46 protein-coding genes and 2 pseudogenes (2 of these 48 running past the window's edge) are annotated in these 57,671 nt (G+C 55.1%); 38 read left to right on the plus strand and 10 right to left on the minus strand.

All coding sequences use genetic code 11. From position 1 onward, the window contains the following. From ACN0V1_RS06015 to cysB, 4 genes are all read left to right on the plus strand, one after another. On the plus strand, positions 1-1,714 hold the 3' portion of the coding sequence (locus ACN0V1_RS06015; protein ID WP_417544145.1) for an ExeA family protein. 23 nt of this gene lie to the left of the window's left edge; the window shows 1,714 of its 1,737 coding nt (coding positions 24-1,737); its start codon lies beyond the left edge, outside the window; it ends in the stop codon at positions 1,712-1,714. 3 nt (positions 1,715-1,717) lie between these two features. Then, entirely contained in the window at positions 1,718-2,440 is a 723-nt protein-coding gene (locus ACN0V1_RS06020) for a general secretion pathway protein GspB (RefSeq protein ID WP_417544146.1), read from the plus strand. Continuing rightward, complete coding sequence (gene dinG, locus ACN0V1_RS06025) at positions 2,440-4,656, plus strand: ATP-dependent DNA helicase DinG (protein ID WP_417544147.1); 2,217 nt, start codon at positions 2,440-2,442, stop codon at positions 4,654-4,656. Before ACN0V1_RS06020 ends, dinG begins: the two co-directional genes overlap by 1 nt. A gap of 439 nt (positions 4,657-5,095) precedes the next feature. Beyond that, positions 5,096-6,073, plus strand: coding sequence for an HTH-type transcriptional regulator CysB (cysB, locus tag ACN0V1_RS06030; protein WP_417544148.1), 978 nt, complete (start codon positions 5,096-5,098; stop codon positions 6,071-6,073). Between the two features lie 25 nt (positions 6,074-6,098). Here the strand turns inward: cysB and ACN0V1_RS06035 are convergent, their stop codons facing one another. Beyond that, positions 6,099-6,821 carry a phosphoadenylyl-sulfate reductase gene (locus ACN0V1_RS06035; protein ID WP_417544149.1) on the minus strand — a complete coding sequence of 241 codons (723 nt, stop codon included), beginning with the start codon at positions 6,819-6,821 and terminating at the stop codon, positions 6,099-6,101. 241 nt (positions 6,822-7,062) lie between these two features. Here ACN0V1_RS06035 and thrH point away from each other — a divergent pair, with 241 nt between their 5' ends. Beyond that, complete coding sequence (thrH, locus tag ACN0V1_RS06040) at positions 7,063-7,677, plus strand: bifunctional phosphoserine phosphatase/homoserine phosphotransferase ThrH (RefSeq protein ID WP_417544150.1); 615 nt, start codon at positions 7,063-7,065, stop codon at positions 7,675-7,677. 25 nt (positions 7,678-7,702) lie between these two features. Here thrH and pabB read toward each other — a convergent pair whose 3' ends face one another. Beyond that, complete coding sequence (gene pabB, locus ACN0V1_RS06045; protein ID WP_417544151.1) at positions 7,703-9,088, minus strand: aminodeoxychorismate synthase component I; 1,386 nt, start codon at positions 9,086-9,088, stop codon at positions 7,703-7,705. A 452-nt stretch (positions 9,089-9,540) separates the two neighbouring features. On the opposite strand from pabB, the gene ACN0V1_RS06050 reads away from it, so the two are divergent. From ACN0V1_RS06050 to ACN0V1_RS06095, 10 genes are all read left to right on the plus strand, one after another. Then, complete coding sequence (locus ACN0V1_RS06050; RefSeq protein WP_417544152.1) at positions 9,541-10,590, plus strand: DUF58 domain-containing protein; 1,050 nt, start codon at positions 9,541-9,543, stop codon at positions 10,588-10,590. Further along, positions 10,587-12,719 carry a transglutaminase TgpA family protein gene (locus tag ACN0V1_RS06055; RefSeq protein ID WP_417544153.1) on the plus strand — a complete coding sequence of 711 codons (2,133 nt, stop codon included), beginning with the start codon at positions 10,587-10,589 and terminating at the stop codon, positions 12,717-12,719. Before ACN0V1_RS06050 ends, ACN0V1_RS06055 begins: the two co-directional genes overlap by 4 nt. Continuing rightward, on the plus strand, positions 12,712-13,743 hold the full coding sequence (holB, locus tag ACN0V1_RS06060) for a DNA polymerase III subunit delta' (protein WP_417544154.1): 1,032 nt from the start codon (positions 12,712-12,714) through the stop codon (positions 13,741-13,743). The genes ACN0V1_RS06055 and holB overlap by 8 nt, the downstream gene beginning before the upstream one ends. A 124-nt stretch (positions 13,744-13,867) precedes the next feature. Next, the gene (locus ACN0V1_RS06065) at positions 13,868-14,218 is read left to right on the plus strand and encodes a PilZ domain-containing protein (RefSeq protein ID WP_291948848.1); all 351 of its coding nucleotides are present in this window, start codon (positions 13,868-13,870) and stop codon (positions 14,216-14,218) included. 14 nt (positions 14,219-14,232) lie between these two features. Next, positions 14,233-15,144, plus strand: coding sequence for an alpha/beta fold hydrolase (locus ACN0V1_RS06070; protein ID WP_417544383.1), 912 nt, complete (start codon positions 14,233-14,235; stop codon positions 15,142-15,144). A 52-nt stretch (positions 15,145-15,196) separates the two neighbouring features. Further along, on the plus strand, positions 15,197-16,051 hold the full coding sequence (locus ACN0V1_RS06075; protein WP_417544384.1) for a DUF4892 domain-containing protein: 855 nt from the start codon (positions 15,197-15,199) through the stop codon (positions 16,049-16,051). A gap of 4 nt (positions 16,052-16,055) precedes the next feature. Then, positions 16,056-17,201: a patatin-like phospholipase family protein gene (locus tag ACN0V1_RS06080; protein WP_417544155.1), complete on the plus strand. Its 1,146-nt coding sequence runs from the start codon at positions 16,056-16,058 to the stop codon at positions 17,199-17,201. A 33-nt stretch (positions 17,202-17,234) separates the two neighbouring features. Next, a complete protein-coding gene (gene prmB / locus ACN0V1_RS06085) occupies positions 17,235-18,137 on the plus strand; it encodes a 50S ribosomal protein L3 N(5)-glutamine methyltransferase (RefSeq protein WP_417544156.1) in 903 nt (300 codons plus the stop codon). 37 nt (positions 18,138-18,174) lie between these two features. Further along, positions 18,175-19,269, plus strand: a complete 1,095-nt coding sequence (aroC, locus tag ACN0V1_RS06090; RefSeq protein ID WP_417544157.1) for a chorismate synthase — start codon at positions 18,175-18,177, stop codon at positions 19,267-19,269. A gap of 205 nt (positions 19,270-19,474) precedes the next feature. After that, the gene (locus tag ACN0V1_RS06095; RefSeq protein WP_417544385.1) at positions 19,475-20,638 is read left to right on the plus strand and encodes an MFS transporter; all 1,164 of its coding nucleotides are present in this window, start codon (positions 19,475-19,477) and stop codon (positions 20,636-20,638) included. Here the strand turns inward: ACN0V1_RS06095 and ACN0V1_RS06100 are convergent. Beyond that, positions 20,611-21,513 carry a LysR family transcriptional regulator gene (locus tag ACN0V1_RS06100; protein ID WP_417544158.1) on the minus strand — a complete coding sequence of 301 codons (903 nt, stop codon included), beginning with the start codon at positions 21,511-21,513 and terminating at the stop codon, positions 20,611-20,613. The two genes, ACN0V1_RS06095 and ACN0V1_RS06100, sit on opposite strands and share 28 nt — an antisense overlap. Before the next feature lie 166 nt (positions 21,514-21,679). On the opposite strand from ACN0V1_RS06100, the gene leuC reads away from it, so the two are divergent. The 21 genes and pseudogenes from leuC to cobA all read left to right on the plus strand — a co-directional run bounded on the left by leuC (position 21,680) and on the right by cobA (position 46,533). Then, positions 21,680-23,098 carry a 3-isopropylmalate dehydratase large subunit gene (gene leuC / locus ACN0V1_RS06105; protein WP_417544386.1) on the plus strand — a complete coding sequence of 473 codons (1,419 nt, stop codon included), beginning with the start codon at positions 21,680-21,682 and terminating at the stop codon, positions 23,096-23,098. 21 nt (positions 23,099-23,119) lie between these two features. Continuing rightward, on the plus strand, positions 23,120-23,767 hold the full coding sequence (gene leuD, locus ACN0V1_RS06110; protein WP_417544159.1) for a 3-isopropylmalate dehydratase small subunit: 648 nt from the start codon (positions 23,120-23,122) through the stop codon (positions 23,765-23,767). Between the two features lie 72 nt (positions 23,768-23,839). Further along, positions 23,840-24,913 carry a 3-isopropylmalate dehydrogenase gene (gene leuB, locus ACN0V1_RS06115; RefSeq protein WP_417544160.1) on the plus strand — a complete coding sequence of 358 codons (1,074 nt, stop codon included), beginning with the start codon at positions 23,840-23,842 and terminating at the stop codon, positions 24,911-24,913. A 110-nt stretch (positions 24,914-25,023) separates the two neighbouring features. Continuing rightward, entirely contained in the window at positions 25,024-26,139 is a 1,116-nt protein-coding gene (asd, locus tag ACN0V1_RS06120) for an aspartate-semialdehyde dehydrogenase (protein ID WP_417544161.1), read from the plus strand. Between the two features lie 313 nt (positions 26,140-26,452). Next, entirely contained in the window at positions 26,453-29,524 is a 3,072-nt protein-coding gene (locus ACN0V1_RS06125; protein WP_417544162.1) for a FimV/HubP family polar landmark protein, read from the plus strand. 106 nt (positions 29,525-29,630) lie between these two features. Further along, on the plus strand, positions 29,631-30,539 hold the full coding sequence (truA, locus tag ACN0V1_RS06130; RefSeq protein ID WP_417544163.1) for a tRNA pseudouridine(38-40) synthase TruA: 909 nt from the start codon (positions 29,631-29,633) through the stop codon (positions 30,537-30,539). Next, complete coding sequence (locus ACN0V1_RS06135) at positions 30,536-31,165, plus strand: phosphoribosylanthranilate isomerase (RefSeq protein WP_417544164.1); 630 nt, start codon at positions 30,536-30,538, stop codon at positions 31,163-31,165. The genes truA and ACN0V1_RS06135 overlap by 4 nt, the downstream gene beginning before the upstream one ends. Further along, positions 31,158-32,366 carry a tryptophan synthase subunit beta gene (gene trpB, locus ACN0V1_RS06140; RefSeq protein ID WP_417544387.1) on the plus strand — a complete coding sequence of 403 codons (1,209 nt, stop codon included), beginning with the start codon at positions 31,158-31,160 and terminating at the stop codon, positions 32,364-32,366. The genes ACN0V1_RS06135 and trpB overlap by 8 nt, the downstream gene beginning before the upstream one ends. 31 nt (positions 32,367-32,397) lie before the next feature. Then, positions 32,398-33,210, plus strand: coding sequence for a tryptophan synthase subunit alpha (trpA, locus tag ACN0V1_RS06145; RefSeq protein ID WP_417544165.1), 813 nt, complete (start codon positions 32,398-32,400; stop codon positions 33,208-33,210). Between the two features lie 45 nt (positions 33,211-33,255). Then, complete coding sequence (accD, locus tag ACN0V1_RS06150) at positions 33,256-34,182, plus strand: acetyl-CoA carboxylase, carboxyltransferase subunit beta (protein ID WP_291948818.1); 927 nt, start codon at positions 33,256-33,258, stop codon at positions 34,180-34,182. Further along, a complete protein-coding gene (gene folC / locus ACN0V1_RS06155) occupies positions 34,163-35,467 on the plus strand; it encodes a bifunctional tetrahydrofolate synthase/dihydrofolate synthase (RefSeq protein WP_417544166.1) in 1,305 nt (434 codons plus the stop codon). The genes accD and folC overlap by 20 nt, the downstream gene beginning before the upstream one ends. A 112-nt stretch (positions 35,468-35,579) precedes the next feature. Beyond that, positions 35,580-36,251 (plus strand): SPOR domain-containing protein, encoded by a 672-nt coding sequence (locus ACN0V1_RS06160; protein ID WP_417544167.1) that lies wholly within the window; start codon positions 35,580-35,582, stop codon positions 36,249-36,251. Between the two features lie 91 nt (positions 36,252-36,342). After that, complete coding sequence (locus tag ACN0V1_RS06165) at positions 36,343-36,879, plus strand: CvpA family protein (protein WP_417544168.1); 537 nt, start codon at positions 36,343-36,345, stop codon at positions 36,877-36,879. Between the two features lie 34 nt (positions 36,880-36,913). Then, the gene (gene purF / locus ACN0V1_RS06170) at positions 36,914-38,440 is read left to right on the plus strand and encodes an amidophosphoribosyltransferase (RefSeq protein WP_417544169.1); all 1,527 of its coding nucleotides are present in this window, start codon (positions 36,914-36,916) and stop codon (positions 38,438-38,440) included. Between the two features lie 26 nt (positions 38,441-38,466). Further along, on the plus strand, positions 38,467-39,702 hold the full coding sequence (locus ACN0V1_RS06175; RefSeq protein WP_417544170.1) for an O-succinylhomoserine sulfhydrylase: 1,236 nt from the start codon (positions 38,467-38,469) through the stop codon (positions 39,700-39,702). Between the two features lie 13 nt (positions 39,703-39,715). Further along, a pseudogene (locus ACN0V1_RS06180) lies at positions 39,716-40,349 on the plus strand (DNA translocase FtsK 4TM domain-containing protein); the annotation flags it as partial. 350 nt (positions 40,350-40,699) lie between these two features. Then, a pseudogene (locus ACN0V1_RS06185) lies at positions 40,700-42,280 on the plus strand (DNA translocase FtsK); the annotation flags it as partial. Positions 42,281-42,292: 12 nt separating this feature from the next. Continuing rightward, positions 42,293-42,952 (plus strand): outer membrane lipoprotein chaperone LolA, encoded by a 660-nt coding sequence (lolA, locus tag ACN0V1_RS06190; protein ID WP_417544171.1) that lies wholly within the window; start codon positions 42,293-42,295, stop codon positions 42,950-42,952. A gap of 1 nt (position 42,953) precedes the next feature. After that, positions 42,954-44,291 (plus strand): replication-associated recombination protein A, encoded by a 1,338-nt coding sequence (locus tag ACN0V1_RS06195; RefSeq protein WP_417544172.1) that lies wholly within the window; start codon positions 42,954-42,956, stop codon positions 44,289-44,291. A 101-nt stretch (positions 44,292-44,392) separates the two neighbouring features. Continuing rightward, positions 44,393-45,679 (plus strand): serine--tRNA ligase, encoded by a 1,287-nt coding sequence (gene serS, locus ACN0V1_RS06200; RefSeq protein ID WP_417544173.1) that lies wholly within the window; start codon positions 44,393-44,395, stop codon positions 45,677-45,679. After that, complete coding sequence (gene cobA, locus ACN0V1_RS06205) at positions 45,676-46,533, plus strand: uroporphyrinogen-III C-methyltransferase (protein WP_417544174.1); 858 nt, start codon at positions 45,676-45,678, stop codon at positions 46,531-46,533. The genes serS and cobA overlap by 4 nt, the downstream gene beginning before the upstream one ends. Positions 46,534-46,539: 6 nt before the next feature. On the opposite strand, the gene ACN0V1_RS06210 is transcribed toward cobA, so the two are convergent. Next, positions 46,540-47,616, minus strand: a complete 1,077-nt coding sequence (locus ACN0V1_RS06210) for a 3-deoxy-7-phosphoheptulonate synthase (RefSeq protein ID WP_417544175.1) — start codon at positions 47,614-47,616, stop codon at positions 46,540-46,542. Positions 47,617-47,742: 126 nt separating this feature from the next. Here ACN0V1_RS06210 and ACN0V1_RS06215 point away from each other — a divergent pair, with 126 nt between their 5' ends. Together ACN0V1_RS06215 and ACN0V1_RS06220 are read left to right on the plus strand one after the other, a co-directional pair. Then, positions 47,743-49,566 (plus strand): DUF1631 family protein, encoded by a 1,824-nt coding sequence (locus tag ACN0V1_RS06215; RefSeq protein ID WP_417544176.1) that lies wholly within the window; start codon positions 47,743-47,745, stop codon positions 49,564-49,566. Between the two features lie 27 nt (positions 49,567-49,593). Further along, the gene (locus tag ACN0V1_RS06220) at positions 49,594-50,007 is read left to right on the plus strand and encodes a PilZ domain-containing protein (protein ID WP_417544177.1); all 414 of its coding nucleotides are present in this window, start codon (positions 49,594-49,596) and stop codon (positions 50,005-50,007) included. Positions 50,008-50,099: 92 nt separating this feature from the next. Here the strand turns inward: ACN0V1_RS06220 and ACN0V1_RS06225 are convergent, their stop codons facing one another. From ACN0V1_RS06225 to ACN0V1_RS06250, 6 genes are all read right to left on the minus strand, one after another. Further along, positions 50,100-50,900 carry an enoyl-ACP reductase gene (locus tag ACN0V1_RS06225; protein WP_339780395.1) on the minus strand — a complete coding sequence of 267 codons (801 nt, stop codon included), beginning with the start codon at positions 50,898-50,900 and terminating at the stop codon, positions 50,100-50,102. 66 nt (positions 50,901-50,966) lie between these two features. Continuing rightward, positions 50,967-52,583, minus strand: a complete 1,617-nt coding sequence (locus tag ACN0V1_RS06230) for an ABC transporter ATP-binding protein (protein WP_417544178.1) — start codon at positions 52,581-52,583, stop codon at positions 50,967-50,969. Between the two features lie 12 nt (positions 52,584-52,595). Beyond that, the gene (locus ACN0V1_RS06235; protein WP_417544179.1) at positions 52,596-53,621 is read right to left on the minus strand and encodes an ABC transporter permease; all 1,026 of its coding nucleotides are present in this window, start codon (positions 53,619-53,621) and stop codon (positions 52,596-52,598) included. Position 53,622: 1 nt separating this feature from the next. Further along, entirely contained in the window at positions 53,623-54,708 is a 1,086-nt protein-coding gene (locus tag ACN0V1_RS06240; protein WP_417544180.1) for a microcin C ABC transporter permease YejB, read from the minus strand. 15 nt (positions 54,709-54,723) lie between these two features. Then, a complete protein-coding gene (locus tag ACN0V1_RS06245; protein WP_417544181.1) occupies positions 54,724-56,565 on the minus strand; it encodes an extracellular solute-binding protein in 1,842 nt (613 codons plus the stop codon). Between the two features lie 122 nt (positions 56,566-56,687). After that, a protein-coding gene (locus tag ACN0V1_RS06250) for a LysM peptidoglycan-binding domain-containing protein (protein ID WP_417544182.1) crosses the window boundary here: on the minus strand, positions 56,688-57,671 show its 3' portion. The gene runs 726 nt beyond the window's last position; the window shows 984 of its 1,710 coding nt (coding positions 727-1,710); the start codon falls outside the window, past its right edge; it ends in the stop codon at positions 56,688-56,690.

Below are 57,671 nucleotides of genomic sequence, written 5' to 3' on the forward strand. Positions count from 1 at the left end.
CAGAGAGCCGCCGTTCTCTATCGCGCCTGATCCCCGCTACCTGTATTTGAGCGAACGTCACAAAGAGGCGCTTGCGCATCTCATGTATGGCGTGCAGGGGCAGGGTGGGTTCATTGTGATTACCGGAGAAGTGGGTACCGGTAAAACGACCGTGAGCCGGTGTTTTATCGAAAGCGCTCCGGCCCACGTAGACATAGCCCTGATTCTGAACCCCCGGCTTTCTGCCCGGGAATTGCTCTCTGCTATCTGCGACGAGCTCGAGATCGTCCACCCGGCCGGGGCGACCATCAAACAGCTGGTGGATCTGATCAACCGGGATTTGCTAAAGGCCCACGCAGCGGGGCGGCACAAGGTTTTGATGATTGATGAGGCGCAGAATCTCTCAGCCGACGTACTCGAGCAACTTCGCCTGTTAACCAATCTGGAGACCGCCGAGAAGAAGCTGCTGCAGATTATCTTGTTGGGCCAGCCAGAGTTGCAGCAGATTCTTGCACTTCCCAAACTCCGGCAACTGAGTCAGCGGGTAACCGCCCGTTACCACCTGGATGCTATCAATAGCAACGAATTGCCTGCCTATCTCAGTTACCGGCTGGGTGTGGCTGGCATGCGGGGCGATGTATTTTCGCCTGCAGCTATCCGGAAACTGTACCGTCTGAGCAATGGCATACCCCGATTGATCAACCTGATCAGCGACCGTGCACTGTTGGGCGCCTATTCCGAAGGCGAGCATGAAGTGACACCTGCCCACATCCGCCAGGCCGCAAAGGAAGTCGGAGGCAACAATCTCGGGCCGAAACCGGCCGGAGCGCGGCGCAAGCCGGATCTTCCGGGTTATATGTTGCTTGCCGCATCGCTGTTACTGGCCATCATCAGCACCTACTGGCTCTACCAGCAATGGTCACGGCCAGCAGAGGTAGCAGAGGCGGAAACGGGTGAGGCGACTGTGGAGCAGGCGGGGACTGTTTTGCGTGAAAACGAGCCCGAAGGTCTGGTCGAGAACGAGCCTGACGAGCAGGATTCCGAAGGTTTGCAGCTACCAACACTTATGGGGATGAGTTCTACGAACCCCACACCGGAAATTGCGCCTTTCAGTTTTCCGGAGCAAGCATTGAGCCTGCAAGAAGCTTTCCAGGGGCTATTTGGTGTTTGGGGTGTTGAATACAGTCCCCGGGAATTTCCGATTGCCTGTGATTTCGCGCGCGCATCTGGCCTTGGCTGCCTTGAGCGGCAAGGTAGCCGTCGAAGCCTGACGTTTCTTGACAGACCCGTCATGCTGATGCTCCAAAACGATGTCGGCAATTCTGGATACGTCGTTTTGCGTCAACTCGATGGAGATGTTGCAGAAATTGTCCTGCCCACGGGGCCGATTGAAGTATCGTTCAGGAGCCTTGAGACCCTCTGGTTCGGGGAGTATCGGGTGTTGTGGCAGCTCCCGGAGTATATTGCCGACCGTACGGCCTCTGACAATGCTGCGGGTGAAGAATTGTGGCTTGGCGTACACATGATGGAACTGGCAGATGCCCATGGCGAATCGCCCGCCGACAAGGCGAGAATCAAGCGTCTGTCTGCACAAGAACAGGTGCGTTGGTATCAATCGTTGCGGGGCCTTACAGTAGACGGTATTGCAGGCGCCATGACGGTTATCCAGATTAACAACGACCTTAAAGCGGATGTTCCGAGGCTGGTAAGCCCAAGGCCCGGAGGGATGGGATAGGTTATGTCCTACATTCTCGATGCCCTCAGAAAGTCTGAAACGGAACGCCGCCAGGGCAAGGTTCCGGACCTCGGGCAGCAGGTACAGCTGATTCACCGGCCCAAAAAACGACGAGCGTCTCCGGTGGTATGGGTGGCGTTGGCTTTGTTGGTGAACGCAGGGGTTCTGGCGGTTGTATTCTGGCCGGACCGCCCAAGCGACCTGATAGCCCAGCCGGGCACACTACCGGTTGAGCCCGCGATGGAAGCGCCTGCGAAACAAGAGGGGAAGCCGGCAGCCGCGCAAACTCCTGGCAATGATCCGGATGTGGCTGCGGTTTCTCAGCCAGAGGCAAAGCAGGAGCTAGTGGCAGAGCCGATAGCCGAACCTGCCCGTGAGCGCCCAACGATTATCACTCCATCTTTACCCCGGGAGCGTCAGGTACCTGCATTACGCCAGGATGAGACTGGAACACGAGTTGGAGGCGGAGCAGTAAAAAGGGTGCCGCACCTGGTTGAGTTACCCCTTTCATTTCAGAAGAGTATTCCGGACCTGATGTTTAATAGCCATATCTACTCCACCGACCCTAATGCCAGCCGGGTGATGATTAACGGCCACTACCTTCGCCAGGGTGACTCGTTCTCCGGAATAACCGTGGAAGAAGTGACTGAAGACGGCGTTGTGCTTGGCAAGCAGGGCAGAACCTTCCGTGTCGGCATTGTCCGGGACTGGATGAGCCCGCGCTGATGGCCTTGACCGACGACATCAAACAGCAGATTCAGCAGGGATACCGGGACGTATTGGCGGGTAAGGGGGTTCGCGCCCGCTACGGTCAACGCCTTATGATTGCTGAAATAGCGAAGTACATGGGCGAGATCACGGAGAATGACGGCCAGCGCACCTCGCCACCGGCTGCCTGTGTGGTTGAAGCCGGCACCGGTACCGGCAAAACTCTGGCCTACCTGATTGCCGCTATTCCTGTAGCCCGGGCCCTGGGAAAAACCCTGGTGATCTCGACCGCCACAGTGGCACTGCAGGATCAGATTGTCCTGAAAGACCTGCCGGATCTGAAAAAACACAGCAAGATGAACTTCACCTGGACGCTCGCAAAAGGCCGCGGTCGGTATCTGTGTATGTCTCGTCTGGAATCCCGGCTGCACGATGAAGGCAACGGCGACAGTGACACCATGCCGCTGTTCCTTCTGGACAGTCCCGGCACCGAAGAGCCGGGCACCCGGGCATTCTTTGAGGAAATGCTGGCAAGCTACGGATCCCGGAAGTGGGACGGCGATCGGGATCATTGGCCGGAGCAGATACCCGACGATGTCTGGCGCCAAGTCACCACCGATCACCGCCAGTGCACGAATCGCCACTGCAGCTATTTTGATAGCTGTGCTTTTTTTGATGCCCGCAAAGACCTGGATGAAGTGGACATCGTCGTGGCCAATCACGATCTCGTTCTCGCCGACCTCGCTTTGGGCGGTGGTGCGATTCTCCCGGAACCGGAGAACGCGCTGTTCATTTTTGATGAGGCCCATCACCTGCCAGACAAAGCGCTGAATCACTTTGCGGCGTCCGTGCCGCTGAATTCGACCCGGCAATGGCTCAAGCAGTTATCCCAGGCACTGGCCAAAATGCAGCCCTATCTTGCACCCGCCACACAGGCGGCCAAGAGCATTGATCGCATAAGCACGGCCTCGCGTGATGTCGACCTGATATTGGCCCGCGTTTATGAGGAAGCTGAGCAGAACACCGGATGGGAGTTCAACGAAGAGCGCCGTTCAGCGCAGTGGCGTTATCCGGAAGGTGAGCTGCCGGAAACCTTGGCAGAGCTGGCCTCTGAAAGCCGGATTGCCACAGCTAATCTGGTGCGCCATCTGGGCGCGTTGGCGGATGAACTTCAGGGTGCGTTTGATGAGCGCAAACAGCATGAGATTGATCGCGACACCGCCGAAGCCTGGTACCCGGTTATTGGTGCCTTTCACAGCCGCTCTGAAGATCAGTTGCGGCTCTGGACAGCCTGGACAGAGCAGGTCGGTGGCCAAAAAGCGCCGCAAGAGAACGAGCAGGGCGCCTCTGATCAACTGGGTGCTCAGGAGCACCCACCGAAGGGCCGGATTAACAGGAGCCCACCCCCGGCGCGCTGGAGCGTGCGGCAGCGTTGGGATCATGCCGAAGACATCACTTTGTTCAGTTCACCGGTGCTGGCAGATAACCTGCTGTACTCAAGGCTCTGGTCTCGGGCTTATGGTGCCGTGCTGACCAGTGCAACATTGACCGCGCTTGGCCGTTTTGACCGGCTCCAGGCCAGAGCCGGACTGCCGGAAGCCAGCCGGTTGCTGGTGGTTCCCAGTTCCTTCCGTTACGGAGAGATGGCCACCGTTGAAGTGCCGGCGATGGCCTGCATGCCCACCGATGACGGCTTTGCGGATGAGCTGATCAAGCGCCTGCCGGGGGTATGGGCGGGTGAAACGGCGACTCTCGTGCTGTTCACCTCCCGCCGGCAAATGCACCAGGTGCGAGATGCGCTGGCGCCGGACCATCCAGACCTGATCATTACTCAGGACGACATGTCCCGGGGCGAGGTTTTACGCCAGCACAGGAGCAAGATAGATGAGGGAGCGCCCAGCGTACTGTTTGGTGTAGCCAGCTTTGCAGAAGGCATCGATTTGCCCGGTAAGTACCTCCACCACGTGGTGATTACCAGGTTACCTTTCTCGGTTCCGGACGATCCCATCGAAGCCGGTCTTGCGGAATGGATAAGCCAGCGCGGGGGTAATCCGTTTATGGAGATTACGGTGCCGGATGCCTCCATCAAGCTGGTGCAGGCGGTTGGCCGGTTGCTGCGCACCGAGGAAGACACGGGTCGGGTTACGATCCTTGATCGTCGAATTGTCGCCAGACGCTATGGTCAGTTACTGCTGGATTCATTGCCGCCATTCCGGCGGATTATTGAACGTTAGAAAAAAAGAGCCAGCCCGAAGGCTGGCTTGGTTCGAAGGGGTCCTCTAAGAACCCAATTGTAGAAACAACGCTTTACAAGAAGTCTGAAGGCCTGAAGTTCCAGAATTCATAGCGAGGGGCTGCCTCACCGTGGAAACAATAATAAGCGAGCCAGCAAGAATGCGACTGTGTCGTCCGCCTGTTTATCCAGTACTTCGCTGAGCGCATAGTCACTGATATGCCGTTCATCGATGTCTCAGGCAAATCAAGGGCCGGAGAAACAAACATGGGCGTCAAAAGCGGCACGGCTCAGGTTTTGGTCTAAACTGAGTCAGAGACCTCTTCTATACTAAAAAAGAATGAATAATAAGCGTGTTATGCGTATTCTTGGCGCTGTTTGCAAGTCCACCTATCTATACAGCCCGCCACAGGCCAGAAACTCAGGGAGCGACCGAGTCAATGAAATTACAACAGTTGCGCTATATCTGGGAAGTTGCGCACCATGATCTCAACGTGTCGGCAACCGCCCAGAGTCTTTTTACTTCTCAACCGGGTATTTCCAAGCAGATCCGCCTTCTTGAAGATGAGCTGGGCCTGGAGATATTTGCCCGGAGTGGCAAACACCTGACTCGCATCACCCCGGGCGGGGAAATCATTGTGCGTGAAGCAGGTGAGATTTTGCGCCGTGCGGAAGGCATTAAAAAGATTGCGCAGGAATTCAGCAACCAGCGCAAGGGCGATCTGAGTATTGCCACAACCCACACCCAGGCGCGTTACGCACTGCCACCCATTATCAGTGGTTTTATCGAGTCTTACCCGGATGTGTCGCTGCACATGCACCAGGGCACGCCCATGCAAATTTCCGAAATGGCGGCCAGCGGAGCCGTTGATTTCGCCATAGCCACAGAGGCCATGGAGCTTTTTAACGATCTGATTATGATGCCGTGTTACCGCTGGAATCGCACGGTGATTGTGCCCAAGGATCATCCACTTGCCCAATTGTCTGAGCTAACGCTGGAAAAACTGGCGGAATACCCGCTGGTAACCTATGTGTTTGGTTTTACGGGCCGGTCGAAGCTTGATGAGGCGTTCCAGTCCCGAGGTCTGACGCCGAAAGTTGTATTCACTGCCGCCGACGCCGACGTTATCAAAACCTACGTGCGCCTGGGTCTTGGTGTCGGAATCATCGCCAGTATGGCATTTGATCCTAAAACCGACCCGGACCTGGTCGCGTTGGATGCTAGAAAGCTGTTCCGTTCCAGCGTCACGCGTATCGGTTTCCGCAAAGGTACCTTCCTGCGTGGATACATGTACGACTTCATGCAACGCTTCGCGCCTCATTTGACGAAAGAGGCGGTCGACGAAGCCGTCGCTCGCCAGAGCAGTCGCAGTGAGATAGAAGCCTTGTTCAAAGATGTAGAGCTGCCAACCTATTGAATAGCTGCAACCCTCGCCAGTTTGCTTACTGGCGGGCGATCAGGTTATCTGCATGCAGGCCGCATTCTTTTTGTGTGGCTTCTTCCCACCACCAACGGCCTTCCCGCTCATGCTGTCCGGGTAGAACCGGGCGTGTGCAGGGCTGGCAGCCAATGCTGACAAAGCCTTTTTCGTGGAGTTTGTTGTAAGGCGCTTCCGACATCCGGATGTAGTCCCACACTTCTTTTGATGTCCAGTTGGCCAAGGGGTTGAACTTGACCAGTGTCTTACCGGGGCCAGAGAAGGTTGTGTCTTCCTGCACGACCGGAACCTCGTTGCGGGTGCCCGGGCTCTGATCCTTGCGCTGACCTGTAATCCAGGCATCAACATCTGCGAGTTTGCGTTTGAGCGGATTTACTTTGCGAACGCCACAGCACTCGCTGTGGCCGTCTTCGTAAAAGCTGAATAATCCCTTGCGGTTCACCAGGTCCTGAACTTCGTTGGTGTCTGGAAACAAAACCTCGATGTTGATGCCGTAATGTTTGCGGACACGCTCGATAAATTCGTAGGTTTCCGGGTGCAGGCGGCCGGTATCCAGCGTGAACACCTTCAGATTATCCGTCAGCTTGTGGGCCATTTCGATAAGCACCACATCTTCAGCACCACTGAAGGAAATAGCGATGTTGTCATAGCGTTTGAAAGCAGCCTTCAGAATCGCTCTCGGGCTTTCGTTGCCAAGTTCGTCCTGTAGCTCGCGGATATTGCTCATAAAATGTCAGCACCTGATGCGGATTTTAGTAAAGGTTAGCATTAAATGGCTAATTCCATGAAGGAATGACAATCTATATGGTTATAGCCCTCTGTGAAGGTGCGGGCAGAAAACCTCAAGGATTTGTTGCAATGTACGATGCAATCTTTGCCGGTTTTTCTTATGATACCGCGTCAATAAAGGGGGAGCAGGCCTTGCTCTCCGTTGGCATTCTCATTTGGACCTGAATCAGGAGATCACTGTGGAACTGGCATGTCTTGACCTTGAAGGCGTATTGATCCCGGAAATCTGGATCGCATTTGCGGAAAAAACCGGTATTGATGAACTCAAGGCGACAACCCGCGATATTCCTGATTACGATGTGCTGATGAAGCAGCGGTTAAGGCTGCTGGATCAGCACGGATATGGCCTGCCGCAGATCCAGGAAGTGATCAGTGAGCTTGACCCGCTACCGGGCGCCCGGGAGTTTCTGGATTGGCTGCGCGAGCGGTTCCAGGTGGTGATTCTTTCAGACACCTTCTATGAGTTCGCCATGCCACTGATGAAGAAGCTGGGTTACCCCGCGCTGCTTTGTCACAAGCTGGAAGTTGCTGAGAACGGCCAGATTACCAATTATCTGCTGCGCCAAAGAGACCCCAAGCGCCAGTCAGTGCGTGCGTTTCAGCTGCTTAATTATCGCGTGATTGCGGCGGGGGATTCTTACAACGACACCACCATGCTGGGGCAGGCGGAAGCAGGCATTCTGTTCCATGCGCCTCAGAATGTGATTGACGAGTTTCCACAGTACCCGGCTGTGCACGAGTTTGAGGATCTGAAGCAGGAATTTATGAAGGCGAGCGCTGTACACAACGTCTGAAAGTAAGCCTGTATAACCGGGGCGGCTAGCGGCCTCGGTTCAGGTTTTCCAGGAAATCCATCAGCGGTTTCACTTTAGTGAGTGTTTCCTGATATTCGCTCTCCGGATCCGAGTCGGCAATAATGCCTCCGCCGCCACAACACCGGATCGTTCCTTGTTCTACCGCCAGCCCTGCAGATCGCCCTCCATCACACAGCATGGTGCGGATAGCGATGTTGCTGTCCAGAGTGCCATCGAGCCCGCGATAAAATACAGAGCCGCAGTAGGGACCACGCCAGTGTGGTTCCAGTTCCCGAATGATTTCCATAGCGCGTATTTTCGGTGCACCGGTAATGGAGCCGCCGGGGAAGGCATCGAACAGCACCTGCATCGGTGAAGCGCCCTCCGCAAGCTCAGCACGAATATGACTGACCAGGTGGTGCACATTCCGATACGACTCGAGTGCAAACAGACTGTCTACAGTAACGGACCCCGGCGTAGCATGAACGCTCAGGTCGTTGCGCAACAAGTCCACAATCATCAGATTTTCCGCACGGTCTTTCTCTGATGCTTCCAGTTCTGCCGCATAGGCTGCATCTTCGAGAGGGGTTTCTCCCCTGGGACGGGTGCCTTTGATCGGGCTGGTCTTTACGGTGCGCCCGCGGATTTCAAGAAAACGCTCGGGGGAAATGGATAACACTGATCCTGGACCGGTTTTAAGAAACGCGCTGTAAGGTGTTGGGTTAGCTTCAGCCAGCGCCTGAAACGCCAGCCAGGGATCCCCTGAATAGTTGCCCTGGAACTCCTGGGAAAGGTTGGCCTGATAGCAATCACCTGCGTTGATGTAGCGCTGAACCGTTTGAACACCGGCCATAAACTCTTCGGCAGGCTGGCGGGCCTTGAAGGGCGAAACCATCTTCCATTTTTCTGTGTTGTTGACTGGCGTGGAGGAGAGCCAGGATTGAAGAAGACCCCGGATCTGTTCCGGACACTCAGGGTGAACCCATAGGTGATAAGTACCGGATGCCCGATTGTGGCTTGCGGCCCAAAGGTAAAAGCCCGCAGAAAGCAGGGGAGTAGCAGGCGCCGGGCAGAGAGGGGAAAGACGCTTTTCTTTGACGTATCCGAATTCATAACTCAGGAAGCCAAGCCACCCGCCTGTGAGAACCTGCTGCGCATCCTGCATGGGCATTTCATGGCGTTGAACCAGGCTCTCCATTTCCGCGGCCAGCTTGTTGGTGTCCAGAGCATCCTCATCCCCGGGCGCCACACACTTTGTTGCAATTGCGCTCGCCGTAAACCCGCTGAAAAAACCTCGACCGTCACCTGTTCCGACACTGCCGAGATAGGCAAAGTCTGGCTGATGGGCAGCGTGGGCGAGAAGTTGGTCGTACTCCTGCCGGCTGAGCAGAGAGGAAACAGGAAGTGGCAAATTAACTCCGGTTAATTGGAAGAATGATACTCAGGCCACAAAACGGGCATTGTCGGCTCCGGATGGCCGCTGGTCTAATGAAAACACTCAAAACAACCACTGCCATCCCGGAATCGGAAAACGGCATTCTAGCGGAGTTGGCCAGTCTTGGCGTGGAAATTTAACCTGACTGAAACAGGAATAATAGTGATTCTCACCCAACAGGCGACAGATGAGTATTCGGAAATATTGACGGACTCAGACCCAAATATGCCCGCGGCGATTCGAGTAGTATGGCTGGTCACGAGGGCCGCACCGCAAATTGGGTGAGCACCCGGGCTTCAAGGTGTGATCAGAATCCTCGATTTGCCGTATCTTTCAGCATTGTTCTCGAGATTGCTCTCAAGTTGCATGGGCAAAGATGCAAAACCTAACGGTGAACTTTTGATGAATATTCCGGCCTCAGGGGCATCATGAGCAGACTTACTCGTAGCCGCTGGCAGACCTGGGTCAAGAACTGGATAAACCGTCGTATCCCTCGTTCTGATGTCCAGTTACTCACCCAGAGAAATCTTTTCATTTTGCCAACAGCCGCTGGCGTGGTGTTTGGCATGCTGTTGCTGATCATGCTGATTACCGGAATCAACTACCAGAACAGTCTGATTTACCTTGTAACGTTTCTGCTGGGTGCAGTGTTTGTGGGTGCCATGCATCAGACCCACCGGAATTTGTCTGATCTTGAACTGACGCTGGTTCAGGCCGGTGAGGGGTTTGCCGGCGATGACATTCTCTTCCGCCTGCGAGCAGCGGCCGGGAAAGATGACGCTGTAGCCCTTACCCTCTCAGACGACGATTTTTCAGTGCGTGTGGGCCATGTGCCGGCTGGACAGTCGATCGACATTGCCTTGCCGGTGCCGTCTGCATTTCGGGGTTATTTGCGACCGGATCAGATCAGGATCGAAACGCGCTTCCCCTTTGGTTTGCTCAAAGCCTGGTCGTGGATGAGGCCGGTTTCTGCCGGCTTGGTGTTTCCCCGGCCAATCGCCGCCCCGGACGTTATCAGTGCAGTAGATAACGGTGACCAAACGGCCAGCTCTCGTTCCCCGAAAGGCAATGACCATGCAGAGCTCCGGCCCTGGCGTGAGGGTGATATGAGCCAACGAGTGATGTGGAAGCGTTATGTCCGCAGTGGTCAGATGGTTGTAGCGGATTGGGAAGCGGATAAAGGAAGCCCGCACTGGCTGGATTTCGACGCTTTTCCTGGTACGGATCACGAGCTGCGCCTCAGCTATCTCTCATGGCTTGTGCTTGAACGTGGCGAAAATAACGCAAGGTTCGGTCTGAACCTGCCCGGCCAGGTAATAGAACCGGAGAGCGGCCCGGCTCACACAACCCGCTGCCTGAGAGCGCTGGCGACCTGGGGCGTGAAAAAACCAAGAGAAACCGTCGCACAGCCCCATGGAACACGCCGTTATTCGCCCTCGGATAAACCCTCAGACGCGGCTCCGGGAGCCCAGGTATGAGGTTGTTGCGTCGCGCGAAGAATGAGCCTGACAAGCAAGGTGACAGCCTGCCATCTCTGGCCTTGCTCTGGTTGATTGCGAGTTTCGCCTTGCTCTTGACGCCCCAGCTTGATCGTCTTCCGGTATGGCTGATTCTTGTCTGCGTCGCTTTGGCGGGCTGGCGCTGGCTTGCTCAGCAAGGTCGTGTCCGTTTACCGGGCCGTTGGCTCCGCACCGGGATCATGCTGGCCCTGGTTGCAGTCTATCTGGTTCAAGTGCAAGGAAGTTTTACCGTGGATACTGCCGCCTCCTTCTTTGTGTTGGCGGTCGGCCTGAAGTGGCTTGAAACCCGCACTGCGCGGGATTTCTATGTGCTGTTTTATATTCTGGTGTATCTGGCAACGGTGAACTTTCTGTTTCATCAGGAGATTCACTGGGCGCTGATCAACATAGGGGCAATTGCTTTATTGCTGATCGGGCTGCAGGTACTGAACGCGCCAGAACTTCCGGGAGGAATGAAGGCGGGCTGGCGCAGATTAGGCATTATGTTGCTGAAAGTCCTGCCGCTGGTTGTGCTTCTGTTTGTATTCTTCCCGCGCATGGCCCCGCTGTGGAGTGTGCCCCTGGTATCAGGCCAGGCGCGCACCGGAATCAGTGACACTATGCGGCCCGGGGATATATCCAGCCTGGCACAGAGCAGCGAACGGGCCTTTCGTGTGACCTTCGGCGGTGCCGTGCCGGAATATCGGGACCGGTATTGGCGAGGGCTGCTTCTGGACACCCTTGATGATGGAACCTGGCGCCAGAGCGGCTACGATCGCTATCAAGCGCTCGGCCGGGTCAATGTCGATGGCGGCGTGGGTGAACTGAAGCCCAGAGAATACGATGTGTTGATGGAGCCGACGGATCAGCGTTGGGCTTTTGCACTTGAAGGCTCGGTGGCTGTTTCGAATAACGTGATAAAAAAACCCGGTGACCTTTTCCGTTTCCGCCGCCCGGCCGACAGCGCAGTGCGTTATCGGCTGGCGCTTGAAAACGCGGCTGAACCCGCAGTTGAATCTCTTCTGCCGGACGACGCCCGTCGCTATCTCCAGCTTCCGCCAGAGGGAAACCCAAGAGCCAGAGCCCTCGCAGATGAGCTGCGGCACTCCTCGGATGAGATTTCCGCAGGTGACAGTTCTGTAGGTGATATAGAGGTTATTCGCACGCTGCTGACACGCTTCCGGGAGCAGCCTTATTTTTACACCCTGCGACCGCCAAAAATGCCGGACGATGGCATCGACAGCCTACTTTTTGATGAAAAACGCGGGTTTTGTGCTCACTATGCGGGTGCAACCACCTTTGTGCTGCGCTCGGCCGGCATTCCTGCGCGAGTTGTGGTCGGGTACCAGGGGGGCGAGAGCGGCGCTGGTAACGAATATCTCATCGTGCGGCAGTACGATGCTCACGCCTGGGTTGAGGCCTGGGTTGAAGGACAGGGCTGGATTCGTATTGATCCCACCGCTGCGATTGCGCCTGACCGGATCGAGACAGGCTTGCGGGATGCGGTGGCTGATGAGGGCTCATTCCTTGAGAATAACTGGACGTCCGCCCAGCGCTACGCGGATGTGGCGATCATTCAGTGGGCCAGTCTGCATCTTGATCGGATTAACTATCAATGGCAGCGTTGGGTTGTCGGTTACCAGGGCCAAAGCCAGATGGACTTGATGTCCCGCTTGCCCGGTGGGTTCGGCATGCGGGAACTGGGTTATCTTACCGCCGGTATTGTAGGCGCGGGGCTGCTGATTGCCGGCCTGATATCGGCGCTGCAAATGCGCAAAGGTGAGCGACGAAATGGCTATCAGCGGGTGCTTGGTGCCTGGTACAAGTTGTGTGGGCGAGCAGGGGTCCCAGTAAGACACGGCGAAACGCCAACGGCACTGGCGTCAAGGCTGGCTGTTGCGGAGCCGGCGGTGGCGGATTCAGCCAGGCTTTTTGCCCGAATGGTGAACAGCCATTACTATAGACCTCCATCTGCCCGGGATGACGCCGGTGATCTGACGCGTTTGCGCAGATTATTGGCTACCATGAAGCGGCAGCTGCGCAGAACGGAAAAACAACGGCCCGGAATTCTCCGCTCCGAACCTCACTCAGGAAAGCACAGTGACTGATATTGCCCTTGAAATGCCTTGGCTTCAGAACGCCTGGCAGGTCGTCCAAAAGCGCTTTGATGAGGGCCGGCTTCCCCATGCGCTGCTGCTGACAGGGGAGTGTGGAGTTGGCAAGAGGGCTTGGGCGGACGCCGTTGCAGGCCTTCTGCTGTGTGCAAGCCCCGGTAGCAGGAACACCGGTGAACCCTTTGCTTGTGGCCAGTGTCGTCAGTGCCAGTTGTATGCCGCTTCCAGCCATCCGGATGTTCGGGTGTATTCGCCCGAAAAGTCCCGGATGATAAAAATTGATCAGATAAGGTCGCTTTCAGCCTTTGCAGTCTCGTCGCCGCAGGTTGCAGCCCGCAAAATTGCCATTATTGACCGGGCAGACCAACTCAATATCAATTCCGCCAATGCGCTGCTCAAAACCCTTGAAGAGCCGGTATCAGATTTTGTGCTTCTGTTGTTGCAGGAAAGTGGCCGACCAGTATTGCCGACTATACGTTCGCGGTGCCAGGCGTTGTCGATACCGGTTCCTTCCGCAGATCAGGCTGGACAATGGCTTGCCAGCAAAGTAGCGGAGCTCGAGGGCGAAAAACAGCCCTCAGCAGAGTTGATGGCTAAATCTCTGATGCTGGCGGGGAATGCGCCTCGCCTGGCCTTGGAATATGCCATGGGTGAGTTCCCCGCGCTACGGGATGAGGCGTTCGAGAAGTTTCGTCAATTCATGAAAGGTCAGGTTGCGGTAGCGGAAGCCGCCAAAGCTTTCAAGGCCCTGGGGTTGGAAGACATGCTTTGGCTGTTTGAAGGTTGGGCTGCCGATCTGGCCCGGCTGTGTGCCGGGGGCCAGGCAAACGACCCTGAAGCAGCAGAAATGCTCGGGTTTCTGGCCGGTGTTAACCCTGCGTGGCGCGCCCATGAATTGCTGGAGGGCGTTCGGGAGGCCCGGGCTGCCGGTGTGTACAACGCCAACCCGGAATTGGAAGCCAGTCGGCTGTTAATCGCGTGGCGCGAGCTGATGCCGACGAAGCGCCACGCATCCTGATTGCGCTTTTGGCGGGAACAACTGCTATCATTTCGGATTATCAGGGATTTTCCCACAGGTTCCGTTTAACGATAAAACGAATCAATTTTCACTTAAACTGTTCATATTTTAAAAGGTGTCAGATATGGGGCCCGGATTTGGTGCACGCAGCGGCATTCTTACCCTGACGATTAAAGACAAAGCGGTTCTATATGCCGCTTATATGCCTTACATCCGTGAGGGTGGTTTGTTCATTCCAACCCAGAAGCAGTACCGGCTAGGTGATGAGGTATTTCTGTTGCTGAACCTCATGGATGAGCCGGAAAAGATACCCGTTGCAGGCAAGGTTATCTGGATCACGCCCAAGGGTGCCCAGGGCAACCGTGCGGCAGGCATTGGTGTGCAATTCAACAGCGATGATCCAGGTGCCAGAACCAAGATTGAATCCTATCTCGCCGGTTCTCTGAGCTCTGATCGCCCGACGCATACGATGTGAGGCGCGTTTAAGTGATGGATGACATAGCGATATCTCCCGACCTTCGCGCAAACAGGTCGGGTTTACGCGAGACGGAATGGCCACTGCAGCACATTACGTTGGCGGGCCTGAGCTGGCCTGCTGAGAGCGCCTCATCTGTATCCCGGCCGCCGATTATCATGCTTCATGGCTGGCTGGATAACAGTCTCACGTTCACCAGAATAGCGCCGGAACTGGCGCAGCTTGCCACTTTGCACGCGGTGGATATGGCCGGCCACGGGCATTCCGGACACCGCCCGCCAGGTCAGGGCTATTTGCTGATGGACTACGTGGCAGATGTTGCCGAACTGATCGAGGAGCATTTTGGAGAGAAGGTGGATATTGTTGGCCATTCGTTGGGCGGCATTGTCGGAGCCCTGTATGCAGCAGCCTTTCCGGAGAGAGTGAGGAGGCTGGTGATGATTGACAGTCTCGGCGCGCTGAGCCGCCCGGTGAGTGAGACCGTTCCGCAGCTTCGCAAGTCCATCAGGAAGCGAATTGCAGGTTCCGGTAAGCCTGCCGTTTACCCGGATATCGTCACTGCGGCAAAAGTTCGCGAAGGCGGGCTTAGCCCGCTCAGTCACGAAGCCGCACTGACATTGATCCCGCGCAACCTGAAGCAGGAAAGTGGTGGTTACAGCTGGTGTACAGACTCCCGATTACGCCATCCATCGCAGTTGATGATGACGGAGGAGCAGGTTGTTGCATCGTTGACGGCGGTGCAGGCCCCTACGCTGTTTGTGCGGGCGAAGGAGGGCTTGCTGGTAAACCGGAAAGGGCTGGAGAGCCGGGCAGACGCGATGTCGAACCTGAAAATAGTGGATGTCCCTGGCGGGCACCATTGTCACCTGGACGGAGACACCGGCCCTGTTGCCGATGCTGTCAGAAACTTTCTTGCGAATGAGTGATATCTTGCCAAAGTCTGTTGTGTTGAATGTAATTTTTGTTGCGGTGCTGTCGATGAGTTCGGGCCTTGCGAGCGCGGCATTGCCAGAGTCGATGCCGCAGGCGTTCGCTCAGTCAACCCTGGAGATAACAGCGCCGATTGAATCGTCGGGGCATCTGGTTCTTTTCAGCCCCGTTCGTGAGATCAACAACGAAATTCGCTCTGAATCCATGGCGCGCCTTCCGGTGAGTGGAGAGGGGCGGTTGTATCAGATCGCCCGGGATGCAAACCGGCGGGAAGCCCGTGAGCACTATCAAGGATTGCTGCAGGATCGTGGTGCGAGAATTTTGTTTGAGTGTTCGGGCATCCGCTGCGGGCGAAGCAACGTTTGGGCGAACCAGATTTTCAGTCAGCAGATCCTTTACGGACGCGACGCAACCCAGGATTATCTGGTGGCAGGCACTGTTGCAGAAGACGGTAGTCGTTGGCTGACCTCTATCTACACCGTAACCCGGGGTAATCTGAGAGAATATGTCTGGATTGAGCATCTGAAGGTAGCTCCGGGTGTTGCTATCCCGGGTCTTGGTGCAGTGAATAACAGGGTTTTCGGACCAGTGATTGTGCCTTGGCAAGGGGGAGTCACCTATCGGTTCGACTGGCAGGCCACGGATCGCCGTAAGATTAATGATCTTGCCCGGAGTGAGAATGCCCGGGTTGTGCTTGTGGGCTACTCCGGGTTGAACGCAGATGAGTCATTCAGTGATTCAATGGATCGTGCCCGCAAAGCTGCGGAGTCACTTTCTGAAGTGCTGGCCAAAACCGGTGTTTCCAGACAGCAGCAAGAACTGCTGATCGTTGGACCGTCGGTGGTTGTTAACGACCCTGGCCGACAAGGCGATCGGGTTGAAGTGATGGTTATAACGAGGTAACTAAGTGCCCGAAAATAACGTGTCGAAGGTTCTGGAGGGCTCAGACGTATCAGCCACAGAGGCTCCTGCCAGTACCGAAGCCAAAAGTGGCGAAAGAAAACGCCAGACCGTTGCACTTACCCTCGGCAGTGGCGGAGCCCGTGGCTATGCGCACATCGGCGCCATCGAGGTGTTGGCTGAACGTGGCTATAACATTGTGGCTATTTCCGGGTGCTCCATGGGGGCGCTTGTGGGTGGAATGTACGCCGCCGGCAAGATGCAAGACTACAAAGACTGGGTAACCGGGCTTGGCCAGTTTGATGTACTCAAACTGCTGGATCTTACCTTCAATTCCGTGGGCGCAATCCGGGGCGAAAAAATCTTTTCTGTGGTGCGTGAGATGTTGGGAGATACCCGCATCGAAAATCTTCCTCTGCACTACACGGCGGTGGCCACAGACTTGCTGGCACACAAGGAAATCTGGTTTCAGGAAGGTCCGCTGGACAGGGCTATACGCGCATCTGTGGCCATTCCGAGTGTTGTAACACCACTTGTTCTTGATGGTCGTGTGCTGGTAGACGGAGCATTACTGAACCCGCTCCCTATCATTCCGACCATTTCGTCCCACGCTGATATTATCGTTGCGGTGAACCTCAGTGGTGAGGATGACCGGCGGCAGAGAATTCCGGATGCAGCGTTTAAAAGTCATCAGGACTCCGTCAGTGGTGATACCGATGAGTGGATGGATACGTTCCGCGATAAAGCTTCCCGCTGGTTCGATTGGGACGCAATAAAGTCCATGGGCGTAGGACGGTCGGATTCAGACGAGAGCCCGGAGCAAAAAATTTCGAAGGCAGTGCAAAAGAAAGAGCGCAGTAAACCAGGTGAGAATAAGCACCAGGAAGAGCATGAAACGATCCATTGGGATAAATTGGGTCTTGGTAAATTCGATGTGATGAACCTCACCATCGAAACCATGCAGAGTGCCCTGGTGCAGTACAAGATTGCCGGCTATCCGCCTGACCTGCTCGTTAACATTCCCAAGAACGCATCGCGCAGTTATGACTACCATAAGGCGCCCGAGCTGATCCAGCTCGGGCGTGAGCGTATGGCCGCAGCTCTGGACCGCTTCGAAGAAAACCGCAGCAGCTCCGGGCCGCTGGCAATCTGATTTTATTCCAACTTGCGATAGGAAACAGTGTTTGTGACCAGCCCGATTGAGGATCTTCATACCGTTCGCGATTATCTTCGCTACGCATCTTCCCGGTTTTCTGCTTCGACGGTTTTTTTCGGCCATGGCACGGATAACGTTTGGGATGAGGCGGTTCAGCTTGTCATGCGCACCCTGCATCTTCCTCTGGACAACAATACGCTGTTTCTGGACGCACGCCTTACCCGCGAAGAGCGCCACCTCATTCTTGAGCGCATCCAGCGTCGTATCGATGATCGTGTGCCTCTGGCCTATCTTCTTGGTGAAGCCTGGTTTATGGGCATGCCGTTCCATGTGGATGAGCGTGTATTGGTGCCGCGTTCTCCCATCGGTGAGCTCATTGAAAATGGCTTCCAGCCCTGGCTGGGAGATAAACCGGTTGAGCGGATGCTTGATTTGTGCTCGGGAAGCGGCTGTATTGGCATAGGCGCGGCCACGGTGTTTGAGGATGCGATTGTGGACCTCTCCGATATTTCACCGGATGCGTTGGCAGTTGCGGAATCAAATATAGATTTACACGAACTCCGCGATCGGGTTCGCACGGTGCAATCGGATGTGTTCGCGAACATCAGCGGGCAATACGATATCATTGTGAGCAACCCGCCTTATGTCGACGCGGAAGATCTGGCGGGTATGCCGCAAGAATTTCACCACGAACCGGCGCTTGGCCTGGCTGCCGGGAATGACGGGCTGGATATTGCGCACAGAATTATTGCCGGTGCGGCAGAGCATTTGACGCCGGGTGGCTTGCTGGTGGTTGAAGTGGGTAATAGCTGGGTGGCTCTTGATGAGGCATACCCGGGCCTCCCATTTATCTGGCTGGACTTCAGCAATGGCGGCGATGGTGTTTTTGCGATAGCTGAACAGGATCTCCGCCAATGGCAGGAAAATAATTAATCCACTTTCTCACAATACCTTAACAAGATATTGAATTATGTCAGGAAACTCTTTCGGAAAACTGTTTACCGTTACCACCTTTGGTGAAAGCCATGGGGCAGCATTGGGCTGTATTATTGACGGCTGCCCGCCGGGCCTCGAGCTCTCGGAAGCGGATATGCAGGCTGATCTGGATCGACGTAAGCCGGGGACTTCGCGCCACACTACCCAGCGTCGTGAAGCGGATGAGGTGCGTATTTTATCGGGTGTGTTTGAGGGCAAAACGACTGGCACGCCGATTGGGCTGATTATTGAGAACACAGACCAACGCTCCAAGGATTATTCAAAAATCTCGGAGCAGTTCCGCCCGGCCCACGCTGATTACACTTATATGCACAAATATGGCGTGCGCGACTACCGTGGTGGCGGCCGTTCGTCAGCCCGTGAAACGGCTATGCGGGTGGCGGCTGGCGCCGTGGCCCGGAAGTTTCTGGAGCAGCGCCTGGGTATCCGTATCCGTGGGTACCTGTCTGAGCTCGGACCGATTCGCGCGGAGAAGCTGGACTGGGATCAGGTGCATCAGAATCCGTTTTTCTGTCCGGATGCGGATAAGGTGCCGGAGATGGAGGCGTACATGGATGCCCTTCGTAAGGAGGGGGATTCTATCGGAGCGCGGATTAATGTGGTGGCTGAGGGCGTTCCACCGGGGCTGGGCGAGCCGGTTTTTGATCGGCTGGATGCGGATCTTGCTCATGCGTTGATGAGTATCAATGCGGTGAAGGGCGTTGAGATTGGAGCTGGCTTTGGTTGTATTGCCCAGAAAGGCACGGCGCACCGGGATGAGATGACGCCGGAAGGCTTTCTGTCGAATCATGCTGGTGGCGTTCTGGGGGGTATTTCTTCGGGGCAGCCGATTCTTGCCAGTATTGCGCTGAAGCCGACTTCCAGCCTGCGCTTGCCGGGCCGTAGCATTGATGTGAATGGCAATCCGGTGGAAGTTATTACCACTGGGCGGCACGATCCCTGTGTGGGTATCCGGGCTACGCCGATTGCTGAGGCAATGATGGCTATTGTGTTGATGGATCATTATTTGCGCCATCGTGGTCAGAATGGGGATGTTACTGTTTCTACGCCTGTTATTGGGCAGCTCTGATCTGCATGACCTCGGTTTCGGAGTAGTAGCTTGGGCTGGCCCGGTCATTCAAAAAGCGCCCGTGAGTACGTCCGTGTAGGGCTCGGTCGCGCCATACTTGGCGCTCCACGTTTTTGAATGGCCGGGCCAGCCCAAGCTATCAGACTCTGAACGCCTATCCGCCGCGTCTGCCTCTCAACTATCTGGATATGTAGGGAGAACGGGTATTTACTGGCGCCTTTCCAACCTCTACTTCTGGTTTTTCGCCCTTCTGGGCGGGCTTTTGCCTTATTGGTCTTTGTACCTTCAGGGGCGGGGGTTTTCCTATCTGCAAATAGCCACTTTGATGGCGACCATTCAGCTCACAAAAATTGTGGCACCAAGTCTTTGGGGACATCTGGGCGATAAAACCGGCCAGAGGGTCCGGCTTGTTCGGTTTGGGGCGATTACCGGTTCGTTGTTATTTGCCGGGGTATTTCTTGAGCCAGGTTTTTACGGGCTGCTTCTGGTGATGCTGTCGTTTACGTTTTTCTGGAACGCTATTCTTCCGTTGTATGAGGTGATTACACTGCGCTCGCTCGGCGAGCATCGGGAGAAGTATGGCAGGGTTCGGCTTTGGGGCTCGGTTGGGTTTATTGGCGCTGTGGCGGGGGTTGGCCTGATCCTGGAGTGGGTGTCGATTGGGTGGTTGCCCTGGTTGCTTTTGCCGGTTTTTGTGGGGATTTGTGTTTCGGCTTTTCTCTTACCGGCTGAGCGAGGTAAGCGGAAGCTGCCGGCGCCAAAGGGCAGTTTGCGGGCGATTTTGACGCACCCTGCGGTGGTTGCGTTTTTTCTGATGAATTTTTTGCTGCAGGTTTCTCACGGCGCTTACTACACGTTTTTCAGTATTCATCTGGAGCAGCACGGTTACGGCAATCTTGCGATCGGGTTGCTTTGGTCACTTGGGGTGATTTCGGAGATCGGATTGTTTCTGGTGATGCATCGGTTAACGCGGCGCTTCACGGTACGCCAGATTGCGATTGGTGCTCTGGTCTTGACGATGATCCGGTGGGTGCTGATCGCGGAGTTAACGGATTTTCTCCCGGTGTTGCTGTTTGCCCAGATGTTGCACGCCGCTTCTTACGCGGCGCTTCATGCGGTTTCGGTGCAGTATGTTCAGGGCTTTTTTGGTCAGCACCATCATGGCCAGGGGCAGGCGTTGTACAGCGGGCTGACGTTTGGTGCCGGTGGTGCGGTGGGAGCCTGGATGTCGGGTTTTCTGGTGGAGGGGTTCAGTACGCCTGCGGCTTTCTGGGGTGGGGCAATTGCAATGGCAATCGCCATCGTTATCACAGTCCGGGGACTGCAGGCTCCACCTGAGGCTTACTTTGGACGCTCTTCCTCTTCCTGAACAATGGATAAGAGCGCTTTTGCGGCGTTGCCGGGTTGTCGGTCGGTTAGTCCTATAGCGCCCAGCATACGGGTAACCCTGTGCTCGGGCTCTGTCCCGCTTGCCGGCACGCCTTCCAATACCTTCAAACTCCGATCCACCATTCGCAATGGAAGTACGCTCCAGCCCAGGCCAACGCTGGTCATCATTTTCAGGGTTTCGAGGTAGTTTGTCGGCATTTGCGAGTGCAGAGACAGGTTTGCCTCCAGAAAAAGGCGACTCACCACCCGGTAGGTCGAGGTTGAGGTGTCTGGCAGCAGAGCCGGGTGTTCGGCCAGATCAGGCAGCCCGGGTTTCTTCAGGCTGGCCAGGGGATGATCGGCGCTGACAACGAAGGCCATGGGGTCTGGCCAGTGGGCAAGCACGTTGAAGCTCGGGGCCATGCTGTCGCTCAGCGTGACGAATGCGAGTTCGGCGTTGCGTTTGCGCATTTGCGCGTAGGCGGCATCCGATTCCATGAACTGCAGGTTGATGGAAACCTGGGGATATTCCCGCTTGAACCGACGCAGCCAGTTGGGTAAGTGGTGAAGCCCTATGTGGTGGCTGGCAATAATTTGCAGCTCACCTTCGATCAGTCCGGAATCTGGCGAAAGCGCAATGCGGGCATTGTGGATTTCATCGAGTATCTTGCGAGCGTGGGGTAACAGGCGAGCACCTGAGTCGGTCAGTCGTATTTGCCGGTGGCTGCGGTCAATCAATGTTGTGTCCAGTTGGCTTTCCAATGCGGCGAGGCGTTTGCTGATGGCGGGCTGAGTCAGGTGAAGCTGCTCCGCAGCCTCCGAAAAGGAACCTTGGTCGACAATGGCAAGGAAGGCTTTCAGGGCATTTGAGTCCACGATTCGTTTTCCTGTTGTGCTTTTTCAGGAAAAGACTAATGCATAACTATTTGGAATGCGATGAATAAAAAACATGAATTGCGGTTATTTGTTCGCGAGCGGTATGATGGTTTACAGAATGTTAAAAGCATCACATAACTGCACCTCCAGAGAGCGAGAGAGAATCATGGCGGGTAAGACCTTATACGACAAGTTGTGGGACGATCACTTGGTCAAGCAGCGGGACGATGGCTCTGCGCTGATTTACATTGATCGGCAATTATTGCACGAAGTTACGTCGCCCCAGGCTTTCGAAGGGCTGCGCCTTGCAAAGCGCAAGCCTTGGCGCATCGATGCCAACCTGGCCACGCCTGACCACAACGTTCCGACAACTGATCGCGAAAAAGGCATTGACGGCATAGTCGATCCGGTTTCCCGCATTCAGGTGGAAACGCTGGGCAAGAACTGCGATGAGTTCGGGATTCTTGAGTTCAAGATCATGGATCAGCGTCAGGGTATTGTGCATGTGATCGGGCCAGAGCAGGGCGCTACGCTACCGGGTATGACCATTGTTTGCGGTGATTCCCACACGTCTACCCACGGTGCTTTTGGCTGCCTTGCTCACGGTATAGGTACGTCCGAAGTTGAACATGTGCTGGCCACTCAGTGTCTGGTACAGCAGAAAATGAAGAATATGCTGGTCAAGGTGAACGGCGAGCTTGGCAAAGGTGTTACCGGTAAAGATGTCGTGTTGGCGATCATCGGTAAAATCGGTACCGCTGGCGGTACCGGCCATGCTATCGAGTTTGGAGGTCAGGCGATTCAGAATCTGAGCATGGAGGGCCGGATGACCATCTGCAATATGGCCATTGAAGCCGGTGCCCGGGTTGGCATGGTTGCCGTTGACGGTACCACTATCGAATATGTAAAAGGCCGGCCATTCGCTCCCAAAGATGAATCCTGGGATGCCGCCGTTAACTACTGGCGCACGCTGCACAGCGACGTGGATGCCGTATTTGACAAGGTTGTTGAACTCGACGGCGCAGACATTTTGCCGCAGGTCAGTTGGGGCACGTCTCCGGAAATGGTTGCGGACGTAACCGGCAACGTGCCTGATCCCGCGAAGGAAGAAGATCCGATCAAGCGTGAAGGCATCGAGCGGGCTTTGAAATATATGGGTCTGCAGCCAAACCAGGCGATTACCGATATCAAGCTCGACAGGGTGTTCATCGGGTCCTGCACCAACAGTCGTATTGAAGACCTGCGGGAAGCTGCCGCCGTGGTCAAAGGGCGCAAAGTTTCCGGTAGCCTCAAACAGGCGATGGTTGTTCCGGGTTCCGGCCTGGTGAAAGCGCAGGCGGAAGCCGAAGGTCTGGATCAGATTTTCATCGAAGCAGGCCTGGAATGGCGTGACCCTGGGTGCTCCATGTGTCTGGCGATGAACGCGGATAAACTCGGGGAGGGTGAGCACTGTGCTTCTACCTCGAACCGTAACTTTGAAGGCCGGCAGGGCTTTGGTGGTCGCACTCATCTGGTGAGCCCTTCCATGGCCGCTGCTGCTGCCATATCCGGCCACTTTGTTGATGTTCGCGAACTGCTGAACTGAGCCACAGGAGAGAACTGAACCATGCGCGCATTTACGCAACACAAGGGCCTTGTGGCCCCGATGGACCGGTCCAATGTGGATACGGACATGATTATTCCCAAGCAGTTTCTGAAGTCCATCAAACGCACTGGCTTCGGCCCGAACCTGTTCGATGCCCTGCGGTATCTGGATGAAGGCAAGCCTGATCAGGACAGCTCACAGCGCCCCCTGAATCCGGATTTTGTGCTCAATCAGCCTCGTTATAAAAATGCGAGTGTGCTCTTGGCCCGTAGTAATTTCGGCTGCGGTTCCAGCCGTGAGCATGCGCCCTGGGCTCTTGATGATTACGGTTTCCGGGTTATTATTGCGCCGAGCTTTGCTGATATTTTCTATAACAACTGCTTTAAGAATGGCTTGTTACCGATTGTTATTGAAGAAAAAATTGTAGATCAATTATTTCGTGAAGCTGAAGAGTCGGAAGGGTATCAGCTGACCGTGGACCTCGAGGCAAAAACCGTGATCACTCCGACCGGTGAATCCTTTGGTTTTGATGTGGATGACTTCCGTCGCCACTGTTTGCTCAACGGTCTCGATGATATCGGCGTAACGCTGGAAGATGCAGAGCTGATCAAAACTTATGAAGATCAGCGTCGTCAGACCGCACCCTGGCTGTTTAATGCGGGCCAGTAACGCGTAATCTGGCTATAACTCATAACTTGCCGGGTCTGCCCGACCCGGCTCACAAGGATTTGGAAGCTCATCATGTCCAGAACGGTACTTCTTCTGCCGGGAGACGGCATTGGCCCGGAAATTGTTGCAGAGGCTGAGAAAGTCCTGCGCACTGTTAACGAAACATTTTGTCTGAAACTCAGTTTCGAATCGGGTCTCGTCGGAGGCGCTGCGTTGGATGAAACCGACAACCCATTGCCCGACGATACTCTTGAGAAAGCCCGCAAGGCCGATGCAATCTTGCTGGGGGCGGTAGGTGGTCCAAAATGGGATAGCTTGCCCATGGCGCAGCGGCCGGAAAAAGGCTTGCTTGGTTTGCGTTCTACCCTGGAGCTCTTTGCCAACCTGCGTCCGGCTATTCTCTACCCGCAGCTGGCGTCTGCATCGTCGCTCAAGCCTGAGGTGGTTTCAGGTCTGGATATCATGATTGTTCGGGAACTGACCGGTGGCATCTACTTTGGCCAGCCTCGGGGCGTGCGTGTACTCGAGAGTGGCGAGCGCCAGGGTTACAACACTTACGCGTATACAGAAGCTGAAATCCGTCGTATTGGCCGGGTTGCGTTCCAGGCCGCGCAGCAGCGCAGCAAGAAGTTGTGTTCGGTCGACAAGGCCAATGTGCTGGAAGTGACTGTGCTTTGGCGCGAAATCATGAACGACCTGAAACGCGAATATCCGGATGTGGAGCTCTCCCACATGTACGTGGATAACGCCGCGATGCAACTGGTTCGCGCGCCCAAACAGTTCGACGTGATTGTGACTGGTAACATGTTTGGTGATATTCTTTCAGACGAAGCAGCCATGCTTACTGGCTCTATTGGTATGTTGCCATCGGCGTCGCTGAACTCTGAAAAACAGGGCATGTATGAGCCTTGCCATGGTTCAGCGCCGGATATTGCCGGCAAAGGCGTTGCCAATCCGCTGGCCACGATTCTCAGTGTAGCCATGATGTTGCGCTACAGTCTTGATGAAGAAAAGGCCGCTGCAGCCATCGAAACGGCTGTCAGTAAGGTACTGGATCAGGGTCTGCGTACTGCAGATATAATGTCTGAAGGCAGTACTCGGGTGTCTACCGGCGAAATGGGCGAAGCGGTGCTGGCTGCGCTGTAAATTACGATAATCCCCGACAGCAATACGATGCGGTTGCTGCGGGATCATTCACCCTGTCCCTGCCGGCGATAAAGGTTGGGGTGGGCACAAGAGAGGTTCAAAGGTCGCACATGAAGCGAGTTGGACTTGTAGGTTGGCGCGGTATGGTGGGTTCTGTCCTCATGCAGCGCATGCGCGAAGAAAATGATTTCGCTGATATCGATCCGGTATTTTTTTCTACCTCCCAGACTGGTCAGCCAGCTCCGGACGTAGGGAAGGAAGGCGTGCCGCCGTTGCAGGACGCGTTCGATATCGAATCCCTCAAAACCCTGGATGTGGTGCTGACCTGTCAGGGCGGTGACTACACCAATGCGGTCTATCAGAAACTGCGTGATGCAGGCTGGAAAGGTTACTGGATTGATGCTGCATCCACACTGCGGATGGTGGATCACTCTGTCATTGTTCTGGATCCGGTGAATCGCAATGTGATTGATGCCGCGCTGAGCAGCGGTGTTAAGGATTATATTGGCGGCAACTGCACCGTCAGCCTGATGATGCTCGCCCTCGGAGGGCTACTGGAGCAGGACCTGATTGAATGGGTTTCTCCCATGACCTATCAGGCGGCATCGGGATCCGGTGCACAAAACATGCGTGAGTTGCTCAACCAGATGGGTGAGCTTAACCGCAGTGTTGGGGATGAGTTGGCAAGCCCGTCTTCGGCGATTCTGGAAATTGACCGGAAGATTACCGAAACCATGCGTTCCGACGGCTTTCCTACAGAGCACTTTCAGGTGCCTCTGGCCGGGAGCCTTATTCCGTTTATCGACAAGCAGCTTGATAACGGAATGAGTAAGGAAGAGTGGAAAGCGGGCGTTGAGACCAACAAGATTCTTGGTCGCTCGGAAAACCCTATCCCCATTGACGGTCTCTGTGTTCGGATTGGAGCCATGCGCTCCCACAGTCAGGCGCTGACCATCAAACTGAAGAAGGATCTTCCGGTCGCAGAAATCGAATCCATCCTGGCCAAGGCCAATGATTGGGTTAAAGTCATTCCGAATGACCGCGAGGTGACCATTGAGGAACTGACCCCTGCCAAGGTGACCGGCACTCTGAGTGTGCCCATCGGGCGTATTCGTAAGCTGGCCATGGGGCCGGAGTATATTTCTGCGTTTACCGTTGGTGACCAACTCCTTTGGGGAGCTGCGGAGCCGCTGCGCCGTATGTTGCGAATCCTGCAGGAACGTTAAGAATTGTTACACAGAGGCAATAAATGCCAACTGTGTCCGGTTTCAGGAAGCCGGTTCGGGGGCGGAGGCTGATTTCAGGCTCCGCCCCTGTTATTTTCAGGAACACTAGGGAGTTCCGCGCAACTGGTAAATAAATGGTGCAAGGATTGCGTCTGATTGATTGATAAAAGAGGTTTTATCAACAATACTTGCCGGACTTAAATTTTAAAACACTTCATCTCAAACCAGAATTATCCAGACGAAACTCGTCCTGCTTCGTCCGATTCTGTTTGAAAAAAGCAGTCACGAATAACGGGACTGGAAAGGAAAACGCATGAAGGTACGCAAGCTTGCTGTTGCTCTGGCTCTGGCTGGGGGACTCGGATCCGGTGTCGCTCAAGCTCTCGGATTAGGTGAAATTGAACTTCAGTCATATCTGAATGAGCCGATGGATGCAGAGATTGTTCTGCCGCAAAGTCAGGGAGTAGATCCCGGCGATGTGTTTGTGAACATCGCTTCCGAAAGGGCTTATCAGAGGCTTGGCCTGCAACGGAATCTGTTTCTCGGAAAACTTCGTTTCGAGGTGGCGACTCGCTCGGATGGCAATCTGGTGGTGAATGTCTCATCCCGGGAACCATTGAAAGAGCCGTACCTTAACTTTCTGCTGGAGTTGACCTGGCCGAACGGTCGGCTGATGCGTGAATATGCTGTTCTGGTAGACCCTCCGGTTTATGCTGAAGAGTCTGGTGTTTCTGAGCAGGTGCGGGCGCCTTCAATCGCATCTTCTGCCCAGTCCCGACCAGCATCGTCTGCGCGCAATGCTGAATCGGCTCGGCGCCAGGCTAGAGTTGAGCAGTCCCGAAGCCCCGGTTATCAGGCGGGCACGTTTGGGCCAACAGGTGCGTCTGACACACTGTGGACTATTGCGGCGACTGTTCGTCCGGACAACAGTTTGTCCATGCAGCAGGTTATGCTGGCTCTTCAGGACCTGAATCCGAACGCATTTATTGACAACAATATCAACAGGCTTAAGCGTGGTGAGGTGTTGCGTGTTCCGTCTGCAGAGCAGATCCGCAGCCGCACTCGTGCTGAGGCGGTTCGTGTTGTTGCTCAGCAGAATCAGGAATTTCAGAAGCCCAGGCGCCCCCTTGATGCCACAATTGCTCAACAGCCCAATACTGGCGCCGCCAACGAAGCACCGGCGGGTGGTGACGAGCTCAAGCTTCTGGTTGCCGATAATGAAGGCGGCCGGAACGAGGCTGAGGGCGGCTCCGCCGGCGGAGATGGTCAGCTTGCCGGTGGTGTAGATGCCGGCGCCGCTGTGGCCATGGAAGAGCTTGAAAGTGCCCGCAGGGAGAACAGCGAACTCAATACCCGCGTTGATGATCTTCAGGACCAGGTGCAAACTCTGCAGCGCTTGCTTGAACTGAAAAACACTCAGCTTGCGGAAATTCAGCAAGGTGCTGCTAACGATACTGGGGCCACAACGGTTCCGGTTACCGGTGAAGACAACGCAACCGATCAAACTGAAGGGGTTGCCCACGCGGCGCCCACCGAGGAGTCTGGCCAACAGGCGGCCGACTCTGCCACTACTGCCGGGGAGCCAGGCGCCGCTGACGTTGCTGCAATGGGCGACGATCAGGGAGCTGCGAGCTCAACTGAAGCTGCGGATGCCGAAGCGCAACCTGTTGCCGGCGCTGATGCCACGGAGCAGGCAGGCGATGCAACTCTCGCGTCAAGCGAGCAATCTGAGCCCTCCCCTCAGCCCGAGTCGGCAGCTATTACAGAGCCAACTGCCCAAACAGAGCCAACTGAGCAGCCGGAAGCCAAGCCCCAACCGAAGCCCCAGCCTGTTGCGGACAAAGGTTTTCCGGGCAATGTAATTGATGCAATTACCGGCAACATTTTCTATCAGATTGCCCTGGGGGGCGGACTGGTTATCCTGTTGCTGCTTCTTTTGCTTCTTGCGCGCCGCAATGCAAACCGCGAGAAAGCATTTTATGAGCAGCTCAATAGCGAATCGGACGCGTCTGACGACACCTTCGATCTGAGCCTCGAAGAAGACGAGCCGGAGCAGAGTGGCATCAGCAATGCTCTTGAAGAAGCAGACCGGTATGTTGCTTATGGTCGTTATGATCAGGCCGTGCAGGCTCTCGAAACCGCTATCTCTCGCGAGCCAAGCCGCACCGATCTGCGTCTCAAGCTACTTGGGGTTTACGCAGATAATCAGGATCGCGAATCGTTCGAGAAACAGTTCGGCGAGATTCAGGCTCTGAACGACGACGAAGCAATTGCCCAGGCAAACGACCTGCGGTCGCGCCTTGAAGAAGCCGAGTCAATGCCGAGCATTGACGATCTCGAATCGCAGCTGCGTTCCGGGTCGTTCGGTGGAGAATCCGATGCTTCGGACTCCTTTGATGTTGATGGAAGCTCCGGTACCGCAAAAGACTATGAGAATGCAGAGACGTCAGATCCGTCTGACAGTGATGTTTCATTGTCTGATGAGCTCTTGGCTGATCAATATGACGCAAGCCGCGAAGACCAGGTTGAAAACGAATTTGGTGATTTTGATTCCGACTTGTCTGATTTCGATCTTGATACCCTCGAAGAGGCTGAGAAATCCGCCGATGCGGAAGTTGATGAGGTGGACGAGAAGGACAGTGACGATCTGATTGAGTACGATCTTTCGGGTATTGGGCTTCCGGACACCAAAGAAGAAGCGGACGCCGACAAGACTGAAGACGAAAGTGATTTCTCTTCTTTGGAGATTGATCTGGATGAGACCGAGGATTCACTGGACGAACTCGAAGAGCCGTCTGACCTGTCTTCTGGCGATGCATTAAAGTCTGCGCCGGAAACCGGTAGTACTGGCATTGATACTCTGGACGAATCTTTCCTGGACGAGCTGGATGCAGAACTGGACAAGGTCGCCGACGAGGACGACGAGTTTGGCGGTTCCGAATCGGAAGAGTCAACGCTTGATGATCTCGAGTTGGACGTGTCTGATGAGGATCTTGCGCTTATGGAAGAGTTCTCCGATTCTGCCGATTTAGCCGAGGCGAGTCTCGAAGACGAAGAGCTGTCTCTGGATGACGAGCTGGATCTTGAGGATGCCTTTGCAGAAGATGATTTGGCAGATGATGAGCTGCCGCTTGCTTCCGATGAGGTACGGGATGACACTGCGAAATCACTCGCCGCTGATATCGATGAAAGTGATCTCGGTGACGATGATGATTTTGACTTCCTCGCCGGTACAGATGAGGCGGCGACGAAGCTGGACCTCGCGAGAGCCTATATCGAGATGGGAGACAGCGACGGAGCTCGGGATATTCTTGAAGAGGTAGCTCTTGAGGGAGATGATGAGCAGAAGACTGAAGCTCAAGACCTGCTTAAAAATATGTCCTGATCCGTTATAATCGGATTACAGAGGCAGCAAGCGCCGGCCGTCGGGGTTATTCCCGGCACTCAGCTGGCGCTTTGTTTTTACAGCAACATACTTTCCGGATTCACACGTGTTTCTCAACCCTCAGGAACTCACAGCGGATAATGCCATCGGTGGCGGACGGGTTGCCCTGGCGTTCGAATACGATGGCCGCGATTTTCATGGTTGGCAGCTTCAGAAGTCGGGAGTTCGCTCAGTAGAGGCAGAGCTGGCTAAAGCTGTTGCAAAAGTCGCTGATCACCCCGTCGATCTTGTATGTGCGGGCCGCACCGATGCCCGGGTTCATGCAAGCTATCAGGTAGCGCATTTCGAAACGCCTTCCATCCGCAATCTTCGCTCATGGGTAATGGGTATCAATACTGCGCTTCCTTTCGATATCGCGGTACATTGGGCTGGCAATGGAAGTGATGATTTCCATGCCCGCTTTTCCGCAATTTACAGGCGTTATCGCTACGTAATCTACAACAGTCCTGTAAGGCCGGGAATCCAGCGAGGGCAGGTAAGCTGGGTGTTTCGGGAGCTTGATGCTGAGCGCATGCATTGCGCAGCTCAGGCGCTCGTGGGCGAGCATGACTTTTCTTCGTTTCGTGCTGCCGGGTGCCAATCTCGAACCCCTGTGCGCTTTCTTGAGCAGATAAAGGTAACCCGGAAAGGAAACTTCGTCGTAATTGATGTGCAGGCTAACGCTTTTTTGCACCACATGGTTCGCAACATTGCGGGGGCGCTTATGGATGTAGGTACCGGAAAGCAGAAGCAGTCCTGGATTCGTGACATACTGCTTGTAAAAGATCGCACGCATGCCGGAGTAACCGCGCCGCCCCATGGCTTGTATCTGGTTGATGTCGGGTACCCTGAAGGCTTTAATCTACCTGCTGCAGACTGCGGTCCGGGATTTATGAGGCCATGGTTCAGCCAGGCAGAGAATCGCCCGGTCTATCCAACGCATATTCACCCCAAACAGCGGGTAACAACTTCATGAATACACGCGTCAAAATTTGCGGTCTGACTCGTGTTGAGGATGTGAAAGCGGCTGTTGCAAGCGGTGCGGATGCTCTGGGGTTCGTGTTTTACGAGCCCAGCCCTCGTGCGGTTAGCATTGAACAGGTTAAATTGCTGGCCCGGCATGTACCCGCATTTGTGTCGGTTGTCGGGTTGTTTGTGAACCCATCGGTAGAGCAGGTCAGGGACGTCCTTGATCACATACCACTGGATTTGCTTCAGTTCCATGGTGACGAGACGGCAGATTTTTGCGAGCAATTTGGTCGACGGTGGATAAAGGCCGTGCGCGTTCAGGATGCAGGGCAGATTGAGCGGGCGTTTGCCGAATATCATTCAGCCGCCGGGCTGTTGGTGGATGCATGGGACCCTGCGCGATATGGAGGTACCGGGCATTCATTCAATTGGGACCTGATCCCGTTGGAGCGGCCCTTGCCACTTATATTGGCCGGTGGCCTGTCATCTGATAACGTATTCCGCGCTGTAGAGCAGGTGAAGCCGTGGGCTGTTGATGTCAGCGGAGGCGTAGAAAAAAGCAAGGGCATCAAAGACATCGAAAAAATTTCTGAATTTATCAAAGAGGTTCACCGTGTCTGTAAAATTGACTGAAGAAATGCTGACGGCACTACCGGATGCGCGGGGGCACTTCGGTGCCTTTGGCGGACGCTTTGTTTCCGAGACGCTGATGGACTCCCTGATGACTCTGGAAAGAGAGTATCTCAGGCTGAAAAAAGATCCTGAGTTTCAGGCTACCTTCGACAAGGATCTTGCAGATTATGTCGGCCGCCCCAGCCCTTTGTACTTTGCCGAGAGGCTGACCCGGGAGACCGGCGGAGCGCAGATCTGGCTCAAGCGTGAAGACCTCAACCACACAGGCGCGCACAAGGTTAACAACACCATTGGTCAGGCCTTGCTCGCCAGTTTTCTCGGTAAAAAACGAATCATCGCCGAAACCGGGGCCGGTCAGCATGGGGTTGCGACCGCTACAGTCTGTGCCCGCCTCGGGCTGGAATGCCATGTTTTCATGGGCGCTGAAGACGTTCAGCGCCAATCACTGAACGTGTATCGCATGAAGCTTCTTGGGGCTCAGGTGCACGCGGTCCAGAGTGGAAGTCGTACGCTCAAGGACGCAATGAATGACGCCATGCGCGACTGGGTCACCAACGTTGACGATACCTTCTACATTATCGGCACCGTCGCAGGCCCGCATCCTTATCCGCTTCTGGTCCGGGATTTCCAGTCGGTGATCGGCCGTGAAACCCGCAGTCAGTCACTGGAGAAAACCGGAAAACTGCCGGATGCGCTAGTGGCTTGTGTGGGCGGCGGATCCAATGCCATTGGCATGTTTTATCCATTCCTGACAGACGAATCCGTGCAGCTCTATGGTGTTGAGGCCGGCGGGCTTGGTATCGAAACCGGTCAGCATGCAGCGCCTTTATGTGCGGGTCGACCGGGCGTACTTCATGGTAATCGCACGTATCTGATGGAAGATGATGACGGCCAGATCGCCGCGACACATTCGATCAGTGCAGGCCTTGATTACCCTGGAGTAGGGCCTGAGCATAGCTGGTTGAAAGATATCGGGCGGGCCAACTATGTGTCGGTTACCGACGATGAAGCGCTGGACGCTTTCCGCATGCTGACGCTGGTTGAGGGTATTATGCCGGCACTTGAAACGGCGCATGCGATAGCCTATGCAGTCAAGCTTGCAGCCACGATGGATAAAGACCAGATGGTCGTAATCAACATATCCGGTCGCGGCGACAAAGACATTCATACCATTGCACAGTTGGATGGTATTGAGCTGTAAATAACGGTCTGAATAATCGACAGGAGCAGGCATGAGCCGAATCGAAGGGGTTCTCCAGACCCTCAAAGGACAGGGCCGTAAGGCACTAATTCCCTTTATTACAGCCGGTGATCCTCATCCGGATGAGACCGTTGGCCTGATGCACACAATGGTCGAGGCCGGCGTCGATATCATCGAGCTGGGGGTGCCGTTTTCCGATCCGATGGCCGATGGCCCGGTCATTCAGTTGGCCTGCGAGCGTGCGCTCAAACACGGCACATCGTTGCGCCGTGTTCTGGCGATAGTGCGTGAGTTCAGACAAACCAATGACACCACCCCGGTGGTGTTGATGGGCTATCTCAATCCTATAGAAGCCATGGGCTACGAGGCATTTTCAGACGCCGCAGTGGCAGCGGGTGTTGATGGTGTGCTCACGGTAGACCTGCCGCCAGAAGAGGCAGGTGATGTCGCGCCGCTGTTCGCCGGAAAAGGGCTCGATCCGATATTTTTGCTGGCGCCGACGACAACCGATGAAAGAATTCGTGCAATTGCCGATCACTCTTCGGGATATGTGTACTATGTTTCATTCAACGGCGTTACCGGAGCAGCGAAAATAAACGTGGAAGAAGTAGCCGCCAAGGTTGCACATATCCATGAATTGACGGCCCTTCCGGTGGGTGTCGGTTTCGGCATCCGCGACGCAGAAACAGCGGCCGCCGTGGGACGGGTATCCGATGGTGTAATTGTTGGCAGTGTACTGGTCGATACAATAGCCAGAAATCAGGCAGATATCGAAGAGCTTAAACGGGCACTGACGGATCTGCTCAACCCGATGCGTGAAGCACTGGATAGCCTGGCTTCCTGACCCCGAAGGTGAGGGCAGGCCGGAATCAAAGGACAGGATATAACCATGAGTAACTGGCTGGACAAGATAATGCCGGGCAAGATCCGCTCGGACTCCAATCGCAGAACCGGTGTTCCCGAAGGGCTATGGAAAAAGTGTCCTAAGTGCGGCGCCTTTCTATACAAGCCGGAACTTGAGAAAAATCTGGATGTTTGCCCTAAATGCAACCATCACATGAGAGTTGATGCCCGCCGTCGTCTCGACATTTTTCTTGATGAAGAAGGTCGTGAGGAAATTGGCGCTAACCTCGAGCCTTGGGACCGACTGAAGTTCAAAGACACCAAGCGCTATAAGGATCGCCTCACGCAGGCTCAAAAAGCCACCGGTGAGAAAGACGCCCTGGTCGCTATGAAAGGCACAACATTGAGCGTTCCTCTGGTAGCGTGTTCCTTCGAGTTTGGCTTCATGGGTGGGTCCATGGGGCAAGTTGTTGGTGAAAAGTTCGTTCAGGCCGCGAATGTTGCACTTGCCGAACGTATCCCCCTGGTCTGCTTTTCCGCCAGCGGCGGTGCGCGTATGCAGGAAGCCATTCTTTCCCTGATGCAAATGTCCAAAACAGCGGCCGTGCTGGAGCGCATGAAGCAAGAGGGCATTCCTTACATTTCGGTGATGACGGACCCTGTTTTTGGCGGTGTGTCTGCGAGTCTGGCCATGTTGGGTGACCTTAATATCGCAGAGCCCAATGCACTGATCGGGTTTGCGGGCCCGCGGGTTATTGAGCAGACGGTTCGTGAAAAACTGCCAGAAGGTTTCCAGCGCAGTGAATTTCTGCTGGAGCACGGTGCAATCGACATGATTCTGCACCGCCATCAGATGCGTGAGCGCATTGCGCACGTGCTGGCTAAGTTTAGCGGTCAAGAGCGGCCCGATACGGAAGATCCGATCGAATTTGAAATAACGGAAAAGCCAGACATTGAACCCCCCGCAGAGTAAACAGAAACCCCTGCCCCCGGCAGCACCGGGGGAGGGTGCCACACTTGATCAGTGGCTGCTCTGGCTCGAATCGATACATCCCACAGAGATAGACCTCGGACTTGACCGGGTATTAGTGGTTCTGCGCCGGCTGTTCCGGAAGAAACCCACAGCACGGGTTATTACCGTTGCCGGTACCAACGGCAAAGGCAGCACTGTTGCGACCCTTGAAGCACTTTTGCAGGCGGCTGGCCGGCGCACTGGCGCCTATACCTCACCTCATCTCCAGAAATACAACGAGCGTGTCCGTATTGATGGTCTGGATATTGACGATGCAACTCTCATCGCAGCGTTCGAAAAGGTGGAAGCGGCTCGTGGCTCTGTAACACTGACGTATTTCGAGTTTGGCACTCTTGCGGCGTTTGTCGCATTGAACGAATCCGGAGTGCAGGACTGGATTCTTGAGGTTGGCCTTGGTGGCCGTCTTGATGCAGTGAATGTGATAGATGCGGACCTGGCGATCATAACGTCCATTGATATTGATCACGTGGCTTTTCTTGGAGACAACCGCGAGGTCATTGGATTTGAAAAAGCCGGTATTCTTCGCCCGGGCATACCGGCTGTTGTTGCCGATGAGGATCCTCCACGATCGGTTCTTCAACAGGCAGCGGCACAAAAGGTAGCGTTGGTTCGGGCGGGGCATGAGTACACGATCCAGGAGGTTGTAACAGGCTCTGACGAAAGTGCGGTAACCCTGCACGTTGAGGACGACGCCTTCAGATTGCCGTCGGGGCCACTGCCGGTACAGAGTGTTGCGGCTGCTGTGATGGCATTGCGGTCTCTCGAGCCTGAAATGGATCAAGCTGCGATTGAGGCAGCGCTGGTTCGCGTCAAAGCGCCCGGTCGGTTCGAACGCCTTGGACACAAGCCTGACCTGTACGTGGACGTTGGGCACAACCCTCATGCAGCCAAGTGGCTTTCAGCAAGGCTTCAGGCGCTAAAGTCCAAAGGTCAGAAAGTTCACGCGGTTTACGCGGCGCTTGAGGACAAGGATGTTGAGGGCGTGGCTCATGCGATGGCACCCGCTGTCGACTATTGGTTTCTGGCTGGTCTGGACGTGCATCGGGGCCTCGGTTCAGAAACGTTGCGGACAAGGCTTGAATCAGCGCTGCTGGGGCAAGCAAGTACACACGACTCTGTTGCAGATGCGATTGCTGCAGCAAAGGCGGGCGCAGTAACTGAAGACATTATTATCGTGTTTGGCTCATTTTTTACGGTTGCCGAAGCACGCAGGCTGCTGCTCTGAGCCCAGGTGTCCGGGCGCCTTAAACTTTGTCCATAGCACAGTGCAGGGCTTTGAGTTATGACAGGCGGGCAGTTAGTATGTGCCAGGTCAACCAGACGGGGAGTCAAGAAACGTGGATGGACTGAAACAAAGAATAATCGGTGCGCTGGTTCTGGTTTCGCTGGCCGTTATCTTTGTACCCATGATTTTCGATGAGCCCCACTCAGGGCGCACATCGACTTCGATCAATATCCCCGAGGAGCCACCGTTTCCGGAAGTAGAAGCGCCTGTCTCCGATACTGCGTCTCCGCCCCCGTACCAGAAAGACCGGCCGGCAACGGCAAGCTCTGGCGCACAGGACTATCGTATTCTGGAAAATGATGGGCCGGCTGTGCAGCCTGTTCCGGACAACCGCAGCAATAAGGCTCCTGAAGTAGCGGAGCCTGCAAAACCCGAGCCTGCACCTTCTGCAGGCGCACAGGACCAACCAGACAGGATTGTAAAGACGGACACTCCTGCTGAGGTTGAGGCAGAGAAAACGAGTGCAGAGTTTACGCGTTCTCTTGAAGGCGCCTGGGTTGTTCAGCTAGGCAGTTTTGGCAATGGCGATAACGCTCGCCGCCTTCGGGAAAAGGTACGCGACAAGGGTTATAATTCTCATCTTCAGGAAGTTGTCCGGGGTGATATCACCCTGACACGGGTATTCAGTGGACCTTTTGCTGAAAAAACCGAGGCTGAGTCTGCAAAGCGAGCACTGGACGAGGCTTTCAGCCTGAACAGTCTGGTCACCTCCGGCGATAAATAACCCTTTCCACCCGCTTTATATCGTTCTTGCGGTTTGGCGAGCCGGCGTTTCCTGATAGAATCCGCGCTTCCTTTTCTCCACCGGGATTTCCATGGAAGCGCTGATCTGGATTGACTGGGTCATCATCGCCCTGATTGCAATCTCTACTCTCATCAGTCTTAAACGGGGCTTTGTGAAAGAAGCGCTGTCTCTTGTCACGTGGGTGGGCGCGTTCATACTTGCGCGAACGTTTCATCCCCAGATGCAAGCCTTGCTGGAGAGTACAGTTGAAACCCCGCTTGTGCGCCTTATTGCAGCCTTTGCCATTCTTTTCTTCGGTACGCTTATAGTCGGTGCCATCATCAACAACATGATTGGACATCTGGTCCGAGCAACCGGGCTCTCTGCTACGGACAGGGTACTGGGCATGGGGTTCGGTCTGCTAAGAGGGCTTGTCGTTGTTATCGTCGCGATCGCCTTTATTCGTTATACACCTCTGGCTCAGGACACCTGGTGGAGAACCTCAGTCATGATAGACCGCCTTGGGGTGGTTGAAGATTGGTCCAGACGAACGTTTGGCGATGAGTTCGCCCGTTTCCTGGAGCCGGAATCCCAGAAGGCTGTGGAACCCACGTCCGCATCCCGCTAACATTCAGAATCAACACTCGGAGATTACCTTATCCATGTGTGGCATTGTCGGCATCGTCAGTACTTCTCACGTTAATCAGTCGCTCTATGATGCGCTGACCGTACTTCAGCACCGGGGCCAGGATGCAGCGGGTATTGTTACCTTTCAGGATGATCGCTTTTTCCTGCGCAAGGATAACGGACTGGTTCGTGACGTTTTTCACACCCGTCACATGCAGCGGTTGGTCGGCAACGTCGGAATAGGTCACGTGCGCTATCCGACTGCAGGCAGTTCCAGTTCTTCGGAGTCGCAACCTTTCTATGTGAACAGCCCGTACGGCATCACCCTGGCCCACAACGGTAACCTGACCAATGCCGACGAACTAAGCCAGGACCTGTTCCGTACAGATCTTCGCCACATCAATACCAATTCGGATTCAGAAGTGCTGTTGAACGTTTTTGCGCACGAGCTGCAAAAGCTACGCAAGCTTGACCCGACCAAGGAAGATGTTTTCTCTGCAGTCAGTGCGGTTCATCAGCGTTGCCGGGGCGCCTATGCGGTGATTGCCATGATCACCGGCTACGGTATTGTCGGCTTCCGCGATCCGAATGGAATTCGCCCGGTCTGTTACGGCGAGCGCACCGCTGAGGACGGACGCAAGGAATACATGATCGCATCAGAGAGTGTTGCTCTCAGCGCTGCCGGTTACACTTTGGTGAGAGATATAGCCCCGGGAGAGGCCGTTTATATCGAAACCGATGGAACCCTGAACTCCCAACAGTGTGCTAAAGACCCTCATCTGTACCCCTGCATTTTTGAGCATGTCTATTTTGCCCGGCCGGACTCCATCATAGATGGCGTCTCCGTTTACAAGGCAAGGCTGCGTATGGGGGAAACACTGGCAGACAAGATTCTGCGGGAATGCCCGGATCACGATATTGATGTGGTTATGCCCATTCCTGATACCAGCCGGACATCGGCCATGCAGATGGCGCATCGGCTGGGGGTGAAATTCCGCGAAGGTTTTATCAAAAACCGCTATATAGGCCGGACCTTCATCATGCCTGGCCAGACAATGCGCAAAAAGTCGGTGCGCCAGAAACTGAATCCGATTGATCTGGAGTTCAAGGGAAAAAACGTGATGCTGGTTGACGATTCCATTGTCCGCGGCACCACCTGCAAGGAAATTGTGCAGATGGCCAGGGACGCCGGCGCCAGAAAAGTCTACTTTGCATCGGCTGCGCCCCCGGTGCGCTACCCCAATGTTTACGGGATCGATATGCCATCGGCCAGCGAATTGATCGCTCATGACAGAACCGTTGAGGAAATCGGTACCCTGATCGGGGCAGACTGGCTCCTGTATCAGGACCTTGAGGACCTGGTGACCTGTGTCAGCGATGTAAACGACAGCATAGAGGGCTGGGAATGTTCCGTGTTCACCGGCAAGTATGTGACGGGGGATATTGACGCCGCCTATCTCAATCGGCTTGACGAAACCCGCAATGACACCACCCGTTCCGGTGATGTAGACACAGGGTCAACCGACAACGGCATCATTGACCTCTATAACGACGAAGACTGAACACCGAGCCTTGCCAGGAGACGCTCATGACTTTTCACCGCAAAGAAACCGTACTGATTCCGGAATCGGATCTTGACGGTATGTCTGTGGATACACTGGCGGTGAGGGCAGGGCAGCTCCGAACTGGCCAGCTTGAACACAGTGATGCCATTTTCCCGACATCGAGTTTTGTGTACAACAGTGCAGCCCAGGCCGCAGCCCGTTTCGGGGGAGAGGAGCCGGGCAATATCTACTCGCGTTTTACCAATCCTACAGTTCAGGCTTTCGAGGGCCGCATCGCCGCGATGGAAGGCGGGGAGCGCGCTGTTGCGACCTCATCGGGTATGGCCGCCATTCTCAGCACCTGCATGGCGCTGCTCAAAAGCGGCGACCATGTGATCTGTTCCCGCGGTGTGTTTGGCACCACCAACGTGCTGTTTCAGAAATACATGGCAAAGTTCGGTGTCACAACAACCTTCGTGAGCCTGACTGATCTTCAAGAGTGGGGCTCGGCTGTGCGCCCGGACACCCGCATGCTGTTCATCGAGACGCCGTCTAACCCGCTGTGCGAGGTTGCGGATATGGAAGCGCTGGCACAACTGGCCCACGACAATGACGCGCTGTTTGTGGTGGACAACTGTTTTTGTACACCGGTGTTGCAGCGCCCGCTGGAGCATGGTGCGGATATCGTGGTTCATTCCGCAACCAAATACCTCGATGGCCAGGGTCGCTGTGTAGGTGGCGTGGTAGTCGGGCCGGCAAAGCTCATGGATGAAGTTTACGGCTTCCTGCGGTCCGCAGGGCCTACCATGAGCCCGTTCAATGCCTGGGTCTTTCATAAGGGGCTGGAAACCTTACCAATCCGTATGCGTGCCCACTGCGACAATGCGTTAGAGTTGGCGACGTGGCTGGAGCAGCAACCCGCCGTCGAGCAGGTGTATTATGCTGGCCTTGAAAGCCATCCCCAGCACGAACTTGCAAAAAAACAGCAGAAAGGGTTTGGTGGGGTGCTGGCGTTTTGCGTTAAAGGCGGCCGTGAGGAAGCCTGGAAATTCATCGACGCAACGCGGATGATTTCAATTACCGCGAACCTCGGCGATGTTAAAACCACGATTACACATCCGGCGACCACAACCCACGGGCGATTGTCGCCGGAAGACAAGTCCGGAGCCGGTATAACCGAGAACCTGCTACGGCTTTCAGTTGGTATCGAAGCAGTCGAAGACCTGAAAACAGACTTGTACCGAGGTTTTCAGGCACTTCAGAACGCAAGCAACACTTAACGTTTGAGCATTCATGGCAGAATCTGCAAAAGCGAAGAAATCACCACAGGAACCGACAGAGAAGCAACTGCGTTTTCGCCACCAGGCTGCACAAGGTGCGCGTGAAGGCGCGGTGATCGGGCTGATTGCCCTTTGCATCTATCTGGCTATGGCTCTTGTGACATTCAATCCTGCAGACCCGGGCTGGGCCAGTATAGGTCATGAGACCAGCGTACTTAACGCCGCTGGCCGCTCAGGGGCCTGGCTTGCCAGCCTGCTCAGGGATTTTTTCGGCCATGTTGCCTACCTGTTCCCGGTGATGGTTGCGGGCTACGCAATCATGCTGGTACGCCGCAGAAATGACCCGCTGGATATGCACTGGCCGCTGTTTATGATGAGGCTTGGTGGGTTTCTGCTGATTTTACTGTCGGCCACCAGTCTTCTGTCGCTTTACTCTGTATTTGGGTTGGGCGCCACTTCGGGTGGGGTGCTTGGAACGACCGTTTCGGATGCCATGGTTCGTTTCTTCAATCTGCCGGCAACAACGTTGCTGCTCATCGCTATATTCCTCTTTGCCCTGACCGTCACCGTGGGCCTCTCATGGTTCTGGTTAATGGACCAGTTGGGCGGCTTTACGCTGCGTCTGGGGCAGGCACTGAAAAAACTTGCCAGCTCGGATAAACGCGCTCAGGCCCCGGAGAAATCACCGGTACCGGCTCAGCCGGCCGCCCCGGCCAAGGCTCAGCCAACTGCTGTAAACGAAAAGTCTTCCAAGCGCTGGTGGCACTGGATTCCGGGCTTTGGGCCGCGCAAAAAAGCAAAACCGAAAAAGCCGTCAAGCGATCGCCTGGAACCCGGCTTTGAAAGTTTTTCCGCCGACCAGGAGCCAGAACCGGCGCGCCTGGAGAGCTTCAGTTCCCGGGATGAGGTGCCAGCGAAAACAGCCACCAAACCGCCGGCATCTGCTTCGGATAAAGGGAAATCCACTTCATCGAGCGGCCGTTCGCTGAAAATATCGCCGTTCAAGAAAGATGAGCAGCCACCAACCAACAAAGCAAATAATGCTCAACCTTCATTGCTGGAAGACATAGAGAGCCCGATTCCTCCCATCTCGTTGCTGGACCCCCCAGAGGAGCATAAGGAAAGCGGCTACTCGGAAGAAGCGCTGGAGCACATGTCGCGTTTGCTTGAAGAAAAGCTGGCGGATTTCGGCGTTTCGGTTGAGGTGGTTGAGGTTAACCCGGGGCCTGTGATTACCCGATTTGAGATAAAACCGGCAGCAGGTGTCAAGGTCAGCAAAATCTCGAACCTCGCCAAGGATCTGGCTCGTTCACTGGCCGTTCTGAGCGTTCGGGTTGTGGAGGTGATCCCGGGTAAATCAGTGGTGGGCATCGAAATTCCCAATGAAAAGCGGGAGATTGTCCGCCTGAGCGAAGTTCTGAGTGCGAGAGTGTTCACGGAATCCAGTTCTGCGCTGACAATGGCGCTGGGAAATGACATCGGCGGCAATCCCATGGTTGCAAACCTCGCGAAGATGCCGCACCTGCTGGTTGCCGGCACCACCGGTTCCGGCAAGTCCGTAGGCGTGAACGCCATGCTGTTGAGCATGCTGCTAAAGGCGGGACCGGAGGACGTCCGTTTTATTATGGTTGACCCCAAGATGCTGGAACTCAGCATCTATGATGGCATTCCCCATCTGCTGGCACCCGTTGTTACCGACATGAAAGAAGCCGCAAATGCACTGCGCTGGTGTGTGGCCGAAATGGAGCGCAGATACCGTCTGTTGGCGACGTTGGGCGTCCGAAACCTCGCCGGCTACAACCGCAAGGTAAAAGATGCGGCAGCGGCCGGTGAACCTCTTCTCGATCCGTTCTGGAAGCCGGACGAATATCTGGCTAACGACGAACAGGAACGCCCGGAACTGGAACATTTGCCATTCATCGTGGTGGTTATTGATGAGTTTGCCGACATGATGATGATTGTCGGCAAAAAAGTGGAAGAGCTGATCGCAAGGATTGCCCAGAAGGCGAGGGCGGCAGGTATTCATCTGATACTTGCAACCCAGCGGCCATCTGTGGATGTCATCACGGGTTTGATCAAAGCCAACATTCCCACTCGCATGTCGTTCCAGGTTTCCTCCAAGATCGATTCGCGCACCGTGCTGGATCAGGGTGGTGCCGAGCAGCTTTTAGGGCATGGTGACATGCTTTATCTGCCCCCGGGTTCTGGCCTCCCGGTCCGCGTCCACGGCGCGTTTGTGGACGATGATGAGGTTCACCGGGTGGTGAGTGCCTGGAAGGCCAGAGGTGAACCGGTGTACGTGGAAGATGTGCTTAACGGCGCAGAAGGTGAAAATCTGCCCGGGGTTCCCAGCTTGTCAGATGGCGGCGACAACGAAAGTGATGCGCTGTTCGACGAAGCCGTGGCGTTCGTCACAGAAGGGCGCCGGGTATCAATTTCGTCTGTGCAGCGAAAGTTCAAAATAGGTTATAACCGGGCAGCCAATTTGGTCGAGGCCATGGAAGCATCTGGTGTGGTCAGTTCAGCGGGCCATAACGGTGCCCGTGAAGTTTTGGCACCGCCCCCACCAAGAGATTAGGAGTCGTATCGTATGCAACAGCTTTTTCTGAAGCCCCTGTCGGTATTGATGGCGTCATTAATTGTGGCACTTGTATTCAGCAGCTCACTGATGGCGGCAGGCAAAGAAGGTTCAGCGGCAGAGCTCGCTTCCTTGCTGCAAAGCTATGAAACCTATCAGGCCGACTTTATTCAGATTGTGGTAAACGAAAGCGGCAGCAAAGTGCAGGAATCCCGGGGCTCACTGAAGGCCAAAAGGCCGGGCCTGTTTTACTGGGAGACCCGTGCGCCGTTGTCGCAATTTATTGTCAGTAACGGTGAAAGCGTAGAAGTCTACGATCCCGATCTGGAACAGGTCACCGTGCATAGCCTGGACGACCGCGTTCAGACAACACCGGCGCTGCTGCTCAGTGGTGAAGTGGATAACCTTGAAGAAACCTATCGGGTTTCCGGTCGTCAGCTCAGTGACGATACCCGGGAATTCACGCTCGAGCCGAAAAGCGAGGATTCGTTATTTGTGTCGCTACGACTAACGTTCTTCAAAAACGAACTGCAGGAAATGCGCATGCAGGATTCATTGTCGCAGCTCAGCGTGCTCAGCTTTGACAACATCCGGCTTAACGACACCGTCGATAATAGCGCGTTTACGCTTGAGTACCCGGCAGATGTCGACGTAATCGGGGACGAGGGCTGATATGCAAAACAGCCTGTTCACCGAACAGGTCGGGTTTCGGCCTCTGGCAGCGCGCATGCGCCCGGAATCCCTTGAAGACTACGTGGGGCAGTTGCACCTCGTAGGGCCCGGCAAGCCGCTTCGCAGGGCGGTAGAGCAGGGCCAGCTCCACTCAATGATTCTCTGGGGCCCGCCGGGGGTCGGTAAAACCACCTTTGCGAGGCTTCTGGCGAGCGTTGGCGACCTCAGTTTCGAGACAGTGTCTGCGGTTCTCAGTGGCGTGAAGGATATCCGTGCCATAGTAGAGCGTTCACGCAACCGCAAGCTTTCCCAGGGCCAGGACACGCTGTTGTTCGTGGACGAAGTGCACCGGTTCAACAAGAGCCAGCAGGACGCTTTTCTTCCGCACATTGAAGACGGCACCTTCATTTTTGTGGGTGCTACCACCGAGAACCCTTCTTTTGAGCTGAACAGCGCTCTGCTTTCCCGTACCCGGGTTTACGTTCTCAAGAATCTGGAAGAGGCGGATATCCTTAATCTGCTGGGCAGGGCTCTGAGTTCGGAGGAAGGCTTTAACGGCGAGCTTGCGGTTTCGGACGATGTGCTCAGCGTTATGGCTGCTGCCTCTGGCGGTGACGCCCGGCGGGCGCTCAACATTCTCGAGATTGCTGCCGATCTGGCGGAGCCGGACAGCGAAGGCAAAAACCGTGTTAACGCTGAACACCTTGAGCAGGTGATGCAAACCAGTTTGCGCCGCTTTGATAAGGGCGGCGACGTTTTTTACGACCAGATATCAGCCTTGCACAAGTCTGTGAGGGGCTCTGACCCGGATGGCTCACTTTACTGGCTGTGCCGGATGCTGGATGGTGGTTGCGACCCTTTGTACGTTGCGCGCCGCCTGGTGCGTATCGCAAGCGAGGACATAGGCAACGCCGACCCCCGTGCCCTGCAGCTGAGCATGGAGGCGTGGAACGCTCAGGAGCGTCTGGGGAGCCCTGAGGGGGAGCTGGCACTGGCGCAGGCGGTTACTTACCTCGCGCTCGCCCCGAAAAGCAACGCGGTGTATAAAGCGTTCAATCAGTGCATGGCCGATATACGGCAGGATCCCGACTACGAGGTGCCCGTTCACCTGCGCAACGCACCCACCAAATTGCTCAAAAGCATGGGGCATGGTGACTCTTACCGCTACGCTCATGATGAGCCTGAAGGATTTGCAGCGGGTGAGTCCTATCTGCCCGATGCTATCCACCAGCGCAGATACTATCAACCTCTCAACCGGGGGCTGGAAATCAAGCTTTCTGAAAAGCGCCAGCGGCTAGACGCCCTCAATGATCAAAGCCCCAGAAAACGCCATTCATGAACACCGTACAAGGTTATGCGCAGCGCTAGCCACAGGCGCCGGCACAGGTATAATGGCGAGTTATTCTACACACACTGAAAACCGGAAAATCCAGGATACCCATGCTCGATCCCAAACTCGTCCGTAACCAGACTGAAGAGATCGCCCGTCGACTGGCCATCAAAAACTATACTTTTGACGTTGCCGGCTTCGAGCAACTTGAAGAGCGCCGCCGGGGCCTTCAGGTGCGTACGGAAACCTTGCAGGGCGAGCAGAACAAGAAGTCAAAGTTGATTGGCAAAGCCAAAGCTGCTGGCGAAGATATTCAGCCGCTGCTGGATGAGGTTGAGAGCCTGAAATCCCGCAAGTCGGGCGCCGAGGACGAACTGCGTACACTGCAACAGGAACTCAATGACTTCCTGGCTGGCATTCCGAACCTTCCGGATGAAAACGTTCCGATGGGCGACAGCGAAGAAGACAACCTTGAGCTTCGTACCTGGGGTACGCCTAAAGCGTTTGATTTCGAGCCTAAAGACCATGTTGCCTTGGGTGAAGGGCTAGGCGAAGGGATGGGCGGTCTGGATTTCGAAACTGCAACACGTCTTGCCCACTCAAGGTTTGCGGTGATGCGCGGTCAAGTGGCGCGCCTTCATCGCGCCCTTGCGCAGTTCATGCTCAATCTGCACACCGGCGAACATGGTTATTCTGAAACCTATGTGCCTTATCTGGTGAACGCGGATGCACTTTATGGCACCGGCCAGCTCCCCAAGTTTGAGGAAGACCTGTTTAAATTGCAGGGTGAGCCTTCACTTTACCTGATCCCAACGGCGGAAGTGCCGGTTACCAACCTGGTTTCCGATACGATTCTTGATACCGCTGAATTGCCCCTGAAAATGGTGTGTCACACACCTTGTTTCCGCAGCGAAGCCGGCTCTTACGGTCGTGACACCCGCGGTATGATTCGTCAGCACCAGTTCGACAAGGTTGAGCTGGTACAGGTGGTTCGCCCTGAGGATTCCGATGCCGCGCTGGAAGCACTGACCGGCCACGCTGAAAAAGTCCTTCAGTTACTGGAGCTGCCTTATCGCCTGGTTGCTCTGTGCGGCGGAGACATGGGTTTCTCTGCTGCCAAAACTTACGATATCGAAGTCTGGTTACCGGGGCAGAACAAGTATCGTGAGATCTCATCCTGCTCCAATGCCCGCGACTTCCAGGCCCGACGCATGAGCGCGCGCTGGCGCAACCCGGAAACCGGCAAGCCTGAACCGGTGCATACGCTGAACGGATCCGGCCTCGCAGTGGGTCGTGCTCTGGTAGCGGTTATGGAAAACTATCAGCAGCCAGATGGCAGCATTCTTGTTCCGGATGTACTCAAGCCCTATATGGGTGGCGTCGAGCGTATCCAATGACAGATAAATCTCGAACCGTTCCGGGAGCAAACGTTGGGGCAAGGCCTGCTCCGGTTCGTTACCGAACGAACCCGGTTACCTCGAATCCGAACAGCTCCGCCGGGGAAGTTGCTCTTGTGGGCGCTGGCCCCGGGGACCCGGAGCTGCTCACGCTGAAGGCCTGGCGGCTTATTACGTCAGCAGAGGTTGTGCTCTACGACAGACTGGTGTCGCCGGAAATTCTTGCGTTGATTCCGGACACGGTTGAAATGATCCATGTGGGCAAGCAGCGAGCGAATCACACGCTGCCACAGGATCAGATCAACCAGAGGCTGGTGGATCTGGCAAGAGAAGGCCGCCGGGTCGTCAGGCTCAAGGGGGGGGATCCGTTTATATTTGGCCGTGGTGGCGAGGAAATTGAAACCCTGGCCAGCGCCGGTATCCGGTTTCAGGTTGTGCCGGGCATAACTGCCGCATCCGGATGCGCTGCGTATGCCGGGATTCCGCTGACCCACCGCGATTACGCGCAGTCAGTGCGATTTATAACTGGCCACCTGAAAAACAATACCTGCGATTTACCCTGGAAGGACTTCGTCCAGAACAGTCAGACATTGGTGTTTTATATGGGGCTGGTTGGTCTGCCCATCATCTGCGAACAGCTTGTACTGCACGGTATGGCACCGAACATGCCGGTAGCCCTGATTTCCAAGGGCACCACCCGGGACCAGCACGTGGTTACCGGTAGCTTGGAAACGATTGTTCAGAAGGTAAATGAAGAAAAGGTACAGGCGCCAACGCTGGTAATTGTTGGCCAGGTGGTTGCGTTGAGGGATCGGCTGGACTGGGTAGGCGGCCTGCCAACCCAGTCTGCCTGACAGGGTTCAGCCGGCTTTGCGGCCGGGCAGAACGTCCTTGAGCTTGTCACGCATTTCGCGAATGGCTTTTTCTGTGGTTTCCCAGTCTATGCAGGCATCGGTCACGGACACGCCGTATTGAAGGTCTGCCAGATTTTCCGGGATGGACTGGCTGCCCCAGTTTATATTGCTCTCGATCATCAGGCTCTGAATTGACGTATTGCCTTCGAGAATCTGGTGACTGACATCCTGCATAACCAATGGCTGGATGGCCGGGTCTTTGCTGGAGTTGGCGTGGCTGCAATCTACCATGATGGATTTGCGTAGACCCGCCTTGTCGAGGGCCTGTTCACAGAGCGTCACGCTGACCGAGTCGTAATTGGGCTTGCCGCCACCGCCACGCAGAACCACATGGCCATACTGGTTGCCCCTGGTGCGGATAATAGCCACCTGGCCTTGCTGATCAATGCCCAGGAAACTGTGCGGATAGGAAACAGACTTCATGGCGTTCACGGCCACATCCAGACTGCCGTCGGTTCCATTCTTGAAGCCGATCGCCATGGAAAGACCACTGCTCATCTCGCGGTGAGTCTGGGATTCTGTGGTGCGGGCGCCAATCGCCGACCAGGCAATCGAATCCTGAAGATACTGAGGCGAAATCGGATCCAGGGCTTCGGTTGCGACCGGTAGTCCAAGTTCGTTGATATCCAGCAGAAGACGCCTGCCCAACTTGAGGCCATGTTCGATGTCAAAGGTGTCGTTCAGGTGCGGGTCGTTAATCAGGCCTTTCCAGCCAACCGTTGTTCGCGGCTTTTCAAAATACACCCGCATAACGATCAGCAGGGTATCACTGACTTCATCAGCAAGTTTTTTGAGGCGAGTGGCGTAATCACGTGCTGCGTCTGCGTCGTGAATAGAGCAGGGGCCTACAACCAGGAACAAACGGTGGTCTTTGCCGTCAATAATGTCGTAAATCGACTGACGGCCACCTGTAACAGTTTGGGCTGCATTGACCGATAGTGGCATATTCTGTTTGAGCTTTTCAGGCGTAATCAATGGTTCCTGGCTCGCCACGTTCAGATCTTCAAGTTTGTTGCCGGACATTTTCTACTGTTTCCCCGATTCTTCTCGTTACAATAGCGCCGGACCCAGATGTGGCCAACCCCGGCGAGTTCGTTATACTGCGTTATTTAGTGGGTCTTTTCAACGCTTCTTGAGCACGGGGATTGGATGTCACAAAACAGGCCGAAGTCCCATCAGGAGGCCTCGCGCAAGGCGGTTGCCGAGAAAATTGACGGTGTGCTTGCCGGTATTCGAGTTCCCGACCTGCCTTACCCCGTCGGAAAACCTGCACCAGAAACCATAAGTGACTGGCAACCACTGCTGTTCTCATGCTGGACAGATCAACGGACTGAGCGTGTAACCCATGTTATTCGCTCTGTGAACCTTGACTGGTCAGTGCGCCAGATCAACGCGGCCTATGTCGCCGATCGCATCATGGATGTGTTCCTCAAAACCAGCGGCCTGCACACCGCGCTGGCGCAGCGCATCGCGCGGTTGCGATTCTACCTGGCCTGGCGCATGAACCTCGAAGGCCATCGGGCATTTAGTGACTCATTACTTCTCTGGCTCGACGGTTTTCAGGAATGGCGTGGCTGGAGTGACTCGGGCGGGCGTTCGTCCAAGGCGCTGCTGGAGCAACTGGACGCGCTGGTTGTCGCCGTTTCTGCAGGTTTTGATTCGGGCACACCCGATGCCGTCGATGCGTTTTGTAAGCAATGGCAAGACGACTCAGTCCGGCGCAATGCGCAGGTCGGCAGACTGCGTCAGAGGTTACTGGAGACGGAGCAGGGCGCAGCTCGCCAAAGACGGGCGGATCAAACTTCAAGAGCTCTTATCGGGCGGGCTCTGAAGGGGCGAAAGCTGCCGCAGCCTGTACTGCATTTTGTTTTTGACCATTGGCAAAGGTTGCTCAAACAGGCTGTGTGGGACGCCGGTGTGAACGGTGAAACCTGCAGGCATGGCAGCAAGCTGCTTGAGTGGCTGGTTTGGGTGGGCGACCCCTCGCTTTCCGACAAGGACAGAGACCGGCTATATCACGTAGGTGAGCAAATCGGCGACCGGCTAGTGGATGTGTGGAGCCGCGTGTTTGATCATCCCCTGACACCTAACGCGCTGGCAGGTATCGGAACCGTCATGATGTCAAGATTGCGTGGAGAAACGCCCAATCTGGTTGACGCCTTACCGGACGCTGCAGGCTTCCCTTGGAACCCGGTCTGGCTCACTTTCGAAGCGCCCCCGCCTGCTGAGTTTCAGCCTTTTGAGGGCGGTTGGTTTGTGGAGGGTGAAGGTGCGGAGGAACAGCGCCGTTACTTTTTTGCTCTGCTTGAAGACACCGGGGAAATCCTCTGGACCAATGGCACCGGGGTAAAGCTTGGCCTGCAGCCATGGCACGAGTTCTGTCAGGCCAAAACGTCAGGCAGTATTCGCCCGTTGCCGGATCAGACGCCCTTTGGTGAGGTGCTTGGTGAAACAGTAGATCTGCTGGCCGGGGCGTTTGAAAAACAGCGTAAACAGCGTGAACAAGCCGCAGAAGCCGCCCGGGCCCGAGCAGGCGCCCTGCGCCGCGAAAGGGAAGCTATCGAGTTAAAGCGCCAGGAGCAAGAGGCCGAGCGGCAAGCAACTTTGGAGCATCAGCGACAGAAGGTTGAAAGCAAGCGTTTGGCGGACGAACAGGCTGAGCACGAACGTTTACACAGAGAAAAAACAGAACTTGCGCAAAAGCAGGTAGGCGAAATAAGTCTTGGTGGCTGGATCCTCGTGGAGCCTGAACTTGCGGAAAGTGCAGGCGTCAGGCTCAAGCTTGCCGTTCGCACAAACGCATCCCGAAAACTGATTTTTGTAGACCGGTTAGGGCTTAATCGTCGCGAGTTTCTGGAAGATGAACTCGTTCTGGGTATCGTTGAAGAACGCATTCGTGTTCTGGGCGGTGCAGCTGCGTTTGATGACACGCTAAGCCGTGTGGTGGGGCGCATTCGTGTCGGAAAGAACTGAGAGAACCACATTAAGCCAGGAACAGTCATGATAGATACTGACTATACATTTGGAACATCAGACGACCCGTTTGGCGGGCAGGACAACCGTTTGGATTACCGTTTGACGGCACGCGCACGGGTTTCGCTGGAACTGGAGGCAAGCTATCCGGAACCCCGGGGAATGCCATGTGCATACGGGCGGGAACTGGCGTGCGGTGTTCGCGACTTGTCAGCAGGCGGTCTGCGTTTGACCTCCGAAGAGCAGCTTGCGGCAGGCGCCTTGTTGCCTGCGGCTGTTTCACTGGGCAACGAGACAGAACCCTTCAGATTGACGGTGGAGGTGATCTGGTGTCGTCCGGATGGCACAGGCTATCTGGTGGGTGTAAGAATTATTGAATGCATCCAGACTGAATATGTTGAATGGACAGAAGCTGTCGCGTCCGCCATGGAAGCGCTCTGAACGCCGAGTTGCAGGATGGTTGGAGGATGAAGGGAACGAACATTTATCCAAAAATAGAGCAGGGAGCCATGTCAGGCTCCCTGCCTTATCGCTTAATCTTCAGTTGTTGATTCTTCAAGTTCGCCCATACCGGTAATGTTGAAACCGGCATCCACGTACATGATTTCACCGGTAATACCGCTGGCCATGTCGGAAGTCAGGAAGGCTGCGGCATTGCCCACTTCGTCGGTGGTCACGTTCCGTCGTAACGGAGCGCGCCTGGCGTTTTCCGCGAGCATCTTGCGGAAGCTCTTGATGCCAGAGGCTGCCAGTGTCCTGATCGGCCCTGCGGAAATGCCGTTTACCCGAATGCCATCGCGGCCAAGGCTCGCAGCCATGTAGCGCACGTTTGCTTCCAGTGACGCTTTGGCAAGCCCCATCACGTTGTAGTTCTGCAGAACCTTTTCGGCGCCGAGATAGCTCAGAGTCAGCAGTGAGCTGCCTTCGTGCATCATTGAGCGCGCACCCTTGGCAAGAGCTACAAAACTGTAGGAGCTGATGTCGTGGGCAATCTTGAAGCCTTCACGGGTGGTCACATCAACGTAGTTACCATCGAGCTCGTGCCCCGGCGCAAAGCCAACGGCGTGAACGATTATGTCGATGTTGTCCCAGTGCTTGTTCAGCTCTTTGAACACATTTTCAATTTCCTCATCGCTGGCAACGTCGCAAGGGAAGATAAGTTTACTGCCCCATCCGTCAGCAAACTTCTCTACCCTTGGTTTGAGCTTTTCATTCTGGTACGTGAAGGCCAGTTCCGCGCCTTCGCGGGCAAAAGCCTCTGCAATGCCGTATGCGATAGACAGTTTGCTGGCTACGCCAACAATCAGTGCTTTCTTGCCACTGAGTATTCCCATGGGTCGTTCTCCCTGTGTTCCTGATTTTGGTGCATTATCCCCGAAGTATCCCGGCAGGAGTAACGCTCAAATAGTCGTAGTGATGTTGGCATCTTTCTGATAATAGAAAAATGCCGCGTGAAGTAACTCTTGTGTGTATTGCTCTGCGGGTGCACGGAAAATCTCGCCGGCATCCCCGTATTCCACAATCGCCCCCTGTCGGAGCACCAGCAACTGATGACTGAGTGCCCGGACTACGGCCAGATCGTGGCTGATAAAGATATAGCTTAGACCATAGCGCGCCTGAATATCCCGAAGCAGCTCGATAACCTGCTTTTGAACCGTTCTATCCAGAGCAGAGGTGGGCTCATCCAGAATGATCAAATCTGGCTGAAGAACCAATGCCCTGGCGATGGCGATCCGCTGACGTTGTCCCCCTGAAAATTCGTGCGGATAGCGGTGTCGTGCCTCAGGATCAAGCCCCACATCGGTCAAAGCCGTAATGACCTTCTGATCGTGCGCTTGAGCATTTTCAGCATCGTGTATTTCCAGTCCTTCCCGAACAATTTCGGCAATGGACATCCGTGGGCTCAGGCTGCCAAAAGGATCCTGAAAAACAATCTGTATCCGGCGCCGCCAGGGCCGAAAAGCGCTTTGATCGAGCCCGGCTAGCTCCTGGCCATCCAATTCAATGCTGCCCGAGCTGGTTGTGAGCTTGAGAAGTGCATGGCCAATGGTGGTTTTTCCGCTACCGCTTTCCCCCACGATACCGAGAGTCTGGCCACGCTCGAGGGAAAAACCGACACGTTTCACCGCGTGAAAATACTCCTTTACCCTGCCGAACAATCCTCTTCGAGTCGGAAACCGTACATCCAGGTTACTGACGTTCAGCAGAGGTGTTCCATTCCGGGGCTGAGCAAGGGGAGCTTCCGGGGGCTCGGCATCCAGAAGTTTGCGGGTGTAGGGGTGGCTTGGTGATGCAAACAAGGTTGCGGTTTCTCCTTTTTCAACCAGTTTGCCATGCTCCAGTACCGCGACCCGGTTGGCGTAGCGGCGCACTATGGTCAGGTCGTGGGTAATCAGAAGAATCGCCATGCCCAACTTCTGCTGCAAACCCTGCAGCAATTCAAGCACCTGCTTCTGAACCGTGACATCCAGCGCCGTGGTTGGCTCATCTGCGATCAGCAAGTCGGGCTCATTGGCCAATGCCATGGCAATCATTACCCGCTGCTTCTGACCGCCGGAAAGCTGGTGCGCGTAGGCGCCAAGACGGCTTTCCGGGTTGTCTATGCCGACCAGGCGTAGCAGTTCCAGACAACGCCTGCGGGCCTGGGGGCCTCGCATCCCCTTGTGGAGTTCCAGCGTTTCGCTGATCTGTTTCTCTACGCTGTGTAGAGGGTTGAGAGACGTCATCGGCTCCTGAAAGATCATACTGATCTCTCGCCCGCGAACCTGGCGTAAGCGTTTCTCAGGCGCCTGTAGCAAATTCTCTCCGCGATAGCGGATCTCACCACTCGGATAGCTCGCATGGCGCTCATCCAGCAGCCGCAAAACAGATAATGCAGTGATGGATTTACCGGAGCCGCTCTCACCAACGAGCGCCAGAGTTTCACCTTGTTGCAGGCTGAGGGATAGAGAATCGACGGCCTTCTCGCCCTGGTTAAAGCAGATCGAGAGATTGGTTATCTCTAGCAAGTCACTCATATCAGCTCGCTCTTATCCACTTTTACGGGGGTCAAAGGCATCACGTACGGCTTCGCCCACGAAAACCAGCAGGGTCAGCATCAGTGAGAGGGAAACAAATGCCGAAATTCCGAGCCAGGGAGCATGGAGGTTTGCCTTGCCCTGGGCGATCAGTTCACCCAGTGACGGCGAGCCGGACGGCAAGCCAAAACCGAGGAAGTCGAGGGATGTGAGGCCTGTAATGGCGCCAGTCAGAATAAACGGCAAAAACGTCAGCGTAGCCACCATGGCGTTGGGAAGAATGTGGCGGAACATGATCTTCCGGTTATCCAGCCCGAGGGCCCTTGCCGCTTTCACGTACTCAAAATTACGTGCTCTGAGAAATTCCGCACGTACCACATCAACCAGGCCCATCCAGCTGAACATCAACATAATACCGAGCAGCCACCAGAAGTTCGGCTGCACAATGCCCGAGAGAATGATCAGGAGATAGAGCACTGGCAAGCCTGACCAGATCTCGATAAAACGCTGCCCGATCAGATCAATTTTGCCGCCGTAAAAGCCTTGTATAGCACCAACCGTGACGCCAACAATACAGCTGGCGATGGTAAGCGTGAGACCAAACAGCACGGAGATACGAAAGCCATAGATTACCCTCGCTGCAACGTCGCGCCCCTGATCATCCGTTCCCAGCCAGTTCTCGGTACTCGGTGGTGCAGGTGAGGGCACATCAAGGTCGTAATTGATGGTGTCGTAGCTGAAACGGATCGGTGGCCACAGCATCCAGCCATTAGCAAGGATCTCATCGGCAATAAACGGATCCCGGTAATCCGCATCCGTGGGAAGAAAACCGCCAAAGGTCTCCTCGGGCACGGTCTCTGCAACCGGAAAATACAGTGTGTCCTGATAGGAAATGACAAGTGGCCTGTCGTTTGCGATCAGTTCGGCCACCAGAGTCAGCCCGAAAATAACCAGAAACGCCCATAAAGACCAGAAGCCCCGGCGGTTTTTGCGGAAGTTACGCAAGCGCCGCTGTTGAATCGGAGTCAGCGCCTTCACGTTACGCGCCCTCCCGGCTTTCAAAGTCGATGCGTGGATCTACCAGCACGTAGGTGATGTCGCTGATCAATTTGAGGGCCAAGCCCATCAGGGTAAATATAAACAAGGTGCCGAAAATAACCGGATAATCCCGGTTAAGAGCTGCCTCGAAGCCAAGCAACCCAAGGCCATCCAGGGAGAAGATCACCTCGATCAGCAGAGACCCTGTGAAGAACAGCGAGACCAGCACTCCTGGCAGGCTGGCAATAACGATCAGCATGGCGTTACGGAACACGTGCCCATAAAGAACCTGTTTCTCGTCAAGGCCTTTGGCTCTCGCCGTCACGACATAGTGTTTGCCGATTTCATCGAGAAATGAGTTCTTGGTCAGTAGAGTCAATGTGGCAAAGCCACCAATAACGTTGGCGGTTACCGGCAGCGCAAGATGCCAGAAATAGTCCCCGACTTTCTGATACCAGTTGAGCTGGTCAAAATCAGAAGATGTAAGCCCGCGCAGAGGGAACCAATCGAAATAGCTTCCCCCGGCAAACAGAACAATCAGCAGAATAGCGAACAGGAAGCCGGGAATGGCATAGCCGATTACAATGGCGGAACTGCTCCAGACATCGAACCTGGACCCATCAGAAACCGCTTTGCGGATTCCCAGAGGTATGGATATGAAGTAGATAATAAGCGTAGACCAGAGCCCCAGTGAAATAGAAACGGGCATTTTGTCCAGAATCAGCTCGGTTACGCTCTTCTCCCGGAAGAAGGAATCGCCGAAATTAAAAGTGGCATAGTCTTTGAGCATTTTGAAGAAGCGTTCGTGCGCAGGTTTATCAAAGCCGTACATGACTTCGATTTCTTTCAGCATCTCATCAGGAATACCGCGGGAGCCACGCCGGTCTCCGGAAGCACTGGAAACCTCTCCGCCCGTGTCGCCGCCAGAGGCGCGTGCGAGCGCACTACCGCCATGGCCTTCCATTTCAGCAATAAGCTGTTCAACCGGCCCGCCAGGGGCTGCCTGAACGATCACGAAGTTGAGCAGCATGATGCCGATCAGCGTAGGAATAATCAGCGCCAGGCGCCGGAGTATGTAGATGCCCATTTAGCGGCAGTTCCCTCAGGGCTCAGCCCACCAGTTGTCGAGGTCGGTACCGTTTTTGGGTGTGACTTCCGGATGCTTCAGGTGGTTCCAGTAAGCGACACGATCTTTCGCCAAATGCCAGTGCGGAACCACGTAATAACCCCGCAACAGAACCCTGTCCAGGGCGCGGGTACGCTGTACCAATTCTTCCCGGTCTGGCGCCTGTATCACAAGGCTCACCAGTTCATCGACTACAGGGTCACTCACGCCCGCATAATTACGTGAGCCGTTAGCGTCTACGGTGGAGGAGTGCCAGTACTCCCGCTGTTCGTTACCCGGGGAGTCTGATTGGCCAATACCCTGGGTGATCATGTCAAAGTCGAATTCACGTACGCGTTGGACGTATTGATTGCTGTCCACCAGGCGCACGGACATCTCAATACCGAGTTTGGCCAGGTTGTTTTTGAAGGGTAGAACGACTCTTTCAAAGGTTTTCTGAAACAGCAAAATCTCAAACTTGAGAGGTTCGCCAGTTTTGGCGTTTACCATCTTGCCGTCACGAACTTCGTAACCGGACGAACGCAAGAGCTCCAGAGCCACTCGCAGGTTTTGCCTGATGCCTTGCTTTCCATCGGTGGACGGCGCCTTGAAAGGCTTGGTGAAGATTTCTTCGTCCAGCTGAGCCCGGTACTGTTCAAGAATTTCCAGTTCCCGCCCGGATGGCAAGCCGGTTGAAGCCAGCTCGCTGTTCTCGAAATAGCTGTTGGTGCGGGCGTACTGGCCGAAAAACAGGTTTTTGTTCGTCCACTCGAAATCAAAACCATAGGTCAGCGCTTCCCGGACTCGTGGGTCGCTGAAAACTTCTTTACGGGTGTTGAACACGAAGCCCTGCATGCCAGTGGGGCGATGGTGTTCGATGGCTTCTTTGATGATCGTGCCGTTATCAAATTTGTCGCCGGTATAGGCGGTTGCCCAGTTTTTGGCGGAAGTTTCCAATCTGAAGTCAAAGCTGCCGGCTTTGAATCCCTCCAGTGCAACGGTGTCGTCGGTGTAGTAATCGTAGCGAATGTGGTCAAAGTTGAACTTGCCTTTGCGAACGGCAAGACCCTTCGCCCAGTAGTCATCTACCCGTTCGTATACGATGGATCGACCTGCTTCAAACGTGCCTATCCGGTAAGGGCCGCTGCCAAGAGGTGGAGTGAGGCCGTTCTTGCCAAACTCCCGGTCCTCCCAGTAATGGGCGGGCATAATGGGCATCTGCCCGAGGATCAGTGGAAGCTCCCGATTACTGGTTTGCTGGAAGTCAAAGCGAATCCGGTGTGGGCTCTCAATCGTCACCTTGCTCACATCGGCATAGTAATTCCGGTAAAACGGATGGCCTTTGGTGGTAAGCGTGTCAAATGAAAACTTTACATCTTCTGCGGTGATGGGCTCGCCATCCTGAAAGCGGGCTGACTGCCTCAGGTTAAAAATCACATAGCTACGGTCTTCAGGCGTTTCCAGCGATTCTGCGATCAGCCCGTACATGGAGAACGCTTCGTCGGCCGAGTATTCCAGTAGGGTGTCGTAGAGATAGTTGCCAATCCCCGCTGCCGCCACACCGCGAATGTCGAACGGATTGAAGGAGTCAAAACCGTTGGCCACAACAGCCATTTTCAGCGTGCCACCTTTGGGAGCGTCGGGGTTTACATAGTCAAAGTGACTGAATCCCTCCGGGTATCTGGGGTCTCCGTGCATGGCCATGCCGTGAACAGGCTTTGTTTCCGTCTCCGAAGAGACTGGCGCCGTGTCGTTGGCAGAAACAAAACCGGAGGAGGCCAGCAGAGCCAGGAATGTAAAAACCAATGTAAGGCGTGAGGCGGTAAGAATTCTTGTCATGGGTCTCGCACGTTCTGGAGTTTCAGGCCAGCGCACGGGGCATCCTGCCCGGCGCTCTTGTCCGCTAAATCTTTATGATTCTTATAGTTACTGAAAGTTCCGGTGCCGTGAACGTATGATCTTTATGGGCTGTTCCGGATGTCGACGTAGAGTACCAGACTTTGCCCCGGTTGAAGATAACGCGAGGTGTTCAGATCGTTCCAGCTTGCGATGTCCCGCACATTCACTGAAAAACGGCTGGCAATGCGCGCAAGGGAATCGCCTTTACGAACGCGATAGCCAACTTTTCGAACCATGGCTTTACCACGGGTTCCTTCGGCAGAGGCGAGTGTAGGTTGTGTCGTTTTGGTCCAGATAACCAGTTCTTTGCCAGGAAACAGAGGGTCCCCTGGGGCCATGCCGTTCCAGGCGGCGATCTGGCGCACAGAAACCCGGTGCTCTCTGGCGATGTCCCAAAAGGTGTCACCACGGCGAACGGTATATCGCAGCTTGCTGCCGTCACGCTTTTTCGCCTGCTTACGTTCAAGCCGCTTGGATGCACTGAGAGCGTAGGTATCGGAGTTCTGGGAGGCTGAGGGTATCATCAGGCGCTGACCAATACGGATCAGATCCGTGTCAAGGCTATTGACCTGTTGCAGCACCGCTGGCGTTGTTGAAAACTTTCGGGAGATCGTGTTCAGGCTGTCTCCGGATTTGACCAAATAGTTGCGCCATGAAACGCGCTTGCCCGGTGGAATCTCAGCCAGCGCAGTGCGGAAGGCTTCGGCATTCTGATGGGGTACGAGCAGCCGGTGCGGGCCTTCGGGTGAGGTTGCCCAGCGGTTATAGGAAGGATTAAGAAGGTATATTTCGTCAATATCAACGCCCGCAAGCTCTGCGGCCTGGGCGAGGTCCAGTTGCCCGCCAGTGTCGACAATATCGAAATACGGCTCATCCGTTAGAGCCGGCAGCTCAATACCGTAGGCTTCGGGATTGTCGAATATTTTGGCCAGGGCAATCAGTTTAGGTACGTAATGGCGAGTTTCCTTTGGCAACTGCAGTGACCAGAAGTCTTCAGGCTTGTTACTTTTCCGGTTACGGCGCATCGCACTGGAAACGGTGCCCCC

It is taken from the genome of Marinobacter sp. (genome assembly GCF_048266785.1).
Taxonomy (GTDB): domain Bacteria; phylum Pseudomonadota; class Gammaproteobacteria; order Pseudomonadales; family Oleiphilaceae; genus Marinobacter.

Excerpts from the sequence above, each read along its gene's own strand:
- ACN0V1_RS06050 (WP_417544152.1), top strand. The coding sequence starts at position 9,541 with ATGAGCAGACTTACTCGTAGCCGCTGGCAGACCTGGGTCAAGAACTGG.
- ACN0V1_RS06230 (WP_417544178.1), bottom strand. The coding sequence starts at position 52,583 with ATGAGTGACTTGCTAGAGATAACCAATCTCTCGATCTGCTTTAACCAG.
- purF (WP_417544169.1), top strand. The coding sequence starts at position 36,914 with ATGTGTGGCATTGTCGGCATCGTCAGTACTTCTCACGTTAATCAGTCG.
- ACN0V1_RS06215 (WP_417544176.1), top strand. The coding sequence starts at position 47,743 with ATGTCACAAAACAGGCCGAAGTCCCATCAGGAGGCCTCGCGCAAGGCG.
- leuB (WP_417544160.1), top strand. The coding sequence starts at position 23,840 with ATGTCCAGAACGGTACTTCTTCTGCCGGGAGACGGCATTGGCCCGGAA.
- cobA (WP_417544174.1), top strand. The coding sequence starts at position 45,676 with ATGACAGATAAATCTCGAACCGTTCCGGGAGCAAACGTTGGGGCAAGG.
- ACN0V1_RS06065 (WP_291948848.1), top strand. The coding sequence starts at position 13,868 with ATGGGGCCCGGATTTGGTGCACGCAGCGGCATTCTTACCCTGACGATT.
- ACN0V1_RS06175 (WP_417544170.1), top strand. The coding sequence starts at position 38,467 with ATGACTTTTCACCGCAAAGAAACCGTACTGATTCCGGAATCGGATCTT.
- ACN0V1_RS06210 (WP_417544175.1), bottom strand. The coding sequence starts at position 47,616 with ATGTCCGGCAACAAACTTGAAGATCTGAACGTGGCGAGCCAGGAACCA.
- ACN0V1_RS06225 (WP_339780395.1), bottom strand. The coding sequence starts at position 50,900 with ATGGGAATACTCAGTGGCAAGAAAGCACTGATTGTTGGCGTAGCCAGC.
- leuD (WP_417544159.1), top strand. The coding sequence starts at position 23,120 with ATGCGCGCATTTACGCAACACAAGGGCCTTGTGGCCCCGATGGACCGG.
- trpA (WP_417544165.1), top strand. The coding sequence starts at position 32,398 with ATGAGCCGAATCGAAGGGGTTCTCCAGACCCTCAAAGGACAGGGCCGT.
- ACN0V1_RS06195 (WP_417544172.1), top strand. The coding sequence starts at position 42,954 with ATGCAAAACAGCCTGTTCACCGAACAGGTCGGGTTTCGGCCTCTGGCA.
- ACN0V1_RS06135 (WP_417544164.1), top strand. The coding sequence starts at position 30,536 with ATGAATACACGCGTCAAAATTTGCGGTCTGACTCGTGTTGAGGATGTG.
- ACN0V1_RS06125 (WP_417544162.1), top strand. The coding sequence starts at position 26,453 with ATGAAGGTACGCAAGCTTGCTGTTGCTCTGGCTCTGGCTGGGGGACTC.
- ACN0V1_RS06075 (WP_417544384.1), top strand. The coding sequence starts at position 15,197 with ATGAGTTCGGGCCTTGCGAGCGCGGCATTGCCAGAGTCGATGCCGCAG.
- ACN0V1_RS06055 (WP_417544153.1), top strand. The coding sequence starts at position 10,587 with ATGAGGTTGTTGCGTCGCGCGAAGAATGAGCCTGACAAGCAAGGTGAC.
- serS (WP_417544173.1), top strand. The coding sequence starts at position 44,393 with ATGCTCGATCCCAAACTCGTCCGTAACCAGACTGAAGAGATCGCCCGT.
- lolA (WP_417544171.1), top strand. The coding sequence starts at position 42,293 with ATGCAACAGCTTTTTCTGAAGCCCCTGTCGGTATTGATGGCGTCATTA.
- ACN0V1_RS06245 (WP_417544181.1), bottom strand. The coding sequence starts at position 56,565 with ATGACAAGAATTCTTACCGCCTCACGCCTTACATTGGTTTTTACATTC.
- accD (WP_291948818.1), top strand. The coding sequence starts at position 33,256 with ATGAGTAACTGGCTGGACAAGATAATGCCGGGCAAGATCCGCTCGGAC.
- ACN0V1_RS06070 (WP_417544383.1), top strand. The coding sequence starts at position 14,233 with ATGGATGACATAGCGATATCTCCCGACCTTCGCGCAAACAGGTCGGGT.
- ACN0V1_RS06240 (WP_417544180.1), bottom strand. The coding sequence starts at position 54,708 with ATGGGCATCTACATACTCCGGCGCCTGGCGCTGATTATTCCTACGCTG.
- ACN0V1_RS06220 (WP_417544177.1), top strand. The coding sequence starts at position 49,594 with ATGATAGATACTGACTATACATTTGGAACATCAGACGACCCGTTTGGC.
- ACN0V1_RS06020 (WP_417544146.1), top strand. The coding sequence starts at position 1,718 with ATGTCCTACATTCTCGATGCCCTCAGAAAGTCTGAAACGGAACGCCGC.
- dinG (WP_417544147.1), top strand. The coding sequence starts at position 2,440 with ATGGCCTTGACCGACGACATCAAACAGCAGATTCAGCAGGGATACCGG.
- aroC (WP_417544157.1), top strand. The coding sequence starts at position 18,175 with ATGTCAGGAAACTCTTTCGGAAAACTGTTTACCGTTACCACCTTTGGT.
- ACN0V1_RS06165 (WP_417544168.1), top strand. The coding sequence starts at position 36,343 with ATGGAAGCGCTGATCTGGATTGACTGGGTCATCATCGCCCTGATTGCA.
- ACN0V1_RS06035 (WP_417544149.1), bottom strand. The coding sequence starts at position 6,821 with ATGAGCAATATCCGCGAGCTACAGGACGAACTTGGCAACGAAAGCCCG.
- leuC (WP_417544386.1), top strand. The coding sequence starts at position 21,680 with ATGGCGGGTAAGACCTTATACGACAAGTTGTGGGACGATCACTTGGTC.
- asd (WP_417544161.1), top strand. The coding sequence starts at position 25,024 with ATGAAGCGAGTTGGACTTGTAGGTTGGCGCGGTATGGTGGGTTCTGTC.
- cysB (WP_417544148.1), top strand. The coding sequence starts at position 5,096 with ATGAAATTACAACAGTTGCGCTATATCTGGGAAGTTGCGCACCATGAT.